We start from the raw sequence: 54,336 nt of genomic DNA, 5'->3' as shown, positions 1-54,336 counted from the left end.
GTTCGTGTGCGCGGCCTTGGTTTCCAAGATGGTCCTCTTTCAAAAATCCAGAATCGGCATGGCGTTGAGCAGGCCCAGCGCCCACAGCACAGCGGCGCGGTCGCGGGCATCGATGTTCGGGGCGTAGGCCAGCGCGCGCCACGCCAGGACTTGGCGCAGGTGCGCGACCATGAACGCGGCTTCCTTACGCGCGGCCGGTGCAGGCCCCTGGTCCAGCCAGGAATGGCACGCGGCACAGCCCCAGGCGCTGTAGTGGTCGTCGGCCTTCCTGCGCTCCCCCTTCCCGTGGATGGACAGATTGCTGTGGCAGCAGACCACGGTGGTGGTGTCGTTCGTGCAGACCCCGGGGACCAGCAGCAGGCACTGCTGACCCTTGGCCAGGGCACGCAGGCGCGGGTTGCGCTGGGCCACGGTCTTCGGCGCGGGCATGACCTGGTGCTGGTCGATGAGCGCCACAGTGGCATCCCGCGGCCGGGCCTCGGCCATGGCGCGGGCAGCACGGGCCTCCAGGCGCTGCTCGCGCGCCACCTCGTGGGCAGCATGGGACGCAGGAGCGGCCCGCCGGCGGAACCCTGCCCCGCCGGACTTGAAGGCAGTGCGGCGCATCAGGGGCACACCCCGCCAATCACCTCGCCCGTGTCCGGGTGGGTCTGCTCGCGCTCCCACTGCTCGAAGGTCGCCGGGAACTCCACGTTCAGGTCGCTGATGGCGTGGGCCATCACACGGTCGATCAGGTCGCCGTACTCGCGCACGCCCAGACTCTCCGTGCTGATGCGCTCCTGCGTGGTGGTCGTGGCTCCGCTGATCGGGTCATGGTGCGTCACAGCGCGGCTGCCCAGGAACTCGGAACGGAAGTGCTCCTTCCAGGTGGCTTTCGAGTGCCGGCGGCCGTCGATGACGACCTGGCGCGCGATCTCTGCCAGCACGAAGTCGTGATAGAAAGTCCGCTGCCTGTCGGTCTTGGCGTCCTCGTGCAAGCGCACGAACACCTCCAGGCGCCGGCCGGCCTCCCACTGCTGCATGCACCAGGGCGCCACGAGCTGCAGGAAGTTGGCCCGGGCCTGCTCGGGGCCATCCCAGCGGGCGTGCAGGGCAATCTCAGCCATGGCGGCCTCCTCGCAGATCCGCAGCGCGGCGATATGGCCAGGCCACCATGGCCGCGTCGCGGCTGTGCTCGTTGCTCGGGCCCGTCCAGCCCGTGACGGCCGCGAAGCGCCGCGCATCCAGCTTGCCACCCTTCCCTGCCGGGCTGATGCCGTGGGCCGGGATGCCCAGGTCTGCGCAGTGCGCCGTGATGTCCGCACAGCGCGCGTCCACCTGGCCGACGTTGCGCGCCATCTTGGCGCTGGCAGCGCCGGTCTTGCCGCGCGTCCAGGTGTGCGACTGCAGCCGGCTGTCTTCGAAGACCACGCGCGACGGCATGCGCGCGGCCAGCGTGCGCTCGATGTGGTGCGGCGGGATCGTCAGCAGCTCCACCAGCTGGCCGTCCACGAAAACGGCCACGCCCGTGTTGGCTCCGGGGTCCATTCCAAGGATCACAGTCATGCCCGCGCCCTCCCCGGGATCAGCGCGGTGAACATGCCGCCCTCCTCCCGCCACGTCTCGTTCCTGCGGATCTGGCCGATGGTGGGCTTCGATACGCCGTAGCGCTCTGCCAGCACAGTCTCCGATTCCGCGCTCGCACGGATGGCCCGCACCTTCTCGATGGTCAGCTTGCCGCGCGCTGCCTGTTGTGCGCGGGCAATGCGCAGCTTGGTCAGCGGCGTGAGGCTGCGGCCGCGCGCTTTTTCAGCGCGGGTGCCCAGCTTCATGTGCTCATAGGCCACGCATGCGGGGTCATCGCAGGCCGCACGGACTGTCTGCTGCAGGCCCAGCGGACCCCGCCTGATCGTCCAAACCACGCGGCGGGCTGCCGTGGGCGGGCCGTCCGGCCCGAACCGCACCATGGGGCCGCGGCGCGGGTCGATGTAGCCTGTCCAGATCAAGCAGCCATCCACGGTGCGACGGCACTTGCCCTCGATCAGCTGCAGGCGCAGTTCGTCGGGCATCACCCAGTCGGTGACCACGTAGTGCGGGAAGCGGTCCAGCTGGATCAGCCTGACGAGGCGTTGCTCCGTCAGTTCATCGATGATGGCGCGCAGTTGGGCGCGGGCTGGATCAGACATCGTGCCAGCCAGAGCGGCGTACTGAACGGGGCCGGCCTCGATGGTCGCCAGCACCTGGTCGCGGGCAAACTCAAACCTGCGGGTCATTGGGAATTCCTGAGCGAGAAGTGGTACACGCCGAACCCATCAGGGCCGGTGCTTTCAGGGCGGACGCGGCCGGCGCGCACGGCTGCCTCGGCCTCGACCTGGTTGACGGAGATCTCGCGGCCGCGCTGGACTGCGTAGAAGCGGAACCCGGGCCGGTAGCGCAGCACGGCGCCAGTCTTGAGCAACTGCAGCAGCGTCATCGCGGCCAGCCCTCCATGCCCAGGGCCTGCATCGCGGCGCGGATGGACGTGCGCGTCAGCGTCTGGTCGCCGGCCTGCACGCGCGCCACGATGCGGCGGGCCCAGTCCTTGCCATCGCCCTGCGGCTCGATCTGGACGTGCACAGGCGCCGCGTTGGGCTCCGGCAGTGCCAGCCAGCCCTGCTCCTCTGCGTGCGTCCTGCGCGGCGTGGCCGCCCTGCACATGGCCTCAAACTGCGGCAGGTGCGGCGGATAGTCCGGGTGCTCTGCCGTCAGGCGTGCGACAGCGGACTCGATCACGTCCGGCGAGTACTTGGCCAGCGTCGTGCGCCAGACCCGCATCGCGGCGCGCACACCCAGGTCGCGGCCTTGGTCGTCCAGCACGCCCGTGGCGAATTTGCTCAGGAACAACGACCCGTAGCAGCCCTGCATCACGAGGAACAGGTTCTTCACGGCCGGGTTCGCGGCGGCCTGGTCCGCCGGCTCTCGCGCACCATCGCGCAGCGCTGCCGGTGCCAGCGCGGAAATTTTCTGCATCGCTCAGTCCCCCACGATGGCCGCATACGCGGCGCTGTGCTTGTTGCTGCCCCGGGTGGCGCGCTCGCCCTTCTCCCGCATGCAGGTCGCCTTCAGGTACTCCACGGGGTCCGCCGGCCGCGCCACGACCGCAGCACGCACGGCATTGACCACGATCTGGTCGCCGTAGTCCTTGACCAGCTTTCCCACGAACGAGCCGCACTGAGCCGGCGGCAGGCCTGCCTGGGCCAGCAGGGACTTGCCCGCACGCCACAGCTCGTCCTTCGTCATCTCGCCCGGCGGCTTGGCGGCGGTGCCGCCCGTAGCGTTAGCTACGGAATAAAGAGTTCCCTCTCCCTCTCCCTCTCTGTTCCCTCTAAGAGCGTTTTCCGCTGGAACTTGGCCGGAAGTCGCACCGTTTTCCGAGCGATTTCCGGCGGAAATCGCTTGGGGCTCCGGTGGAATTCCGTGGGGGTAGGCGCCGGAATTCCACTGCTCCGGCGTTGGAATTCCGAACAGGGGCTTGCCGGATTTCTCCCGCGCCTTGTTCTCTTTCCGCAGGCGGTCCAGGAACTTTCCGTAGGCGTGCCGCCGCTTCGCCGCGCCCGCAGCCACGGCCTTCTCAGCGATCACGGGGTGGTACAGACGGCCATCGCTGCACTTCACGAAGCCAGACAGGGCCTCGGCCCGCACCTTCTTCCATTCGCGCACGCTGATAGGCATGCGGCCGTAGCCGGCCAGGTTGGCCAGCTCTACGTCGTCATCGGGCAGCGAGGCAGCGGGAATCTGGTGCCAGGCCGCGCACCACAGCAGCACGCCAGCGCGGAACGCATCACCGTTGGGCGTCGATGCAAAACGCGAGTCGCGCAGGCGCCGAACATCCAGCTCCATGTACGGGAAGTCGCTCAAGTCGCAGTCAGCGGGAACGAGGGGTTCAGGAAGCTGTTGCTCGGGCATTCCCCACCTCTTCCTCGGCCGCTGGCAGACCAAAGGTCTCCGGCGGGGCTCCAAGCGCTTCCACCAGCAGCGGATTGCCCCGCAGCTGACGCACGATCAGACTTGCCTCATGCAACGCTTCTTTCGCATGCTCTTCCAACAGCGCCTCGATGTAGGCCGGGCGCTCCATGCCCTTGGCCCGGGCCAGCGCGTCGAGAACGCGCAGGGTGTTGGCATCGCACTGCTGACGCAGCTCCATGGTGTTGGAGCAGCTGGTACGACCGGGGCCTCGGGCGAAAGCAACTATCAGTTGCGATGCACGGCGAAGCACTGATTGCCGTGAGCCGGGATGGACTTCAAGCATCTGTTCCCGCCCCTTCCACCGCGTTGCGTAAGGCAGGCCGATCTGCAAGCAGCCGCCCTGCGGTAGCCAACTGAATTTGGTACTGGCGACCATCAGGAATGTGGCCTTGCTCAACCCACCCCGAGATCGAGGATTGCGCACATCCCAGCGCACGGGCGGCAAGCGACTGGGTCTTGAAGTAGGTGATGAGTTCGGAGGGTGTCATCCTGCCGATTATTCGGTATTCCGATAAATCGGTCAATAAAAAAACATCGATTTTCCGAATTTTTAAGGATGGATGATTGAGCTTATGATGCCCCCTCCAGACTTCGCTGCCTTTGGCGACCGCCTACAGTGGTGGATGGCTGAGCGTGGTTACAAACAGAAGGAACTCGCGGAGCTGGCCGGGATGGGCCAACCCGCGCTCAACGAATTGCTGAAAGGAAAAACCAAGGAGCCCCGCGCATCGCACTTCCTTGGTTTGTGTCACGCCCTTGCACTTCGCCCTGAGTACCTGCTACACGGCGAGGGGCCTCCAGAAGTCACAAACTTTGCGCAGCTCACCGGCCTGGAGGCCCAGCTTGTGATGCTCTTTCGCGGCCTCCCCGACGATGCAAAGCGCGACGCAATGCTCATCGACTTGAACCACGAGTTCAACAACTATCAGGCCGCCAAATCCCCTTCCACACCATCAGTGCGTCGAACAGCTGCAGCTGGCCCGCGCTCGCCAGCGGTGAGGAAGTCGGCCAAAAAGCTGGTGGACCAGGGCCTTTGATCAGCCAACGCGGCCGTTGGCTTGCGTATAGGCTTAGCTTCGATCTTCCGCACCATCAGAGCACTGATGCCGCTTTTCGCAAAACTATCGCCGAACAGCAGCTCGTGAGCACAGACACAGAATAGCTCCGACAGCTCTGCAAGTTGAGTTGCGGAAGGCGAAGCTATCCCTCTCTCCCAAGCCGACACCGCTTGCCTCGTCCCACCGAGGGAATTGGCCACATAGTCTTGGCTCATGCCCAGCGCCATACGCGCGCTCTTGATCCGGGCACCTAACCCCTGCATCCGCTCCGACTTCATTCAACTTCCTGCACTGTGTTTTTTAACAGTATGGCAGACAGTTACACGTATGTCACCCGCAATCGTAGGTTGCGCAATCCTAGATTGCGGAGCGCAACGCACAGTTGCGCAATCCAGGATTGCCTCTTCGGAGCACCGAACAATCCACCATGACAGCCATCCATGATCGCGGAAAATTTCCGAAAATAATTCGGAATTCCGATTGACAAGAAAATTCGGTGTTCCGATAATTCGCCTCGTCAGCAGCAATCTTGCTGCCGGCGGGCTCCACGGCATTGGCCGGGCCAGCCCCGGTCTTTCAAAAATTGCAGCCGATGTTTGCCCCACCTGCGGGGCATCCCGGCAAACGCACCAGTGGGCATGGGCCACTGCTCTGCTCTGGCAGTCCTGCCAGGCCCAGTCGGCCAAGCGCCGTAGACGGGCAATGAGGTGAGGCAAACAGGGAGGCCAAGAACAGAAAAGCCCTGCGCGCAAGCGCTGACGGCCCGGAAAGAACGGGCGAAACCAAAGCGGCTTCCAACCGAGGCCGCTTTGGTTTCACGGTAGTCGCGCCCATACGCTTCCAGATAAGCCCGAACCGGGCCTCAGCATGCTGGCGCATGCATCGTAAATTTATGCACGCAAAATTTGAAATCTGCTTGCATTTATGTATCATGCAAGCACTTTCACAACTTTTTGGGTGGCGCAGAATGGCAACCAAAGACACCAAAGGGAAGGCCGCCGGAGGGCTCGCCCGGGCTGCAAAGCTGTCTAAGACAGAACTGAGTGCGCAAGCCAGCAAGGCAGCGAAAGCGAAAGCCGAGAATGCCAAGCTACCGATGGCAACACACGGATCTGAAGACCATCCTCTTGTGCTGGGCGAGGTCAAGATCCCGTGCTACGTGCTGGAAGACGGGACACGAGTTTTATCTGAGCGCGGCTTGACTGCTGCGCTCAAAATCACACGCGGCTCTACCGCCACTGGGGACTCGCGTGTGGTGAGCTTTGCCGCCCACTCTTCCATCGTCGAGTTCAGCAAAAACGACTTGGTCGCGTCTTTGAAGAACCCAATCAAATTCCGTCGTCAAGATGCGGGGCGCATCACATACGGCTATCAAGCTGATGTGCTGGCCGACATTTGCGAAGCTGTTCTGGCGGCTCGGGCAGCAAACAGGCTGCCACCCGCTTACGAGAACATTGCAATTCAATGCGAGATCTTGGTTCGCGGCTTTGCTCGAGTTGGCATCATCGCTTTGATCGATGAGGCTACGGGTTACGAAAAGGACCGTGCCAAGGACTCACTTGCCAAGATTCTGGAAGCCTTTGTCGCCAAGGAACTCCAACCCTACGTGCGCACCTTCCCCGCCGATTTCTATGAGAACTTGTTCAGGCTGCGGGGATTGAAGTACCCCCCAGAGAACCCAAAATTCCGCCCTCAGTACTTCGGCATGCTGACTAACGACATCGTTTATGAGCGCTTGGCTCCTGGCCTGCTTGAAGAGCTAAAGCGCCAAGCAGCCAAAGATGAAAAAAAGGCGCGACTACATCAACGACTCACCCAAGAAGTTGGCCATCCGAAGCTGCGGGAGCACCTAGCGTCAGTTGTCATGGCAATGAAATTGTCTACTGACTACCCCGACTTCATCAGCAAACTGAACCGCTTCCACCCACGCTTTGGTGACTCCTACACACTGAACCTTGAGCAGCCAGATCGATGATCTCGCAGTTCATGAACCATCCAACAACAAGGACTCTCCGTCAGTACAGAAATATGGAGTAAGTCCTTCAATCCTCAGATTTTCAGGCCCGCAGCCTCATGGCTAGCGGGCCTTTTTCATTTCCGGAGGCCCACATGAATGCACGACTCCCCTCTATCTGCTGGGCCTCCGTGGCCGATGCCGAGCGCGCGGCACAGGAAGACCGCGCCGAGGCAGAAGACGTCGAGCTGGACGCCTATGTCCGCGACTACTACGGCCCGCCATTCGCGGCCGAGTTCGTGCAGGAAGCCCTGCAGGCCGCGCAGTACGAGCTGGCCCAGCAGATCGCCGCCGCCAGCGAGCGCATGGGCCAGAGCCTGAATCCCGAGCACCCGCAGCTGACCGTCATGGGCAATTCCATGGACGAGTGGCTGCGGGCCTATGCCCGCCAACGTGCCCGCGAAGACATCGCAGACCTTCAACGAAACCGCCACTGATCGAGGAGCCACCATGCACCAACGTGACGAAATTCCGAACCCGCCGCCGCTTGCATGGCTGATTGCCATGCTGCTGGGCATCAGCCTGCTGTGCCTGCAGGCAACGCTGGACGATGAGCCCGGCAAGGCGCCGCCCGCCACCGTCAGCGCGCTGGCGTGCCCCGGCATGCATGCGGAATGGCTGGACGAGAGGCAGGTGGAATGCCACCGCGAAAAGCCATGAAGCTATCCGAACTCACCGACGCCGAGAAGGTGCCCATGCTGCTCGAATTGCTTGAAGAGGCCGGGGAAAAACTGGACCGCGCTTGGCCTGCCGGCGGGCGCCGCTACCTGTCCGCCGTCCGCGAAATGCGCGGCGATCCGGAAGACCCGGAATGACCGCCCCATCCACCAAGCGCCACGCCGGCGCCGACCATCGCCCGCTGCTGCGGGCGTTACTTTTTCCGCAACCTCCGAGGTTCCCATGAACGCTGTTTCAAACACCGAAGCGGCAGCCATTGACCTGATGCCAACGGCAAACGCCGCGCCCGCTGCCCTGGTCATGTCCCCTGCTGCGCACTTCCTGCTGACGCTGCAAGAGCGCGGCGTGCCGCCCGAGCAGATCGAAAAATTGATGGATCTGTGGGAGCGAGGTGAGCGCCGAGAGGCAGAGAAGGCCTACAACGAAGCATTGGCCGCTTTCCAGGCCAAGGGCATCAGAATCATGAAGCGCAAGGCCGTGGACTTCACCACAATGAAGGGCCGCACCAGCTACATGCACGCCGAACTGGATGACGTGGTGCAGGCCGTGGGCCCGGAGCTGTCCGCCCACGGCTTCTCGCGGTCCTGGGAAACCAGCCAGGCCGGCCGCGACATCACCGTGACCTGCAAGCTGCGGCATCGTCTAGGCCACAGCGAAAAGATCTCGCTCACGGCCCAACCCGACGAGACCGGAGGCAAGAACGCCATCCAGGCCATCATTTCCACCACGACCTACCTGCAGCGGCACACGCTCAAGCAGATCACGGGCGTGGCCGAGGCCGGCGAGGACGACGACGGCCAAGGCGGCGCCGCTGCCCCACTGAATGCGCATGCGCAGGGCTGGGTGGACTACATCATCAGCGTGCGCGGTACCGACAAGTTCGCCGAGGCCTGCCGCGAAGGCCGTGCCGCCCTCACCGAAGACCGCGCCGGCCTCATCGCCTTCAACGCTGCCGCCACAAGAGGCGCGCCATGAGGCCCATCCTGTTTCGCTGCTCGAGCATCGGCAGGTTGATGACCGCGCCCGCGAGCATCGACCCCGCGCTGATCACGCCCGAGGTCGAGGCCATCCAGGCCAAGAAGGAGCGCACAGACCAGGAAAAGGCCCTGCTCGAAGACCTCAAGCTGCGCACGCTCAGCGAAGGCGCCAAGACCTATATCCGCGAGCTGGTGCGGCAGGAAATATGGGGCGTGGACTTCAACTTTTCGAGCAAGTACACCGAGAAGGGCAAGGCTGTAGAAGCGGAAGGCCTGGCCCTGCTGAACCGTGTGCGCGGACTGGCCCTGGTCAAGAACATCGAGCGGCGCAGCGACGGCCAGATCACGGGTGAAGCCGACACCGTGGACCTGGTGCGCCGCTGCGGCCACGACCTGAAATGCTCGTGGAGTCTGCAAACCTTCCCCGCATTCGTGCGCGACTGCGAGGACTCGCTGTATGCATGGCAGATGCGCGGCTACATGCGCCTGTGGGGCGTGGACCGCTGGGAGGTCAACTACGCCATGGTCAACACGCCAGAGGGTCTGCTGGGCCAGCACGAGCCGCAACACCTCCACCTGGTCGAGCACATCCCGGAGCACATGCGCCTGACCACCTGGGCCATCGAGCGCGACCGCGCCCTGGAGGCGCAGATGGACGTGAAGCTGGAACTGGCCCGGGCGTACTACGCGCAGTGCATCGCGGAATTCACGGCCACGCACCCGGAGCCAGCGCCTGCCGCCAGCGACGAGGCACTGCCGCAGCCCGAACTGATCGGTTTCGACCTGGCCACGCAGCCAGATCTGCATGTCGAGGTGGAGATTGCGCCCATCCTTACGCCGCAGCCCGAACCACCGGCCGCACTCCAGCCGGCTGCGCTGGACCAGCAGCAGCTGCAGGAGCTGGTGGCCAGCGGCCAGACCTTGAAGCTGGGCCAGATCAATGCCCGCCTGGGCATCCTCGAGGTCAGCGCCATCACAGCCAACGCGGTGGGCGTGCAGACCGTCAAGGAGCGTGGCGCAGTGCACATGCCGGAAAGCAGCTTCACCGCTTTCTGCAACGGCCTGATCGCGCACATCACCGACGTGCGTGACAGCTACCAGGCCCAGCCATGAGCCTGCGCAGCGTGCTTCTGTGCGCCGCCGGCATGAGCCTGCCGGCCGACAACACCGGCTTTGCCGGAGCCTTCCTGCTCGCGGCTGCGTTTATCAATTGATAATTGATTCTTAAAGGCCCTGTTACACGGGCTTCAACTTTCCTAAACCCACTGGAGAAATCGAAGATGACTGACTACAAGACCCTGCTGCAGCAAAAGGCGGAACTGGAGGCGCGCATCGCTGAAGTGATGAAGACCGAAAAGGCCGGCGCGGTCGCAGAGGCCCGCGCCCTGATTCAGCAGTACCAACTAACCCAGCAAGACGTGTTCCCCACCTCCGGCTTCAAGGCGAAGGGCTCGGTGGGCGCGCCCAAGTTCCGTGATCCCGAGACTGGCGCGACCTGGACCGGCCGGGGCAAGCCTCCGAACTGGATCAGCGGCAAGGACCGCGCGTCATTCCTGATTGCCCAGACGCCAGCCTAATTGGCGAGTTCGCGCAGGCTCGCGAGTATGCGATTCTGCGTTGCTTTATCCGCAGGGTCGTCGACCTCAATCACAAGCAGGTGATAGGGCTGTTGCACGGACCTACTCATTGCAGCGAGCGCTGGCACCTCGTAAATCGGAACCCCAAGTTTTTCGCCGGGGCGTGAAAGCATAACCATGCTGGCATGCCATAAATTCACTGCATTGAGTTTCTCTTCAGGTATTCGAATATCCATAGCGATTTGCTCCTGCATCTCAATTGCAGAAACGCTCTTGTTTGAGACGAATTGCCAATGAGAAGCCCATTAGATAACGAGCGAAAAATTATTCAAAGCCGCATTACATATGCGCACATCTAAGGAGGCATCAGCACAGCGCATGGGCGCTGTCCTGATACCTCCCCTCCCCCTTCCAAAGCCAGCCACCGAGCTGGCTTTTTCTCGCCCCGAGGAACCCACCCCATGGCGACAAAGCACGTCATTTCCGTATCTGGCGGCAAGGACAGCACAGCCGTGCTGCTGCTCGCCCTGGAGCGCTGCCCGCCTGGCAGCGTGGTCCCCATCTTCTGCGACACGGGCAACGAGCACCAGGCCGTCTATGACTACCTGGACTATCTGGAGCAAGCACTGGGCGTGACCATCCACAGGCTGCGCGCGGACTTTACCGAGCGCTTTGCTGTGCGCCGCATGTTCATCGCCCGCGACTGCCGCAACCGGCGCGACAAGCGCGGGCGCAAGGTGCGCTGGACCAACAAGGCAAAGCGCCGCGCCCTGGCGGCCCTGCGCCCTTCCGGCAATCCATTCCTGGATTTGTGCATGCTCAAGGGCCGCTTTCCAAGCCGCAAAGCCCAGTTCTGCACGGAAGCCCTCAAGCGGGATGTAGCAGTCGAGTTCCAACTGGGCCTGCAGGAGCAGGGGCATCGCGTTATCAGCTGGCAGGGCGTGCGCCGCGACGAATCCGAGGCCCGGCGCCAGGCCAAGCTGGCCGAGCGCATCGGGCCCGGTCTGCGGGCCTTCCGGCCGCTCGTGGCCTGGACTGCTGCTGATGTCTTCGCCTTCTGCGCTGCCCGCAGCATCCAGCCGAACCCGCTTTATCTGCAGGGAGCCAGCCGCGTGGGCTGCATGCCCTGCATCAACTGTCGCAAAGACGAACTGCAGCAGATCTCCATGCGCTGGCCCGAGCACCCCCTGCGCATCAGCGACTGGGAACACCTGGTGAGCCAGTGCAGCAAGCGCGGCTTCTCAACCTTCTTCACCGACTCTCATTCAGCGCCCGACCGCCGCCAGGTCTTCGCCGACTTGCATATCTGGTCCCGCATCGAGTGGGCCAAGACCACGCGCGGCGGCCGGCAGTACGACCTGCTGGCCGGCCTGGACGAACCAACCACATGCGCATCGGCCTACGGCCTGTGCGAGTGACTTGCCAGTCTCAATATGAACCAAATCAAACGCCCCGCTCTTCGCTACCACGGCGGCAAGTACCGACTCGCCCCGTGGATCATTGAGCACTTTCCCAAACACCGCATCTACACGGAGCCGTTCGGCGGCGCGGCGAGCGTGCTGCTGCGCAAACCACGCGCCGCGCTGGTCGAGGTCTACAACGACCTGGACCGGGAAATCGTCAGCCTTTTCGAGGTGTTGCGCGATACCGATCTGTCCCAGCAGCTCGCGGTGGCCCTGCAGTTCACACCGTTCGCGCGCGAGGAATTCGCCCTGGCCTACGAGCACACCGAAGACGTGATCGAACAGGCGCGGCGCACCGTGTCCCGTTCGTTCATGGGCTTCGGCAGTTGCTCTGCCAGCGGCACAAAGAGCGGATTCCGAGCGAACGGAAATAGGCAATCAGGCCATCCGGCACGCGACTGGGCCAACTACCCGGCGGCAGTGGCCACCTTCTGCGAACGGCTGCAGGGCGTCGTGATCGAGAACCGCGACGCTATCGACTTGATGCTGCAGCACGACAGCCCGCAGACTTTGCACTACTGCGACCCGCCCTATGTCCACGAAACGCGCTCGGCGCATGTGGTGCGCCCAGGAAAAGGCTACCGCCACGAGATGACCGACGAGGACCACCGCCGGCTCGCGGGCACCCTCAACGAGCTGCAGGGTATGGTGATCGTTTCTGGATACCACTGCGACCTGTACACCGAGCTGTATGACGGGTGGGAAGTGCGCGAGCGGGCGGCCCTGGCCGACGGCGGACGCGAGCGCGTAGAAGTGCTTTGGCTCAACCACGCATGCACCACTGCGTTGCTGCGCGCGCCAGGCGACCTTTTCGACTGAATACATCCGGCTGCCCAGGCGGCCTCCCCCATCTCTGCTCCATGGCCCGCCCAGTGCGGGCCGCTTCATTTCGGCATCGACATGTCCAAGACCACACCCCAGAAGCCCTACACCCCTCCCAGCAACTGCTACCAGGGCACGGAGCTGAAACCGCATCCAGGCCTGCCGGCCTCGCGCATGTGCGCCTTCACGCTGCCCAGCCGCGTCGGCGGACAGCTGTACTACCCGACTCCCTCACGCCGCGTCGAACCCTTCCCTGCCTGATCTGGAGCCTCCGATGACGATGATCAACACACCTCTGGTGCTGCTGGCACAGCAGTGCGGCGGCACCTTTCACACACCCGGGCCGACGCGCGCCATTCGCGGCATGTGCTTCACCTTCGAGCAGTTGGAAACACTGGCGGAGCAGCTGCGCTCGAAAGCACCTGCGTCGCCCAACGCCCACCAGGCACAGGCACCGGAACTGGCCGCGATGCCGAATGAGTGAAACCGCGCTCACCCTAAAACAGGCAGCCGAACGACTGCAGGTTTCCTACGGAACCATCTTCGAAAGGCGGCATGAGATCGCCTTTCGCCTACCCGGATCGCGCATATGGCGCATCTGGCCATCCGCCCTTGCTGCTCTCAACAAACCTCGCAACAATGTCACCCGGCTATCGTTGCGGAACCAGGATAGTGAATGCCCATCCGCAAAGATCAAACTTCCGGAATCTGGTGGATCGATCTACGCACGCCAAGCGGCGAAAGAGTTAGACGATCTTCTAAAACGACCGAGCGCAAGGCAGCTCAGGAGTACCACGACCGCCTGAAAGCGGAGATGTGGAGGCAGGACAAGCTGGGGGAGCAGCCGCAGCGGCTTTTCGAGGAAGCTGCCGTTCAATTCCTCCGCGCCTCTGCTGGACAGAGCGACTACGACACCAAGGTTCGGCACGTCGCGTATTGGCGCACCGTCTTCGGCGGCAGGCCCATCAGCTCTTTAACAAGCGACGTCATCCTTGACAACCTGCCCACGCACTTCGTGCGCCACGGCTCAACGGTGCAGCGGCCCACGTCACAGAGCACCAAGAACCGGTACATCGCTACCCTGCGAACCCTGCTCAACATGTGCGAGAAGATGCAGTGGTTGGGCCGTGCGCCCATTCTCAGCAACTACCGGGAGCCTGCGGTTCGAATTCGGTTCCTGACCCGCCAGCAGGCACGCGCCTTCATCATGGCCTTGTCTCAGGACTGGATGCGGGACATCTGCCGCTTCGCCCTTGCCACTGGCATGCGAAGCGCAGAGATCCTCACGCTGACCTGGGATAAGGTGGACCTCAAGCGCTCGACGGCTTGGGTCAGCGCCGACGCCTCCAAGTCGGGTTCCGCGCGAGTGGTTCCGCTCAACAGCGAAGCGCTCGACGTGCTGAACGCGCGCCCCAAAGGCGTCAATGTCTTCACGCGGCCTACCGGGGCACCTGTGAAGCAGGTCGATGCGCGAATTCTTGCCCGGGCCTTCGCCGCTGCCGGTGTCGAAAATTTCCGCTTCCATGACTTGCGGCACACCTGGGCCAGCTGGCATGTCCAATCCGGCACGCCCCTCTTCGTGCTGAAGGAGCTGGGAGGCTGGAAGACGCTGGAGATGGTGAAGAAATATGCCCACCTGGCGCCGGAGCATCTGGCCCAGTACGCAAACGCGGTCATGTTTTGGTCAGAGCAGACCCCCGACGACAAGAAAAAAGCCCTTACGCTTGTGGCGTAAGGGCTTGATTTCATTGGTGTTTATTTGGTGGGTCCTGCGAGATTCGAACTCGCGACCAACGGATTAAAAGTCCGCTGCTCTACCGACTGAGCTAAAGACCCGAACCACGCTTTGCATGCATCAGATGCTGCTCAGCGAAGACATAGATTCTAGCACCAAATTTTACGCCTCAATTCTTGATGCGGCTCAGTTGATCGATGATCCAGCCTGCGGCGCATTGGCCGAAGGTGGCGGTGACGGTTACCACCGAGCCGTAGCCGTGGCAGTTGAGCGTGCCGTCGCCTTCGATGGCGCAAGAGGCATCGGGCGGGGCGACGGCCTCGCGGCTGAAGACGCAGGCGATGCCGATGCGCTTGCCTTCCTTGGGTGCGCCATGCTCGCGGCGCAGGCGGTAGCGCAGTTGGGCCAGCAAAGGGTCGTGCGTGGTGGCGCTGAGGTCTTCGATGTCCACCTTGTGCGCCAGGCGCTTGCCGCCGGCCGCTCCGACCGAAATGAAGCACTGGCGCGTGGCGCGCGCATGGGCGGCCATGGCAGTCTTGGCCTTGACCTGGTCACAGGCGTCGATGACGGCGTCCGCGTTCTGGGGCAGCAGGCGCAGCCAGTTGTCCGGATCCACGAAGTCGTCGATGCAGTGCACGCGGCAGGCCGGGTTGATCTGGGCAATGCGCTCGCGCATGGCTTCGATCTTGGCCTGGCCCACGGTGGTGGAGAGCGCGTGAATCTGGCGGTTGATGTTGGACTCGGCGACATGGTCCATGTCGATGAGTGTGAGCTCGCCCACACCGCTGCGCGCCAGCGCCTCGGCGGTCCACGAACCCACGCCGCCGATGCCCACCACGACGACGTGTGCGGCGCGGATGCGCGCGGCGCCCGGCACGCCATACAAGCGCTCCAGGCCGCCGAAGCGGCGCTGCAGGTCGGCATCAGAAAAAACAGCGCCTGCTTCAGGCGCTGTCTTGTCTTCTCCCGGAAGGGATGAAGAGACCGTGTCGTTCATCACTTGAGACTGGCGAGACGGTTCTTGGCCGCGGCTGCGGCTTCGGCGTTGGGATAGGCCTTGATCAGGTCTTCCAGCGTCTTGCGCGCGCCCTTGGTGTCCTTCATCTCGATCTGGCAGTTGGCGATGGACAGCGCCGCCTCCGGCGCCCGGCCATGCATGGGGGCTGCCGCCAGCAGCGCGCGGAAGTTGGAGATCGCGTCCTTGTAGTTGCGATTGGCGTACTGCGCGTTGCCCAGCCAAAAGCGTGCCGAGGGCACGTAGCCGCTCTTGGGCCACTGGTTCAGGAAGGACGAGAATGCCGTGCCGGCTTCGGCAAAGCTGCCTGCGCGGAACTGCGCCAGCGCGGCTTCGAAGTCGCGCTTCTCTGCCGGGTCGGCCGCGAATTCCTGGCCGTCCACCGTCACCGTGACCGGCTCGAACTGGCGCAGGCGCTCGTCCACGCCCTTGGCGATGTCGCGCTGGCCGCGCTGCAGCTCGGCCACATCGCGCAGCAGCTGCTCGTTCTGGCCGCGCAGCTTGGCTTGCTCGGACTTGAGCTGCTCGATCTGCGACTGCAGTTCGAGCAGGCCACGGCGCGTTTGCGCGCTTTCCTCGGTCATGCGCTGCTGCGACTGCTGCATGCTGTCGACACGCTGGCGCATTTCGAGGATGGCGCGGCGCGCCTCGTCATCGCCGAACAGCGCGGCATGGCCGCTGGCGGCGTAGCCGGCCATCAGGCCGGCAGCCAGCAGCGTGCGCAGCGCGGTGCGATGCAGGATCGGGGAGCGCTGCATGTTCATCAACGGTAGGACAGTTCAGCGCGGCGGTTTTGCGCGTAGGCGTCTTCGGAATGGCCTTCGGAGGCAGGCTTTTCCTTGCCGTAGCTCACGGCTTCCATCTGCGCGTCGCTCACGCCCAGCAGGCCCAGCGAGCGGCGCACGGCTTCGGCGCGCTTTTGGCCCAGGGCCAGGTTGTATTCGCGGCCGCCGCGCTCGTCGGTATGGCCTTCGATCTGGACCTTGCGTGCAGAAGACGCCTTCAGGAAGCGTGCATGGGCTTCGATCTGGGGCTGGGCGTCGGCCTTGACGACGTAGCTGTCGAAGTCGAAGTAGACGATGCGGCTGACGCCCTGGGGACCTGCCTTGTCGGCAGCCGAGCCGGTCAGGTCCACGCCCGAGATGCCGCTTTGCGAGGTGCTGCCGGTGCCGGCACCGCTGCCCTGGCCCGTGCTGGAGGCGCCCGCGTCGGTGACCGGGGTTTCGTCGAGCTTGACGCCCGAGCTGCAACCTGCCATGAGTGCGGTGACTGCAAGTGCCAGGGAAAGTCGTTTGATGGTGATCATGAAAAATCTCCGTATGTCCGGATGGACTTCGTGCTGAGTTGACTTGTTGACTGAAAAGAAATCGAGGAAGCCGGGCTATCACTGGCGCTGGAACGGACCCCAGTCGGGCTCGCGGATGTCTCCGCCCTGCCCTGCCAGCCGCGCCTTGATCTTGCCGTCCAGCGTGGTGGTCATCAGGGACTCGCGGCCCTGCTGCAGCGTGGCGTAGACGATCAGGCGGCTGTTGGGAGCGAAGCTGGGGCTTTCGTCCGCCGTGGTGTCGGTGATGGCATTCACGGTGCCGGTGCCCAGGTCCATGACGTGGAGCTTGAAGCCGCCGCCCACGCGCGAGATGTACGCAAGCCACTTTCCATCGGGGCTGACACTGGGCGAGATGTTGTAGTTGCCGGTGAAGGTGACGCGCTCCGCGCTGCCGCCGGAAGCCGGCACCTTGTAGATCTGCGGGGCGCCGCCACGGTCGCTGACGAAGTAGATGGAGCGGCCGTCGCTGGAGAAGTTCGGCTCGGTGTCGATGCCGCTGCTTTGCATCAGGCGGCGGGGCTCGCCGCCCTGGGCGCTGATCAGGTACAGCTGCGAACCACCATCACGGCTGAGCGTGACGGCCAGCGAGTTGCCATCGGGAGCCCAGGCCGGCGCGCTGTTGGAGCCCCGGAAGTTGGCGACCAGGCGACGGCGGCCGCTGGCCACATCGTGCACATAGACCACGGGCTTGCGCGACTCGAAGGACACATAGGCCAGCTGGGTGCCGGTGGGCGACCAGGCGGGCGAGATGATGGGTTCCGGGCTGGACAGGGCGGACTGCGCGTTCTCGCCATCGGCATCGGCCACCCACAGGCGGTAGTTGCTTCCTGCCTTGGTCACGTAGGCGATGCGTGTGGAGAACACGCCTTTCTCGCCCGTGAGTTTCTCGTAGATGTAGTCGGAGATGCGGTGGGCCACCAGGCGCAGGTCGCCGGTGGTGACGGCAAAGCCCTGGCCGCCCAGGTCCTGGCCCTTGACCACGTCCCAGAGGCGAAACCGCACGTCGTAGCGGCCATCGGCCAGGCGCGTGATGCTGCCCACGGCCAGGGAATCTGCGCTTTTCTGGCGCCACATGGCGACATCGGGGCGCGAGGTTTCATCGAGTTGCACGCCGGCCGTGTCCACGGCGCGGAACTGACCGCTGCGCTCCAGGTCGGCCTGGATGATGGCCGAGATCTTCTGGGGCGCCTGCCCTTCTCCCTTGAATGCTGCAATGGCGATGGGCAACTGGGTCAGGCCCACGCCCGTCACTTCGACGCGGAACTGGGCCAGCGCGGGAATTGCAGGAGTGGAGGCAAGAGCGGCCAGCAGGGTTCGGCGCGAAGGGCGCGGCACGGCCGCCAGGGAGGAAGGAGAAAGGAGTCGGTCAATAGTCATTGGCATTCATCAATATCTACGGGAAGACCCCGGTACTTGCACAGGTGCGAATGTTACACACACTGGATGCGTCACGATGTAAGAACGTGCACTGTAGGGTCTGTCGGCCCAGGCTTTGTCGATCCCCGCCAGCCGCATCGGTTCCCCATGGGGCAGCCCCAGGCAAGCCCGCCGTAAAATCCGCGCTTCATGCACGCACCATCCTCACCGCCGCCGGCCCCTGCGCCGTCCGCCGCACCGGCGGCCCATGATCTCGCCAGCACCCTGACCCTGTCGCAGCGCCTGAAGCGCCTGTCCCCCTATTTTGGTGGTCAGCGCCTGGCCTGGACGATGGCCGTGGCCGCCACGCTGGTGGGTGCGGTCACCGAGCCGTTGATACCGGCATTGCTGCAGCCGCTGCTGGACAGCGGCTTCACCGACGGCACGCTGCCCCTGTGGTCGGTGCCGCTGGCCATCATCGGCGTGTTCCTGGTGCGGGGCCTGTCGCAGTTCGTGGGCCAGTACGCGCTGGCGCGCATTGCCAACGAGGGCATGCTGGCGCTGCGCAGGCGCCTGTTCGAGCGGCTGCTGGCGGCCGACATGGCCTTGTTCTCGCGCCAGTCGGCCTCATCGCTGTCCAACACCGTGGTCTATGAGGTGCAGACCGGCTCCACCCTGCTGGTGCAGGCCATGCTGGGCATCTCGCGCGATGGCTTCACCCTGGTGGCGCTGCTGGGCTACCTGCTGTATCTGAACTGGCAGCTGACGCTGGTGGTGGCCGCCGTGGTGCCGGGCGTGGCCTGGATCATGAAGACGCTGTCGCGCCGCCTGTACCGCATCACCAAGATCAGCCAGGAGGCCACGGACTCCCTGGCCTATGTGGTGGAGGAGAACGTGCTGGCCCACCGCATGGTGCGCCTGCATGGCGCGCAGCAGGGCCAGCAAAAGCGCTTTGGCGGCCTGAGCGGGCAACTGCGCAAGCTGGCCATCAAGGCCACCATCGCCTCTGCCGCGATGACACCGCTGACCCAACTGCTGGCCGCTGCTGCCCTGTCGGCCGTGATCTGCATCGCACTGTGGCAAAGCCGGGGCACGGGCGCCGCCGCGGCCAATGTGCAGGATGTGACGGTGGGCAGCTTCGCGGCCTTCATCACGGCCATGCTGATGCTGATTGCCCCCATTCGCCGCCTGGCCGATGTGGCCAACCCCATCACGCGCGGCGTGGCGGCGCTGGAGCGCGGCCTGCATCTGCTGGAGGGCTCGGGCGACGAGACCGGCGGCACCCAGGTGCCCGGCAAGGCGCGTGGCGAGATCGAGCTGCGCGACGTGTCCGTGCAGTTTGGCGAGGACAAGGCGCCCGCCCTGAGCCATGTGGACCTGCGCGTGCGCCCCGGCGAGGTGGTGGCCCTGGTGGGGCCGTCCGGCGCCGGCAAGACCACGCTGGTGAACCTGCTGCCGCGCTTTCTGCAGCCCACGGATGGGCAGTTGCTGCTGGACGGCACCCCCCTGCCCGAATGGGATCTGGCCGCCCTGCGCCAGCAGTTCGCCATGGTCAGCCAGGATGTGGTGATGTTCAACGACACCATTGCCGCCAATGTGGCGCTGGGTGGCGTGGAAGACGAGGCACTGCTGTGGGCGGCGCTGGACGCCGCCAACCTGGGCTCGCACGTGCGCGGCCTGCCCCAGGGCCTGCAAACGGTGGTGGGCCACAACGCCAGCCAGCTGTCCGGCGGCCAGCGCCAGCGGCTGGCGATTGCGCGGGCGCTGTACAAGGATGCGCCGGTCCTGATTCTGGACGAGGCCACCTCAGCACTGGACAACGAATCCGAGCGCCTGGTGCAGGAGGCGCTGACACGGCTGATGCAGGGCCGCACGACCCTGGTCATCGCCCACCGGCTGTCCACCATCGAGCATGCCGACCGTGTGGTGGTGATGGAGCGCGGCCGCATCGCCGAGCAAGGCACGCATGCCGAACTGCTGGCGCGCGACGGGCTGTATGCCAGGTTGAGCAGGAACCACGCCACCTGAGCGGACAGGATTGGGGGCGGCCATGCCGCTTTCGCTTGCGGCTTGCAGCTGGCGGCTACCAGCTCCCGCGCGAGGGCTGGGTCTTGCGTTCGGCCTTGATGGCCTTGGTGAGTTTGTCGACCATGTATTGGCGGTCCACCTGCCTGGCGAAGTCGGCGGCGGTGAAGCCGCGCTGGTTGCGCAGGATGACGTCGGCGCCTTCGGCGATGAGCAGGTCCACCACGGCTTCGCTGCTGTACTGGGCAGCCAGCATCAGCGGCGTGGTGCCGTTGGGCGATTCGGCGTCGATGTAGGCGCTTTTGTCCAGCAGCAGCTTGATGATGTCCAGCGTTTGGGGCAGGTCGGCCGAGGTGGCGTAGTGCAGCGGTGTCCAGCCGGGGCGGTTGACATCGGCGCCCCGGCGTATGAGTTCCTTGGCCAGGTCCAGGTGGCCCTTGATGCAGGCCATCATCAGCGGCGTTTCGCCCTGCTGCGAGGCTTCGTTCACCTTGATGCCGGGGGACTTGAGCAGCACGTCGAAGACGCCCAGTGAGCCCTGGTGCAGGGCCGCAACCAGACCCGGGCGGCCGCGGGTGTCGCGCGTGTTGGGATCGAAGCCGCGAAAGATCAGGTTGACCATGGCGCGCTCGTTGTCGCTGACGATGGCACGCACGTAGTCGTCGTACTGGCTGGCATGCGCCAGCCCGGCACCGGCTGCAGCCACGGCCGTCAGGGCGCGGCCGGCCCGGGCCAGCCAGCGGCGACGGTCCACGCGGCCGACGGCCGCAGCATTCAGTCTCATGCGACAACCCCCTTGAAAAGCTGATCGAAGTTGGCACTGGTCAGGGCCGCCACCTCCTCGACCGGAATGCCGCGCACCTGTGCAATCTGCTGGGCCACGTACGGCACATACGACGGATTGTTGGTCTTGCCGCGATAGGGAACGGGCGCCAGATAGGGGCTGTCGGTCTCGATCAGCAGGCGGTCGGCCGGCACGAAGGCGGCCACGTCGCGCAGGTGCTGGGCGTTCTTGAAGGTGACGATGCCCGACATCGAGATGTAGTAGCCCAGGTCCAGCGCCGCGCGCGCGACCTCCATGGTCTCGGTGAAGCAGTGGAAGACACCGCCGGCCTGGCCTGCCGAGCCGTCCTCGCCTTCTTCGCGCAGGATGGCCAGCGTGTGGTCCGAGGCACTGCGGGTGTGGATGACCAGGGGCTTTTGCGTCTGGCGCGCCGCGCGGATGTGCACGCGAAAGCGCTCGCGCTGCCACTCCAGGTCGGCAATGGTGCGGCCGCCCTTGCGGTCTTCCATGCCGTAGTAGTCCAGGCCCGTCTCGCCGATGGCGACCACGCGCGCCAGCGCGGCGCGCTCCACCAGGTCGCCCACGCTGGGCTCGGTCATGTGTTCGGTGTCGGGGTGCACGCCCACGGTGGCCCAGAAATTGTCGTGGTCCAGCGCCAGCTGGTGCACATCGCCGAACTCCTCCATCGTGGTGCAGATGCACAGCGCGCGGGTGACACGCGCGGCCGCCATGGCCTCGCGGATCTCGGGCAGGCGGCTTTGCAGCTCGGGGAAGTTCAGATGGCAGTGGGAATCGGTAAACATGGAATCTCGTGGTTCAGAAACAGCCATGCCGACCCGGGAGCTGTCCTCCCTGTCGGCATGCATGGCAGGCAGGTGCACCTGAAACAGGTGCAGCCATCAGACCGTCTGCGTGGCCTTGTCCGAGCTCAGCGCCGCGCCCAGGATGTTCTCGATCTTGGCCTTGAGCTCGGCGGATTTCTCGTCCTTGGGAAACTGTATGCCTATGCCCTGCGTGCGGTTGCCCGAGGCGCGTGCGGGCGTGATCCACGCCACGCGACCGGCCACGGGATAGCGCTGGGGCTCGTCGGGCAGGGTCAGCAGCACGTAGACATCATCGCCAAGACGGTACTCACGCTGCGTGGGCACGAAAACGCCCCCTTCTGCGAACATGGGAATGTAGGCGGCGTACAGCGCGGCCTTTTCCTTGATCGCCAGTTGCATCACGCTGGGACGGGGTGTGGAGGGTGCGGTGCTCATGGATGGTTTGCAGACATTGGTTCGGTGAGCGGCCGGCGCAATCGGCACCGGGCCCAGGGCCGTAGGTTAACAGGCCGGGCTTTCATGTGGCGAAAAGCGCCTGGCCATGTTCTCCCGTGCCCCGCCCTTCATGCCCGGCGCTGGCGGGCAGGCTGGCCGGACATGAGCACGCGCCGCGCCTCTGCGGCCAGGGCTTCTGCCATGAGGCCTGCGTTGAAGGGATGGTCGGCCGTGCGCGCGGCCTGGGCCAGGGTTCGCGACCATTCGGCCAGCAGGCCCATGTCCAGCGGCCGCGAAGGCAGGTCGGCCGGCGTGAAGTAGCGCGGCGCGGCGCCTGCGGCCAGCGCCATCAGGTCGTGGCAGATCTTTTGCAAGGCCTCCACGGCATGGGGCGGCGCGTAGGCGGCCAGGGCCGCCACATCGCCCTTGGCCAGCGCACGCGGCAGCTGTGACCACGACGCCATGTCGCTGCCGCCACCGCTTTGCGCCAATGCCAGTGCATCGCCGGGCCGCCCGCCTGCTGCGCGCAGCGCCACGGCGGCCGCTTCAGGGGGCACGCCCTGCGTGTCCAGCCAGGAAAGGGCCTCTTGCTGATCCGGCCAGGCCATGGTGTGGATCAGGCAACGGCTGCGAATGGTGGGCAGCAGCTGGTGCGATGCCTCGCTGGCGAGCACGAAACGCGCATCGCCTGGCGGCTCCTCCAGCGTCTTGAGCAGCGCATTGGCCGTGATGGCATTCATCTGCTCGGCCGGATAGACCAGCACGGCCTTGCCGCGCCCGCGCGCACTGGTGCGCTGGCAGAACTCCACGGCGTCGCGCATGGCCTCGACACGGATTTCCTTGCTGGGCTTGCGCTTCTTGTCGTCGATGTCGGCCTGGGCCTTCTCGGGCAGGGGCCAGCCCAGCGCCATCATCTGCACCTCAGGCATGAGCACGCACAGGTCGGCATGGGCGCGCACGTCGATGGCATGGCAGCTGCCGCAGTGGCCGCAGGCGCCCTGCGGCGACGGCGACTCGCACAGCCAGGCACGCACCAGTGACAGCGACAGCGCGTACTGCCCCAGGCCCGAAGGCCCCTGCAGCAGCCAGGCATGGCCGCGCTGTGCGAGCAGGCGTGTGCGCTGTTCGGCAATCCAGGAGGTGTCGGTCTCGGCCGGCTGTGGCAGGGCTTCGTTCATGCCGCACCTCCCTGGCCGCCGACCATGATGGCCAGCCAGCCCCGGCGCACCATGACCTGCGTGATCTGCTGCCAGACCGCATGCCGGCTGGCGTTGGAGTCGATGCGGGCAAAGCGCTGGGGCGCTGCTGCAGCGCGCGACGCATAGCCCTGGGCCACGCGGGCGAAGAAGCTGCCGGGTTCGGACTCGAAGCGGTCCGGCACGCGGGCCGAGGCCAGGCGCTCGGCGGCCACCTCGGCGGGCAGGTCGAACCAGAGCGTCAGGTGGGGCTCGCGCAGCAGATCGGGCTGGGGGGCGGTGCCCGTCTGCACCATGCGCTCCAGCGTGGCCAGCGGCTGCAGGTCGAAGCCACGGCCTGCGCCCTGGTAGGCAAAGGTGGCATCAGTGAAGCGGTCGCAGAGCACGACCTCGCCGCGCGCCAACGCGGGCTCGATCACCTGCACCAGGTGGTCGCGTCGCGCGGCAAAGGCGATCAGCGCCTCGGTCAGCGGGTCCATGGCGTCGTGCAGCATCAGCGCGCGCAGCTTTTCGGCCAGCGGCGTGCCGCCGGGCTCGCGCGTGAGCGTCACCGTGCGGCCCTGGTCACGGAAAGCCTGGGCCAGCGACGCGATGTGCGAGGACTTGCCGGCGCCATCGATGCCTTCGAAGCTGATGAACAGGCCGGCGGGGGTTGCAGTGGTCATATGGAAAGAGAGGATACGCAAGCGCTGCGCAGAGCGCAGCAGCCCTGGGGAATATGTCAGGGCTTTTGCTCAGGGCTTTTGCTGGCCGCGCTGGTAGCGGTTGACGGCGCGGTTGTGCTCGTCCAGCGAGGCACTGAAATGGCTGGTGCCGTCTCCGCGCGCCACGAAATACAGCGCCTTGGTCTGGCTGGGCTGCACGGCGGCCATGAGGGCGGCCTTGCCGGGCATGGCGATGGGCGTGGGCGGCAGGCCCGCGCGGGTGTAGGTGTTCCAGGGCGTGTCGGTCTGCAGGTCGCGGCGGCGCAGGTTGCCGTCGAATTTCTCGCCCAGGCCGTAGATCACGGTGGGATCGGTCTGCAGCAGCATGCCGATGCGCAGGCGGTTGGTGAACACGCCTGCGATCTGGGCACGGTCGGCCGCGCGGCCGGTTTCCTTCTCGACGATGCTGGCCAGGGTCAGGGCCTCGTCGGGGCTCTTGAGTGGCGTGTCGGCCGAGCGCAGCGCCCAGACATCGGCCAGGCGCCGGTCCATGGCATGCAGGGCCCGGCGCAGCACGGCCAGGTCGGAGCTGCCCTTGGCATAGGTATAGGTATCGGGGAAGAACCGGCCCTCCGGCGCCACCCCGGGACGGCCCAGGGCCTGCATCAGGGCCGCATCGTCCATGCCCGCGCTTTCCTGGCGCAGGAATTCCTCGCGGGCCAGGGCTGCGCGCACCTGGCGCCAGTTCCAGCCCTCGACCAGGGTCAGCGCCTTGAGCGATTCCTCGCCACGCGCGAGCTTTTGCAGCAGCACATAGGGGGTCAGGCCCGTGGTCAGTTCATAGTTGCCGGCCTTGATCTGCCGGTCCTGCCCCGAGACGCGGAACCAGGCATACAGCAGCCGCGCATCGGTCTGCACCCCGGCCTTGACCACTTCGCGGGCGACGCCGCGCGGCGTGGTGCCGGGTTCGACCTCCAGCTCCAGCGTGGGCTGGGACAGCGGCAGGGGCTGGTTCAGCCACCACCAGCCGGCACCGGCCAGCACGGCTGCCAGCACCAGCAGCATCATCAAAGCGCGAAAGATAAAGCGCACAACCTCGGTCCAAGCAAGCAATAGAGCGGCTGATCATAATTCAGCCATGACCCAGCCTTTACTGAACGGCATCGCCCCCGTTTCCCATCTCGGCGTGATACGCGCCCTCGGCGAAGACGCCGCCCCATTCCTGCATGGCCAGCTGACCAACGACTTTGCGCTGCTCGATCTGCAGCATGCGCGTCTGGCGGCGTTCTGCACGGCCAAGGGCCGCATGCTGGCCAGCTTCATCGGCTTCAAGCGCAGCAAGGACGAGATTTTGCTGGTCTGCGACCGCAGCCTGCTGGCACCCACGCTCAAGCGCCTGTCCATGTTCGTGCTGCGCGCCAAGTGCAAGCTCAGCGATGCCACGGCCGAATTCACGCTCCACGGGCTGGCTGGCGATGCCGCCGTACAGGCCCTGGGCCCGGCAGCCGTGCCCTGGACCAAGACCGATGACGGCGACGCCAGCCTGATCGCCCTGTACCCGGCCGCCGGCCAGCCGCGCGCCCTGCGCGTGGCCCCTGTCGGTGCGCCCCTGCCCGTAGGCCCCGCACTCAGTGAGGCCGATTGGCTCTGGAGCGAAGTCGCCAGCGGCATCGCCACGCTGTCGGCACCCGTGGTCGATGCCTTCGTGCCGCAGATGCTCAACTACGAATCGGTGGAAGGCGTGAATTTCAAGAAGGGCTGCTACCCGGGTCAGGAGGTGATGGCCCGCAGCCAGTTCCGGGGCACGCTCAAGCGCCGCGCCTACATCGCCCATGCCCAGCAGCCGCTGTCAGCCGGCATGGAAGTCTTCACGCCCGAGGATCTGGAGCAGGCCACCGGCACCGTGGTCCAGGCCGCCCCGGCGCCCGGCGGGGGCTGGGACGCCATTGTCTCCATGCAGATCAGCTCGGCTGAGCAGCGCCTGCTGGCCCACGCCGCCCTGGGCGAGGGCCAGCGCGCCGATGCCGCGCAGGCCGTGGCGCTGCAGCTCAAGCCCCTGCCCTACGCGCTGCGCGAGGACATTTGAGATTTGGGCCTTGCACCGCCTGAGCTGCCTGCAGCTCAGGCGGTGAGTACTTTCCTCATGGTGATGTGGGGAATGCCGGCCTCTTCATAGGGCTCGCCCTCGGGCGTGAAGCCCGCGCGCAGGTAGAACGACTCGGCATGGCGCTGCGCGTGCAGCACGACTTCGCGGTCGCCGCGCTGGCGGGAGGCCTCCACCAGGCTGTCCAGCACGATGCGGCCCCAGCGGCCGCCGCGCACGCTGCGGTCCACGGCCATGCGGCCGATCCTGCCCGCGCCGGGGCTGTCGCTGACCAGGCGGCCGGTGGCAATGGGCTGGCCCAGGCCGTTGTAGACCACGGCGTGGCGGGCCACGGGGTCGAACTCGTCGATCTCGATCTCGCGCGGCACGCCCTGCTCGTGCACGAACACGGCCAGGCGCAGGCGCTCGGCGTCGCGGCCCAGGTCGTTCCAGCTGCCCGATGCCACGCGCACCACGCTCTGGCCGGCCTCATAGGCCGTGAGCACGTCGCGCAGCTGCTGCGGCACGGGCAGCGGCTGGCGCGTGGTGGCATCGGCGAACACATAGACCAGTTCCACGGTGTTGAGCAGTTCCATGCCCCGGAAGATGCCGGCCTCGAACAACAGCGAGGTATTGCCCTGCCTGGCACAGCGTATGCCCACATGCAGCACGTCGCCCAGCGTGGCCGATGCGTGGTAGGTGGTGGTGGCCTTCTTGACGAACAGCTCGCCGCCCAGGGCCGCGAAGGATGACTCATAGGGCATGCCCAACTGGCGCCAGTAGTCGGTGACGGCCACGTCGGCGTACATCAGGTAGTGGGCGTTGAAGACGATCTTCTGGGCGTCCACTTCGGACCAGCGCACTTCGATGCGTTGCAGCGTGCGGAAATCTTGGCGTTGCATGGGTTTTTCTCTCCTGTTGTCTTGGGTGTCTTGGATGCCCTGGCTCTCAGGCCGCGAAGGCGTCGGCCAAGGCGCGCGCCATGTCGGCATGTGCACGGCGCGCTTCGGCAATGGCGCGGCCCATCTTGACGAATTCATGGGTCACGCCCCGGTAGATCTCCAGATCCACGGGCACGCCCGACATGCGCAGCTTGTCGGCGTATTCCACGCCCTCGTCCACCAGCGGGTCGCATTCGGCCAGGCCTATCCAGGCCGGGGCCACGCCGTCCACGTCAGGCGCCAGCAGCGGGGCGAAGCGCCAGTCCTCGCGGTCGGCAGGGCTGTTGAGGTACTGGGCAAAGAACCAGGTGATGGCCGGCTCGTCAATGACCAGCCCGTGGGCGAAACGGCGGTGCGAGTCAGTGTCCTGGTGGGCCGTCGTGCCCGGGTAGATCAGCAGTTGCAGGGCCAGCTTCAGGCCTGCATCGCGCGCATGGATGGCGCAGGCTGCGGCCAGCGTGCCGCCCGCGCTGTCGCCGCCCACGGCCAGGCGTGCAGGGTCGGCGCCCAGCAAGGCGCCCTGCGAAGCCAGCCATTGCAGCGCATCCCAGGCGTCGTTGTGGGCCGTGGGGAATTTGTGCTCGGGCGCGCGCCGGTATTCCAGCGAGATCACCATGGCGCCCGAGAGGTGGGCCAACTGGCGGCACAGCACGTCGTGCGTGGCCACGCTGCCCACGGTGAAGCCGCCGCCATGCAGGTACAGCAGCACGGGCAGGCCAGAGGCCGGTGCCTGGGCACGCTCCTCAGGCGCATAGAGCCGAGCGGGCAGCAAGGCGCCATCGCGCGCGGGAATCTGCAGGTCCTCGACACGCGGCAGGACGGGCTTGGGAATTTCGAGCACGCCGGCGCCCGCCTCATAGGCGGCGCGCGCACCCTCGGCGCCCAGCTGGTGCATGGGCGTGCGTGCGGCGCGCTCCATGCGGCGCAGCACATCGCGCATCTGGTGGGTCAGGGACGCCGGCAGCGGCGTGGCGTGGGGGCGGGATTCGGGCTGGGGCACGTTCAGGAGCAAGTTCAGGGACAGGTTCGATCGGAGCCATCTGGCAAGGCAATGCGGCGCGGCCGGCAAGGCACGGCAGGCGCCGCGCAGCAGGCATTGTGCCGCGAGCACAAGGCCCTGGCAGCCATGCGATGGCAGTGCACGCCCGTGCTGTCGCCCCCGTGACCGCGCAGGCGCCCTCTCAGGGTTTGCTTTGTTTGCAGTGCAGCACGCGCGGTCTAGATTCGGCGCACTCCCCCTGATCCCCACCACGGGCCGCAGCGGCCCGCAACGAGTCACCGACCATGGCTTTCATCAACTACGTCACCCAGATCCAGTTTGACTTCGGCGCCGTGCGCCTGTTGCGCCAGGAGTGCGAGCGCGTGGGCATCACGCGGCCGCTGATCGTCACCGACCAGGGCGTCAAGGCGGCCGGCGTGCTGCAAAAGGCGCTGGATGGGCTGGGCGACATGCCGCACGCAGTGTTCGACCAGACGCCCTCCAACCCCACCGAGGCCGCCGTGCGTGCGGCCGCTGCGATCTACCAGGAGCAGCGCTGCGACGGCCTGATCGCCGTGGGCGGCGGCAGCGCCATCGACTGCGCCAAGGGCGTGGCGATTGCGGCCACGCACGAAGGGCCGCTGTCGCACTACGCCACCATCGAGGGCGGCTCGCCGCGCATCACCGAGCGCGTGGCACCGCTGATTGCCGTGCCCACCACCAGCGGCACGGGCAGCGAGGTGGCGCGCGGCGCCATCATCATCGTGGACGACCACCGCAAGCTGGGCTTTCACAGCTGGCACCTGGTGCCGCGCGCCGCCATCTGCGATCCGGAACTGACCTACGGCCTGCCCGCCATGCTGACGGCCGCCACGGGCATGGACGCCATCGCCCACTGCATGGAAACCTTCATGGCAGCCGCCTTCAATCCGCCTGCCGACGGCATTGCGCTGGACGGCCTCACGCGCGGCTGGGCGCACATAGAACGCGCCACCCGCAATGGCCAGGACGCCGAGGCACGCCGCCAGCTGATGAGCGCCAGCATGCAGGGCGCCATGGCCTTCCAGAAGGGCCTGGGCTGCGTGCACAGCCTCAGCCACAGCCTGGGCGGCGTGAACCCGCGCCTGCACCACGGCACGCTCAACGCCATGTTCCTGCCCGCCGTGGTGCGCTTCAATGCCGAGGCCGAGAGCGTGCGCGCCGAACAGCGCCTGCAGCGAATGGCCCACGCCATGGGTCTGGCCTCGGGCAGCGACATTCCCGAAGCCATACGCGACATGAACGCCCGCCTGGGCCTGCCCACGGGCCTGGCCGCCATGGGCGTGGAGCGCGCCCAGTTCGCGGCCGTGATCGGCGGGGCGCTCAAGGACCATTGCCACGGCACCAACCCGCGCCTGGCCAGCGCCGACGACTACGAGCAGATGCTGGCCACCTCGCTGTGAGCCGCCGTAGCCGCTGTGAGCGGGCTCAGTGGCCGGGCGGTGACTGCTCCGGTGACTGGGCCGGTGGCGGCGCCGGTACAGACGCGGGAGCGGGAGCCGGCGCCGGCGCTGCGCCGCTTTCCATCATGCGGCGCACTTCCACGGTCTGCATCAGCTGCTCGGCCATGACGGCCAGCAGCTCCAGATCTGCCGGCGAGACCTCGCGCGGTGCGTCGTCCATGATGCAGAAGCTGCCCAGCACCGCGCCGTGGCGGTTCCTGAGCGGCACGCCTGCGTAAAAGCGCAGCCGCATGGCCTGCAGTGCGGGGTTGCCGGCAAACCGGGGGTCGCGCGCTGCGTCGTGCACCACCAGGGGCTCGCCGCCGTGCACCACATACGAGCAGATGGACTGCCCGCGCGGCATCCCGGCCGATGCGGGGTCGCCCTGGTCCGCCACCAGCAGGCTGCCGGGCGTGTGCACGCGGTCGGCATCGACCCATGAGACCTGGGCCCATTTCACGTCGAAGGCATTGGCGGCCTGCTGGGCTGCCTCGTGGTACAGCGGCGGCAGGCCGGGCCCGAGCACGCCGCTGTCGCGCAGCTGGCGCACGCGCTGCTCATCGTCATCGGGAATGGGCGCGGCCAGGCCCTGGCCTGCCGCGTCGGGCAGGCGCAAGGCGTCCACCCACAACTGCAGCTCGCGCAGGCTGGACACGCAGGCGGCGGCGCCGCAGCGGCGCGCGAACTCGGGGTCGGACACCACGGCCGGCGCATTCCACAGCGCCAGCACCACGCGCAGATGCGGCCAGTGGCGGCGCACCCGCCGCATGATCTGGCGCGCCACGGTCTGGGGCTGGGCGCTGAAGACCGAGAGCACCAGCAATTGCGCCTCGGCAAGGGCCTGTGCGCCTGCATGGCCCTGCGGCAGGCCGCCGCCCTCGCCCTGCCCCAGCTGGCGCCATTGCGGATCGGCCGCCAGCGCCCAGTCCGAGCAGCTGACCACGTGGCCGCGCAGCGCCTCGCTGTGCGCCACCATGGCCGCTGCCAGGGCATCGACCTCCCAGCGCGCACCCACGCAATGGATGCGCAGGGCCCGCGAGGACAGGTCTGCGGGCGCGGGATGGCTTTCCCGCAGCTCCTCGACCAAGGCATCCATGCCGCTGGACAGGCGCAGCCGGTGCTCGGCCGTGGCCGACTCCAGGTGCTGCTGGGTGGCCAGGCGCAGCGCGGGGATCGCCACCTCGTCATAGAAGCCGGCCACTGCGGCCGAGCGTTCGTCCGCCGAGGCCCGCGCTGGCAGCCTTGCGTCCACCAGTTCATGCGCCAGCGTGACCGCATCTTCCACATCGTCGGCCAGCAGGCGCTGGTACAGCCGCTGGGCCGGACCCAGCACGGGGGAGCTGCCCAGCAGCACCTCCATGAACTGCAGCGCCGGTATGTAGCGGCCCAGCACCAGCAGGCAGACCGTGAGCGGCGTGGACAGGATCAGCCCTATCGGCCCCCACAGCGCCGTCCAGAAGGTCGCGGCCGCAATGATGGACAGCGTGGACAGGCCCGTGCTGCTGCCATACAGCCAGGGCTCGATGAGGTTGTTGCTGATCAGCTCCAGCGCCATGATCAGCCCCAGCGTCATCAGCAGCATCTGCCAGCCCGGATCCACCGCAAAGGCCAGCGCCAGCGGGAAGGCGGCAGAGATCATGGCGCCCACATAGGGAACGAACCGCATGATGGCCGCCAGCACCCCCCAGAGAATGGCGCCCGGCACGCCGATGAACCACAGCCCCGCCGCCATGGGCAGTCCATAGGTGATGTTGACCACGAACTGCATGCGCAGGTACTTGCCTATGCGCTGCGAGGCCTCGTCCAGCGCGTCGGTGGCCACATGCAGGTTGCCGCCCATCAGGCGCAGCAGCCGGTCGCGCAGGTCATCGCGGTCCAGCAGGATGAGGATCACGAACAGCAGCACGATGCCGGCCGTGGTCACGGGCTCGGCCACTCGGCCCAGCCACTGCAGCATGCGCGCCGTGGGCTTTTGCTCGGGCGACTGGATCTCCACCTTCTGCACGCGGGGCGTGGTGGCGCCGCGGGAGATCTCACGCTCCACCGTGTCATAGGTGCGCAGGGCGCCGTCCCAGGCGCTGGGCATGTTGGCATTCCTGCGCAGGCTGCGCAGCTTGTCGCGGATGGTGCTCTGGTAAGTGGGCAGGTCGGCGCTGAGCTGCTGCACCTGGCTGCCCAGATAGGTACCCATTCCGGCCAGCGTTGCCAGCGCCATGACCACCACCAGCAGCGTCGCCGCCATGCGCGGCAAGCCCCAGCGCCTGAGCCGGGAGACCGCAGGATCGAGCAAAAAGCCGAACAGCAGCGCCAGGGCCAGCGGAATCAGCAGTCCCTGCCCGAAATACAGGCCCGCGATGATGATGCTGGCCACCAGCAGGCCGGTGAGCAGGCGCAGCGCAGGCACCATGTCGGCCAGCTGTGCCAGGCCCGGCAGGGCCGAACGCACGCTGCGTGCGAAAGCCGCGTCGGCAGCGGCCGCGTTGCCGGCCGCATCGGCTGCGGCGTTCTCAGCGCCTGGTTTTCTGGAAGGCGCTGGTGTGAGGTCGGGATGTGGATTCATGGGGGGACAGGCATCAGGGCTTGGATACATGCGTGGATGCTGCCGCACTTGCGCCCATCGTGGGATTGCACAGCGCGCTGCGGGCCGGCCCTGTCAGCGGGCACCGCAATCGCTGGAACTCCGCCGCCGCCGCTGCCACAGCGCGCCAGCTCACCAGCGCACACGCACCACCGTGCCGCCGCCAGCACGCGGCGCCAGGTCCAGCGTAGCCCCTATGGCATGGGCACGGCGGTGCATGCCTGCCAGGCCCATGCCCTGCGCCTCATCGGGTGTACGGGGCGGCAGGCCGCGGCCGTCGTCTTCCACGCGCAACTCCCAGCGCAGCTCGCGGCGCGCGCCGGGATGGGCGCCGTTCGCCCGCGCAATACCCGGCTCCAGGGGCTGCAGCACCAGCCACAGCGTGCTGGCCTGTGCGTGCTGCAGCACATTGCTCACGGCCTCCTGGGTGATGGCAAGCAGGTGCTGGGACGACTGGCCTCGAGGAAGATCGGGCAGATCGGGCAGGCCCGGCTCGGACTGCGGATCGGCCACGCTCCAGCGGATCTGCATGCCACGGCGGTCCAGCACGGGCTGCAGCCGGTGGCGCAGGCGCGCCAGGCGCACGGGCAAGGCGTCCTCCACGGCGTCCATGGCGTCCACCAGCAGGCGCAGGTCCAGCAAGGCCTGCTCCAGCAACTCCTGCGCCTGGCGCTGCCGGGTTTCGCTCGGCTCCAGCAAGGCCATGGCATTCACCAGAAGGCCGCCCACGCCGTCGTGCAGATCGGCGGCAATGCGCCGGCGCTCGGCCTGCACCTCGCGCGAAGGCCGGGGGCTGCGCCTGCGCCGCCACAGCAGCAGCCTGCGCAGGCGCGAGGCACCCATCGCACACAGCAAGGCCGTCAAGACCAGCAGGGCCAGGCTGCACAGGCGAAGCCACAGCGGAGCCTGGTCGCCCTGCTGCCAAAGCCAGGCGCAAAGCGCCAGCATCTGCAGCAGGCCCAGTGCCAGGCAGACTGCCAATGCGCGAAGGGAGTCCTTCATGGCCATGCGGTGGGAAGCGGCGGTGGGGCGGGCCGCACGGGCCCCTGCGGCGCCAGCCAATCAGAACAGGCCGCGCAGCGATGCAAAGCGCACCGCCTGGGCGCGTGTGCGCACCTGCAGCTTGCGGTAGATGTTCTTGATGTGCGTGTTGACCGTCATGGCGCTGATCATCAGGCGCGAGCCGATCTCGGCGCTGGTGTAGCCGCTGGCGACCATGCGCAGCACCTCGCGCTCGCGGGTGGACAGGCGGTCCGCCTCGTCGGGCGAGCGGCGCTTGGGCTCGGCGCCCTGGGTCTTGTCGAAGCGCTGCAGCAACCTGCGCGCCAGGCTGGGAGTGACGGATGCGCCGCCATTGGCCACCTGCAGCACGGCCTGCGGGTAGTTGCCGAACCAGGAGTTCTTGACGAGGTAGCCCGTGGCACCCAGCTCGAAGGCGCGCAGCACCTGCTCGTCGTTTTCCATCACGGAGATGATGACGGCCTCGGCCGTGGGCCGCACGGTCTTCATCATGTCCAGCAGTTCGAAGCCCTCGCCATCGCCCAGGTTCAGGTCGACCAGCATCACGTCGAACTCGTGCTGGCGAATGGCCTTTCGACCCTCTCGGACACTTCCGGCCTGGGCCACGACCAGGGTGCGCGGGTCGTTCATGATTTCCTGGGCAATGACCATGCGGATGTGGGCATCGTCATCGACCAGCAGCACGCGCACGGGCTTGTCGGGCTGGCCGGCCAGATAGTCTGGCCACATGGCGGAACTCAGGCCCGTGCCCAGCATGGCCTGGGCGCGCGAGGAATCGGCGATCAGGGGACGGGCATCGGCGGGAACGTCGGATGGATTCATGCTGTTCTCCTCAAATGTCACGTCATGTATATGACGCAACCGATCACATACGCGCCTTTCACATTAAGAGAAATCGCCACCGATATCCACAATCTTTGACGAAGTTTGTGAAAGATTGCGTAGCTTGCAAATTAACACATTTGTGTGAGAAGCCGGGTCCGTACTTTCTTGATCACCTGACCGGCAGGCCTGTCGGGCCTGGCAGGCCATGCCCTTCCCGATGCCCGCCATCCTCCCCTTGATCCAGCCTCATGACAGCCCCCGGTTCAACGCCTTCCTCCTGCGCCTGCACCGAGCGTATGCAATTCGATACACCAGGTTGTCTGGATGGCCCCATGCCCGCCGGATCAACGGCCTGAAGCGAAGCTGCAACTGCAAATTTTCTGTCGTTACACCTTGAAACTACCCAACTCCATTCACCTCCCAATGCCGCTGCTTTAACGCGATGCAGCCCGCCAGCCAAAGGTTTGGACGGGTAAGTACCCGCCACGTGGCTCAGCGCTCACGGCTACCCCGTACAAGAGATGGAACGGCAGGGGCACCCCAAGCACATTGGAGTCCAGACAACGAGCTGGGGTCCAGGGAGACAAGGCCGGAAACCTCCGCAAAGTGTCTGAAAAACGGGTGCTTACACACCTTTTCCTGGTAGTCCGATTCCTTATCAAGGAGCCATCATGAAATCGCTTGCAATTCTTTCCCTGAGCCTGATCGCAACAGCAGCCATGGCTGGCCCCATGGGCGGTGGCGGTGGCGGTGGTGGTGGTGGTGGCGGCGGCGGCGGCGGCAGCAGCAGTTCCCAGATCGAAATCAACGGCCCCAGCGTTCAGGTCACCCTGCTGAACAGGAGCGGCGTGCTCAACGTAGCAACGGGCGGTGGCAAGGCCTCCCAGAACCTGGCCAGCAATGCAGGCAACGTCACCATCGACCGCAGTGGCAGCTCTCTGCAGGTCGTCGCTGCCACCGGCAGCGGCATCTTGAACAAGGCCGATGGCTACGCAGCAGTGGCCGTCAACAACCTGGCCTCCAACTATGGCGAAGTGGAAGTCAAGAACACTTCGATCCAGGTGGTGGCTGCCAAGAACTCGGGCATCGTCAACTATGCCGGTAACGGTTCCATGGCAGTACAGAACATCTCCAGCAACAACGGCTGCGTGACCTGCTACAACAACCACTGAGCCTGACTGCCGGACGAAGGACACTGCCGGACGGCCCCAGGCCTTCCGGCAGCACCTTCCCGGCGAATAGCCAGCTCACCGCACCAGGAGAGCCCACCATGCACACCGCCGCCCATCTCTGTTCGGCTGCCCTACTGGCCTGGCTCGCACTCGGAGCGCCCCCCCTTCATGCAGCAGCCCCCGGCGAAGATCCAGTGGTGCTCAGCAAGCCTGTCGACTATCTGAGACTGCCCACGGCCAAGCAGCAGACATCGTCGGGGCTGGACACCGTCACTGACATCCCCATCAACGTCAAGGCCAAGATCGCGCGCTACGAAGCCATGTCCATGACCAATGCTCCCGGCATCTCCACCGAGGCGAACGTGGTGACCACGACCACAACGAGCAGCACGGGCATGCAGCGCACCTGCACCCAGGACCTGGCCAGCAACACCAACGCCAGCGCGTTCAACCGCTACGGGCCACAGACCAAGGACCAGATCGTGGTCCTCAAGGGCGACCTGATCAACGTCTGCCGCTAGTGCGGCCAGGCGGCCCGCGACCCGGCCGCCTTTCATTTCCAAAACCCATTTCCGGTGCCGGTGCCCCTGGGCGCCAGTGCCCTGGCTCGCCGTTTTCCAGCAGAGGTCCATCATGCGCAACCGCCTTCCAACGCCAGGACTTCCCCGCCCCGATGCCGCGCTGCAGCCGGCATTCGGCGGACATGCGGACAACCGAGGGACTTTCCGCCAGCGATGGGCTGGCAGACAGGGCTGTATGCGGGTGGTGGCCTGCGCGGTATCGGCATCCATCGTGCTGCTGTCGGGTTGCGCGCCGCTGGATGCGCGCAAGGATTCCAAATACCTGGAAAAAGTCTATGCGGCCGACCGCCCGGTGGTGCGGCCGGTGCGCTCCATATCGAGCTTCTCCGATTCGCTGATGTGCATGGACAGGATGTTCCGCAACAGCCACATGCCCACGGTGCTGATCACCAGCAAGCAGTTGCCCGACTATTCGGGCCGCGTGGCCGTGGCCGCCAAGGAGATGGTGGTCACCGCCCTGTCCCAGATGTCGCGCGTCAGCAGCGCCTTCCGCTACGTGGACTATGAGGTGGACATCGCCCGCCAGGACACGGTGCAGAACCTCACCACCATCTTGCTCAACAACAACCAGATCCAGCTGCAGCGCCCGGCCCTGTATGTGTCGGGCGCCGTGTCCTTCATGGACCAGAACGTGCTGCGCAACAACGTGGACATAGGCACCAGCGCCTCGCGCCTGGAAACCGGCTACAGCGCCAACCGCAGCGGCGCCGTGCTGGGCATGGAGCTGCACCTGGGCGACTTCCGCACGCGCACCATCATTCCGGGCCTGGATTCGGCCAACGAAGTCGTCATCGGCAACGGCAGCCAGGGCCTTGACCTGTCGGGCCGTATCGGCAACTACGGCGTGCAGTTCAGCGTGGGCCGCGACTATGCCCAGGGCTCGGGCCCGGCCGTGCGCACCCTGGTCGAGCTGGGCATGATCGAGCTGCTGGGCAAATGGTCACGCCTGCCCTACTGGCAGTGCCTGACGCTGGACCAGACCCATCCCGACTTCCAGCGTCAGCTGCGCGACTGGTATGAGGAAGGCGAAGCCGGCATCCACCAGGAGCTGGTGCGCCAGTCGCTGATCAGCAAGGGCTATCTGCCGCCCGACGCACCGGCCTTCACCGCAGGCAACCCGCAGTGGCGCGAGGCCATAGGGCGCTTCCAGGCCGACAGCGGCATGGTGGTCAATGGCGTGGTGGACTTCAGCACCTACGAGCGCGCACTGCGAGACTTCGTGGCCGTCAGCGCCGATGGACACATGACGCGCATCGGCTGGAACACCAAGAGTGCGGCACCGGTCACCACCGCCTCCGAGAACGTGGCCGTGGCCACGGGTGACTACCGCTACGGCGCCCCCGCGCCCGACCGCAAGCTGGACCTGTGGGTGGAGAACATCACGCCCACGCGCACCTCTTTCGAGACGGGTGAGCAGCTGTTCCTGTCCACCACCGTGTCGCGCGCCTCCTACCTGTCGTGCTTCATGGCCGGTGCCGATGGAGAGGTCACCCGGCTGGTGCCCAACGATGTGAACCGCTCGGGCTGGATCACCGCCGCCCAATCCGTTCGCCTGCCAGACTGGATGAGTCCCAACCCCGGCTACGTCATCAACGCCGGGCCTCCCGGCAAGGAAGGCGTGGCCTGCTTCGCCACCGAGCAGAACATGACCGACAAGCTACCCACGCTGCTCCAGGGCAAGGCCTTCATCGCCATCCCGGGCATGCGCTCCCTGGAGGATGTCAACCAGTACATGGCCAACTCTCTGGGCGCCGACCAGTACACCGGCTCGGCCCGCTTCTGGCAGGTGGTTCCGGCCCAGGCCAAGCGCTGATGAGCGGTGCACGTCACAAGCCAAACAGAGGCAATTGCCATGCCCTCCAGCGCTCATGAATCCCCGCCACGGCGGCGCATCGGGCTGCGCCTGACCGCAAGGCTTGTGCTGCCCGGACTGCTGGTGGTGCTGCCAGGTCTGGCTCCCGCCGTACTGCCGCATGTGCAGGCGGCGGCCCGCTTCACGCCGGTCATGCCCATTCGGGTGGCGACGGCCAGCGTGTACGGTTCCCAGCCGGGCACCAGCAACATCACCTCGACCTCGGACACCGCCCAGCAACGGGCCCTGTCCCAGCTACGCAGCCGCGCCGAAGGCAAGGGCGTGAGCCTGGCCACGCAGCGCGAGGCGCAATGGGTGATGGGCCTGCTGGCACTGCATGGCATTGCCATGGCGCAGGACGGGCCGCAGGCCAGGCAATGGTTCGAGCGCGCGCAGCGCGCCGGCCATCCGCTGGCCAGCGCGGGACTGGCCTGGTGCGCCATGGACGGCTGCGGCCAGCCCCCCGATCCACCGGCTGCAAGGCCCTGGATCGCCCAGCTGGCCAAGACCGACCCGGCCCGCGCCCAGTACCTGGAATGGCTGCTGGCCCGGCGCCTGGCGCCGCTGTCCACGGCCGAGCCCGTGGGCGAGGCCTTGGCCGTGGCAGGCACGCCCGACCAGGAACTGCTGCAGCGCGCGGCACGTTCGGGCAGCCCTGGCGCCCAATTGGAATGGGGCCTGGCCCTGCTCGCGCAGGACGAGCCCGAGGCAGCGCTGCGCCAGTTCCGCGCGGCAGCGGCGCGCTCATTCAGCGCCGCGACCAATGCACAGATGCTGGGCGAGCGCCTGCGGCCCGCAGGCCAGCTGGTGTCGGCGCAGGGCAGCTCCACGCCTGCAGCGCAGGGGCCGCAGGCCATGCAGCGCACGCCGCAGCTGAGTGGAGCGCCCAGCGAGCAGGACATCCAGGTGCGCCAGCCCGTCACGGCCCAGCAGCAATGGGAGCAGGCGCAGCGCTACCACCGCGGCGACGGCGTGCCGGCCAACTACACCGAGGCGCTGCGCCTGTACCAGCAGGCCGCTTCCCACGGCCATGTGGCATCGCGTCGCATGCTGGAGCTGATCTACTCGCGCCCCGCACCGGGCGGCGGCGTGGACATCGGATGGATGCAGCAGCTGGCGCGCATAGACCCCATGACCATGCAGCCCATGGCGCCCGTCAGCCCCGCGCCCTACCGGCGCGATCCCACGCCGCTGTTCGACATGGTGCCGGCGCCCTGGCACAGGCACTGAGGCAGGAGCGAGGCGCTACAGCACCACGTCCAGGCCGGTGTCGGCCATCCAGTCCACCGGGTCCTGGCGCAGGACCATGTCGATGTCCAGGCCCAGGGCCACGCCCACTTCGCCGGGAAAGCTCACGGCCAGGGCACGCTCGTCCCACTGCGCCTCGCGCGAGCGGGCGCGCCAGGCAGCGATGTGCAGCACGCAGGCCAGCGGATCGAAGCCCGGCTGGGCCAGCGGCGCGTACAGGTGCTGCAGCGCATCGGCCAGCAGCGGCGGAAGGTTCCAGCGGCGGGCCAGGCCCGCACTGACATGGCTGTATGTGTAGCCGCAAAGCCGCATTTCCAGCTCGGCGCGACGCGGGTCCAGCGGGCCGACCAGTTCGGTGATGGTGGCGGCGCGGCCGGGGTCGATCATGTGCATGGCCAGCTCCCCCAGGCCATGCATCAGCCCTGCGGCATAGGCCGCCGTGGGGCTGGCCTGCACGGTGCCGGCCAGCGCTCGCGCCACGCGGGCGGCTTCCACGCTGTAGCGCCAGAAGGCCGGCATGGCCATGCCCGGCACGGCATGGGCGCCCACGCCCAGCGGTATGCCCCGCACGATCTGGCGCAGCTGCGCGGGCGCCAGCAGGGCCAGCGCCTCGGGAATGCCGGTGACACGTCCCGCCATGCCGAACACCGGGCCGTTGGCCTGGGCCAGCAGCCCGGCGGCCAGCGCAGGGTCGGCTGCGAAGAGCTGGCTCAGCCGGCGCAGGCTGGGCTGCTCGGGCACCAGCTCGCGCAGCAGCAAGGCCACGATGCGCGGCTGCGCCGGCAGGGCCAGGGCCTGTGCCAACAGCGTCTGCAGGTCCAGTGCATGCGCAGCCATCGCGTTTCCTGCCTTGCCGTGCGCGGGACTACTTGCGGGTCTGCAGCTTGGCGAAGGCCGAGGCCATGGCCGATTGCTGCACCGGCTCGGGCGCACGGCGCTGCCCGCCCTGGCTGCCGCGGCCTGCGCTCTCGAAGCGGTTGTCACGGGGGCCGTCGCGCCGCGCCGGTGCCGCATCCAGCTTCATGGTCAGGCTGATGCGCTTGCGCGCCACATCGACCTCCAGCACCTTGACCTTGACGATCTGGCCGGTCTTGACCACCTCGCGCGCGTCCTCGACGAACTTGTGGCTCATCTGGCTGACGTGGACCAGGCCGTCCTGGTGCACGCCCAGGTCCACGAAGGCGCCGAACTGGGCCACGTTGCTGACCGTGCCCTCCAGCGTCATGCCTTCCTTGAGGTCCTTGATGTCCTCCACCCCGTCATTGAAACGGGCCACGACGAAGTCCGGACGCGGATCGCGGCCGGGCTTTTCCAGCTCGCCCAGGATGTCCTTGACGGTGATGGCACCGAACTGCTCGCTCACGAACTGCTCGGCCTTCAGGCCCTTGAGCACTTCGGAGCGGCCCATGAGCTGGTCCACGCTCTTGCCCGTGGTGGCAATGATGCGTTCGACCACCGGGTAGGTTTCCGGGTGCACGCCCGTCATGTCCAGCGGATTGTCGCCGCCGCGGATGCGCAGAAAGCCCGCCGCCTGCTCGAAGGTCTTGGCGCCCAGGCCGGCCACGTCCATCAGCTGCTTGCGGCTCCTGAAGGAGCCGTTGGCATCGCGCCAGCGCACCACCGACTTGGCCACGCTGCCCGACAGGCCCGAGACGCGCGACAGCAGCGGCGCCGAGGCCGTGTTCAGGTCCACGCCCACGGAGTTCACGCAGTCCTCGACCACGGCGTCGAGCTGGCGCGCCAGCTCGCTCTGGTTCACGTCGTGCTGGTACTGGCCCACGCCAATGCTCTTGGGGTCGATCTTGACCAGCTCGGCCAGCGGGTCCTGCAGGCGGCGCGCAATGCTGGCGGCCCCGCGCAGGCTCACGTCCACGTCGGGCATTTCCTGCGAGGCGAACTCGCTGGCGGAATACACGGAAGCGCCAGCCTCGCTGACCACGACCTTCTCGATCTGGCGGTCGGCCTTGCTGGCGATCTTGATCAGGTCGGCGGCCAGCTTGTCGGTCTCGCGGCTGGCCGTGCCGTTGCCGATGGCGATCAGGTTGATCTGGTGCTTTTCGACCAGGCGGGCCAGCACGGCCAGCGAGCCGTCCCAGTCGCGGCGCGGCTCGTGCGGGTAGATGGTGGTGGTGTCCACCAGCTTGCCCGTGCTGTCCACCACGGCCACCTTGACGCCCGTGCGGATGCCCGGGTCCAGGCCGATGACGGCGCGCTGCCCCGCAGGGGCGGCCAGCAGCAGGTCGCGCAGGTTGTCGCCAAAGACCTTGATGGCCACCTTCTCGGCGTCTTCGCGCAGGCGCGAGAACAGGTCGCGCTCGGTGGACAGGCTGAGCTTGACGCGCCAGGTCCAGGCCACGCACTTGCGGATCAGGTCGTCGCTGGCGCGCTTGGCGTGGCTCCAGCCCAGGTGCAGGGCAATCTTGCCTTCGGCCAGGCTGGGCTGGCCGGGCTCGGGCTCCACGGGCTGGACCAGCTTGGCCTCGAGGATTTCCAGCGCGCGGCCGCGGAACACCGCCAGCGCGCGGTGCGAAGGCACGCGGCCAATGGGCTCGTCGTATTCGAAATAGTCGCGGAACTTGGCGACCTCGGGGTCGTTCTCGTTCTTGGATTCGACCTTCTTGGAGCGCAGCAGGCCGTCTTCCCACAGCCATTCGCGCAGCTTCTGCACCAGGGCCGGGTCTTCGGCCCAGCGCTCCGACAGGATGTCGCGCACACCATCGAGCACGGCCAACGTGGTCGAGAAATCAGGGCCCGGCTTGCCGTCGTCCAGGGTGGTGGCCGGCTTGCAGAAGGCCTCGGCCTCCTTGTGCGGGTCCAGCGTGGGGTCGGCAAACAGCTTGTCGGCCAGCGGCTCGATGCCGAATTCCTTGGCGATCTGTCCCTTGGTGCGGCGCTTTTGCTTGAAGGGCAGGTAGATGTCCTCCAGCTCCTGCTTGGTGGGCGCATTGGCAATGGCCAGGCGCAGCGCGTCGGTCAGCTTGCCCTGCTCGTCGATGGCCTTGAGCACCGCGCCCCGGCGGTCCTCCAGCTCGCGCAGGTAGCCCAGGCGTTCGTCGAGCTGGCGCAGTTGCGCGTCGTCCAGTCCGCCCGTGACTTCCTTGCGGTAGCGCGCGACGAACGGAACCGTGGCTCCGCCATCAAGCAATTCGACCGCGGCACCCACCTGCTGCGGCTTGACATTCAGTTCTGCGGCGATTTGGGCAATGATTTTTTGCATTCGAGAGGCGCCCCGTGGCGTGGAATCCGGAAAAGCGGCCAAGTGTGCCACACGCGATTCGGGCCGGGCCGCTCGCGGCCGACCCGCAAATGCAAGCATTTCTTGCAGGCCAATGAATTCAAGGGCTTGCAAAATCAATCCACTGCCTGCTTTTGCCGGGGCCCTGCGGCAGGCAGGCGCCCTCTGCCACAATCACCAGCTTCGAATGCAAGACGATCTGTTCGGTTCTCCCCCACCATCGGCCCCTGCCCCGCCGCCCGCGCCTGCCGGCCGCACACCGGCACCGCGCAAGGCCGCCGGCGCCGTGCAGCTGGCGCCCCAGGCCATGCAATTGCAGGCGCTGGCGGACCAGCTTGCGCAGGGCCTGCGCATGGGGGTCTCCACCTGGTCCTACCCGGGCTGGGAAGGCTTGATTTGGGATGGCGCCTATGACAAAAGCGTGCTGGCCAAGAAGGGACTGGAGGCCTATGGCCGGCATCCGTTGATGCGAACGGTCTGCGTGGACCGCAGCTTCTGGAGGCCGTTGACGGCCAGCCAGTACATGGCCTTCGCAGGCCAGGTGCCGGCCGATTTCCGCTTCGTGGTCAAGTGCCCATCCGTGGTTACCGACGCGCAGGTGCGTGACGAGGACGGCAAGGGCATGTCGCTGAACCCGGTGTTCCTTCAACCCGATCTGGCCGTCACCAGCTTCGTCGAGCCCACGCTGGAAGGGCTGGGCGAGCGGCTGGGCGTGCTGGTGTTCCAGCTCAGCCCGATGACCTGGGGCCTGCTCAGCCGCCCCACCGAACTGCTGGCGCGGCTGCAGGCCATGCTGGAGGCGGTGCGCGCGGCGCTGGCCGCCCATCCGCTGGGCGCGCAGATCATCGTGGCGGTGGAGGTGCGCGACCCGGAGCTGCTGACGCCGCAGTTGGCCGACACCCTGCGCGCCAGTGGCGCCACCTTCTGCCTGGGACTGCACGGCAAGATGCCCCCCATCGAGGAGCAACTGGTTTTTCTGCGCGGGCTGTGGCCCACCCCGCTGGTCTGCCGCTGGAACCTGAACCGCGAGTTCGGTGCCTACGGCTATCCCGATGCGCAAAAGAAGCACGACCCCTTCGACGAGATCCGCACGCCCGATGCGCACACGCGCGCCATCCTCGCCAAGACCATCGATGGCATCACCAGCCGCGGGCTGCCCGCCTTTGTGACGGTGAGCAACGATGCCGAAGGCTGCGCGCCGCGCTCCATCGCGCTGCTGGCCGATGCCGTGGTCCAGGCGGAGGCGGCCCGGGTTCAGCGCTTGCCGTAGGCGCGCTCCACGCGGGCCACGCGCAATTCATAGTGCTCGTACCAGGCGTCCTTGCCCAGTTGCTGGGCGACCAGGTGCTCGGCATCCTGCTTCCAGCGCGCGATGGACTCGGCCGTGGACCAGTAGGACACGGTGATGCCGAAACCGTCCTCGCCGCGCGTGCTTTCCGCACCCAGGAAACCCTGCTGCTGCGCGGCCAGGTCCACCATGCGCTGGGCCATGAGGCCGTAGCCATCATCGTCGTCCGGCGTTCTGCGCGACGAGAAGATGACGGCGTAGTAAGGCGGCTCGGGGGTGTTGGCAAAGGGGCTCATCGTGGTCGGGCGGCAAGTTCTGCGGGCCCGCAGAATACACCGCCCGCGCTCAGGAATTCGCCGGCTCAGAGGCGGACGGCGCCTGCACCTGCTCGCCGCCCAGCACCTTCCACAGCGTGACGCGGTTGAGCTGCTCGGACAGGCGCAGGCCGATCAGGGTCTGCTGGGCCGTGTAGAGGCTGCGCTGCGCATCCAGCACGGTGAGGTAGTTGTCCACGCCGGCCTTGAAGCGTGCCTCCGACAGGTCGAAGGCCTTCTGCGTGGCCGCGACCATGCTGGTCTGGGCGGCCAGGCGCTCGTCCCACTGCGCGCGGTCGGCCAGCACGTCGGCGGTCTCGCGGAAGGCCGTCTGCACGGCCTTCTCGTACTGGGCGATGGCGATGCGCTGGTTGGCCTCGGCCACCTGCACGCCCGCACGGTTGCGGCCACCGTCGAAGATGGGCAGGCGCACCAGGGGGATGAAGCTCCAGGTGCTGCTGCTGCCGCCAAAGAGGCCATCGAGCTCGCGGCTGCCCGATCCCACGCTGGCCGTGAGGCTGATGGTGGGGAACATTGCTGCGCGGGCGGCGCCGATGTTGGCCTCCATGGCGCGCAGGTTGTTCTCGGCGGCCTGGATATCGGGGCGCACCAGCAGCACGCTGGAGGGCAGCGGTGCAGGCACGGGCTGCAGCGCCGCCGCAGGCTGGGCGCCGGCGCGCAGCGTGGCGGCGCCGGGCAGCAGGCTGTCGGGCAGCGGACCGCCCACCAGCAACTGCAGGGCGTTGCGGTCACGCTCCACCTGGGAGGTGAAGCTGGCCACGTCGCCGCGCGCCGTGTCCACCGTGGTCTGGTTCTGGGCCAGCACCAGGCCCGAGGTCGAACCTATCTCATGCATGCGCCGCGTCAGTTCGTAGGCCTTCTCGCGGCTGGCCAGGGTGTCGCGTGCCAGCTGCAGGCGGGCCTGGTCGGCGGCCAGCGTGAGCCAGGCGTTGGCCACGTCGGCCACCAGGCCGATCTGCACATTGCGCCGGTTCTGCTCGCTTTGCAGGAACTGCTGCAGCGCGGCCTCGCTGAGGTTGCGCACGCGGCCCCAGAGGTCGATCTCGTAGCTGGCAAAGCCCAGCTGGGCCGTGTACTGGGTGCTGACAGATGCCGATTGCGTGGTGCTGGTCATGCCGGCGGCCGTGCGCGCACGGCTGGCCTGGGCCTGGGCGTTGACGCTGGGCAGCAGGTCGGCGCGCGTGATGCCGTGCTGGGCACGCGCGCGCTCGATGTTCTCCACGGCCACGCGCAGGTCGCGGTTGTTGGCCAGGGCCAGGGCAATGACCTCGCGCAGCTGCCGGGACTGCACCCAGTCCAGCGCGGCGGCCGCCTGCAGGCTGGCCTCGTCGGCCTGTGCCGGATTGGCTGCGGTGCTGCCCACCGTGTCGGGCACGGGCATGTCCGGCGTGCGGTGCTGCGGCGCAAGATTGCAGCCGGACAGCAGGGCCGCCAGCGCGGCAGCAGCGGCGAGGGTGGAACGGTGCATTCGGCGCCTCATGCTGCGCTCTCCTTGGTGGTATGGGGTGAGTCGGTTGCCTGCTGCGGGCTTTCTTCATCCGTGCGCGAGTGGCTCTTGAACCAGCTGCGGATCAGCAGGAAGAACACCGGCACCAGGAAGATGCCCAGCACCGTGGAGGCCAGCATGCCGCCGAGCACGGCCGTGCCGATGGCATTGCGCCCGCCCGCGCCGGCACCCGTGCCGATGGCCAGCGGAATGACGCCGAAGCCGAAGGCCAGCGAGGTCATCAAAATGGGCCGCAGGCGCAGGCGCACGGCCGAGACCACGGCGTCGAAGATGCTCTTGCCCTGCTCCTGCAGCTGCACGGCAAATTCCACGATCAGGATGGCGTTCTTGGATGCCAGGCCCACCGTGGTCAGCAGGCCCACCTGGAAGTACACGTCATTGGTCAGCCCGCGCGTATAGGTGGCGGCCAGCGCGCCCACCACGCCCAGCGGCACGGCCAGCATCACGGACAGCGGCACGGTCCAGCTCTCGTACAGCGCCGCCAGGCACAGGAACACGAAGAGGATGGAGATGGCGTACAGCAGCGGCGCCTGCGCGCCCGACTGGCGCTCCTGCAGCGAGGCCCCCGTCCACTCGTAGCCTATGCCGGCCGGCAGCGTGCGCAGGATGTCCTCGACGATCTGCATGGCCGTGCCCGAGCTGACGCCCGGCGCGGCGCGGCCTTCCATTTCGTAGGCCGGGTTGCCGTTGTAGCGCATGAGCTGGGGCGAACCGTAGGCCCAGTAGCTGCTGGAGAAGGCGCTGAACGGCACCATCTCGCCCTTGCCGTTGCGCACCGTCCATTTGGCGATGTCCTGGGGCAGCATGCGGTGCGGCGCATCGCCCTGGATGTAGACGCGCTTGACGCGCTCGTTGTTCAGGAAGTCGTTGACATAGGTGCCGCCCATGGCGCTGGACAGCACGCTGTTGATGTCGGTGTACGACAGGCCGAGCGCGGCGGCCTTGCGGTCGTCGATGTCCAGGCGCAGCTCGCTGGCGTCCTCCAGGTTGGTCATGCGCAGATTGGTGAGCTCGGGGCGCTTGCGGGCCTCGGTCAGGAATTTTTCCTTGGCCTGCAGCAGCGCCTGGTGGCCCAGGCCGTTCATGTCCTTGATCATGAAGTTGAAGCCCGAGCTGGAGCCCAGGCCGCGCACGGCCGGCGGCAGCATGACCAGCACGCGCGCATCGCGGATGGAGGCCAGCTCCCGGGTCGCCCGGTGCGCGATCTCGGAGGCCGACTGGCCCGGCAGCGGGCGCTCCTCCCAGGTCTTCAGCCGCACGAAGGCGCGTGCCGAGGCCTGGTCGCCGTTCAGGCCAGAGACCTGGTAGAAGCTCAGCACGTCGGGCTGCCTGGCAAAGTAGTCGCGCACCTCGTCGAGCACGCCCTGCAGCCGCGTGTCGGCCGCGCCCGAGGGCAGGTTGATGTTGACGAAGACAAAGCCCTGGTCCTCGTCGGGCAGGAAGGACGTGGGCAGGCGCGCCATCAGCAGCCAGACCACGCCGCAGACGGCCAGGAAGATCAGCATCATGCGCTTGGCCCGGCGCAGCGAGTACGCCACCGTGCCCTGGTAGCGCGCGGCCGTGGCGTCGAAATGGTGGTTGAACCAGCGGAAGAACCGGTCGTTCACCCCCAGGATGCCGCTGCGGATCGGGCGGTCATGCCCTGCCCCGCCCGCTGCGGGCGGCTTGAGCAGCGTGGCGCACAGCGCCGGCGTGAGCGTCAGCGCCACGAACACCGACAGCGCCATGGCCGCGACGATGGTGATGGAGAACTGCCGGTAGATCACGCCCGTGGAGCCGCCGAAGAAGGCCATGGGCACGAACACGGCCGACAGCGTCACGCCGATGCCCACCAGGGCTGGCGTGATCTCGCGCATGGACTGGCGCGTGGCCTGCTTGGGCGACATGCCCGTCTCGTGCATCACGCGCTCGACGTTCTCCACCACGACGATGGCATCGTCCACCAGCAGGCCGATGGCCAGCACCATGGCGAACATGGTCAGCGTATTGATCGAGTACCCGGCCAGCGACAGCACGCCGAAGGTGCCCAGCAGCACCACGGGCACGGCGATGGCGGGGATCATCGTGGCGCGGAAGTTCTGCAGGAAGATGAACATCACGATGACCACGAGGATCATGGCCTCGCCCAGCGCGCTGACCACTTCCTTGATGGAGGCGCGCACGAAGGGCGTGGAGTCCGAGCTGACGAAGTAGTCGATCTCGTTGGGAAAGAAGGGCTTGAGCTCGGCCAGCTTGGCAGCGATGGTGTCGGCCACGTTCATGGCGTTGGCGCCATCGGCCAGCACGATGCCCATGCCCGCGCCCGGCAGGCCGTTGAGCTTGGCCTTGATGGTCAGGTTGTCGGCGCCCAGCTCCACGCGGGCCACGTCCTTCATGAGCACCACCGAGCCGTCCACGGACGACTTCAGGACGATGTCCTCGAACTGCTCCACCGTCTTGAGCTTGGTGCGCGCCGTGATGGTGGCGTTCAGCTGCTGGTCCGCGACGGCGGGCAGCGCGCCCAGCTGGCCGGCCGAGACCTGGGCGTTCTGCGAGTTCAGCGCATTGACCAGGTCCGACGGCATCAGCGCGTACTTCTCCATCTTGGCCGGGTCCATCCAGATGCGCATCGCATAGTTGGTGCCGAAGACGTTGACATCGCCCACGCCGTCCAGCCGGCCGATCACGTCGACCAGGTTGCTGGTCAGGTAGTCGCCGATGTCGACCGCGGTCATGGCCGGGTCCTTGGAGAAGAAGCTGTAGGTGACCAGGAAGTCCTGGCCGCCCTTGTTCACGAACACGCCCCGGCTCTTGACGGCGTCGGGCAGGCGGTTCACGGCGGACTGCAGCTTGTTTTGCACCTGCACCTGGGCCACGTCGATGTTGGTGCCCGGCGCAAAGGTCAGCGTGGTGCGCGCGCGGCCCGAGGCGTCGGACGTGGAGCTCATGTAGAGCATGTTGTCGATGCCCTTGAGCTGCTGCTCGATGATCTGGGTCACCGAGTTCTCGACCGTCTCGGCCGAGGCGCCCGTGTACTGCGCGCCGATGGTCACGCGCGGCGGCGCGATGTCGGGGTATTGCTCCAGCGGCAGCGTGAAGATGGACAGCGCGCCGCCCAGCATGATGACGATGGCGATGACCCACGCGAAGATGGGCCGGTTGATGAAGAACTGAGCCATGTGACGGGTTCCTGCGGCTTACCGGGCCGCAGGGGCCGGAGCCGCTGCGGGTGCAGGAGCAGGTTCAGCGGCCGCGGAAGCCTGGTCGGCAGCGCCAGGCGCGGCCGCCGCTGCCGGGCCATCAGCGGGCTTGCCCTTGCGGGCCTGGGCCTTGGCGCGCAGGTCCACCTCCACGGCGCGCACCTTGTCGCCGGGCTTGATGCGCTGGAAGCCATCGACCACCACGCGCTCGCCGGCCGACAGGCCGTCCTGCAGCAGCCACATATTGCCCACGGCCCGGTCGATGTTCACGGGCCTGCGCTCGATCACGTCGTCGGCCTTGGCCACCAGCACGCTGGCCTTGCCGGTCAGGTCGCGCGTCACCGACTGCTGGGGCACCAGCAGCGCCTCGGGCGCCAGGCCCGTGGGCAGCAGCGCCTGCACATACATGCCGGGCATGAGCAGGCCCTGCGGGTTGGGCACCACGGCGCGCAGCGTGACGCTGCCCGTGGTGGCATTGACGATCACGCCGGCAAACTGCAGCTTGCCCTGGTGGCCGTATTCCGTGCCATCGTCCAGGCGGATACGCACGGCGACCTTGTCGCCCTCCACCTTCTGGAAGCGCCCGGCATCCCAGTCGCGCTTGAGCTGCAGCAGCTCGCTGGTGGACTGGGTGAAGTCCACATACATGGGGTCCAGCTGCACGATGGAGGTCAGCGCCTCCGTCTGGTTGGCCGTCACCAGCGCGCCCGGCGTCACCGTGGACAGGCTGATGCGCCCGCTGATGGGCGCCTCGATGCGGCTGTACTTGAGGTTGATGCGCGCGGTCTCCAGATTGGCCTTGGCCACGGCCACGTCCGAGCGCGACTGGGCTGCGGCGGCCTGGCTTTCTTCAAACGCCTGCTGGCTGATGGCATCGATCTTGACCAGCTCGGCATTGCGCCGCGACGTGGCCTCCAGCGTGCGGGCGCTGGCCTCGGCCTTGGCCAGGGCCGCCTGGGCGCTGGCCTCGGTGGCGCGCAGCGAGGCCGCGTCGATCTGGTAGAGCTGCTGGCCCTGGCGCACCAGGGCGCCTTCGGTGAACAGGCGCTTTTGCACGATGCCCGAGACCTGGGGCCGCACCTCGGCGGTCAGCGAGGCGCGTGTGCGGCCCGGCAGCGTGGCCTCCAGCTGCTGGCTCTGCTTTTGCAGCGTGACCACGCCCACCTCGGGCGCAGCCTTGGCTGCGGCGGCGGGCGCTGCATCCTGCCTGGAGCAGGCGGCCAGGCTGGCGGCCAGTGCCAGCGCGCACAGCACGGCAGCACCGGGGCGCTTGCTGCGTGCAAGCGAGGCAGAAGGTTGTGCGTGCCCTGCGCCGGGCTGGGAATCGGAAGGCGCCGCAAGGCGCGTACTCGGCGAAAGAGGCACGTCAAAATTCATAGGAACAGCGAAGTCGTTGGGGGCATCGCACGATTGTGCAGTGCCCATATTTCTTGTTTGTAAAGTGGATGGCATGCCACCGCAGTCTCGTGGCAAGACCATCCAGGATGATGCAGGTGTCGGAGCGCGCCGACACATGCAAGTTCAATGCCATTTGCCGGTCTGTTCAGTGCCTGGCAGCGGGCGCCGTGCGCACGCGCAGCATGCTGAACACGCCCGCCATGGCCGCAAAGCAGCCCGCCACGGCCAGGGCCACGATTTCGGCATGGCCGCCATGCCCGCCCGAGACGGTGAAGATGGTGGCCAGCACCACGGCCCCCAGCGTCTGCCCCGTGAGCCGCGCCGAGCTCAGCATGCCGCCGGCCGCGCCGCTGCGCGCCAGCGGCGCCGAGGTCACGATGGTGTGGTTGTTGGGCGACTGGTACAGCGCAAAGCCGCTGCCCGCCAGCAGCATGCGCCAGACCATGTCCAGGGTCGAGGGCGCATCGGGCATGGCCGCCAGCGCCCACAGGCCGCAGGCGAACATGGCCATGCCGATGCCGCCCAGCAGCCCGTCCGCATAGCGGCCGATGAGCCGGCCCGCAATGGGCGCCGTCATCACCGTGGCCAGCGGCCAGGCCGTGATCAGCAGCCCGGCCTCGATGGGCGACATGCCGTGCGACTCCAGCAGCAGGAAAGGCAGGGCCAGGTAGGCCAGCATCTGCGCGCAAAAGGCGCTCACCGATCCGCACATGGACAGCGCGAACACCGGAATGCGCAGCAGGTCCACCGGCAGCAGCGGCGCAGGCAGGCGCCACTGGCGGCGCACATACCACAGCCCCACCAGCAGGCCCGCGCCCAGCAGCCACCAACCCGAAGGCAGGGACGACTGGGCACCGCCGGCGCGCATGCCCAGCTGCTCGCCGCCCAGGAAGATCAGGCTGAACATGAGGATGTTGAGCAGCACATCCAGTGGCGACAGCCGCGCGCCCGCGTGTGCCGGCACCGCATTGGCCGGCAGCGCCCGGCGTCCCAGCCACAGCGTGAACAGGCCCAGCGGCAGGTTGGCCGCAAACAGCCAGGGCCAGCTGGCCACCGACAAAATGGCCGCCGCCACCGAAGGCCCGGCCATGGATGCCGTGGCCACCACCAGCGAATTGACGGCCATGCCCCGGCCCAGCAAGGCACGCGGATAGATCAGCCGCACCAGGGCGGCGTTGACGCTCATCACGCCCGCAGCGCCCAGGCCCTGCAGCGCCCGCGCAGCCACCAGCGTGGGCAGCGATGTGGCCAGCATGGCTGCCAGCGAGGCCAGGGAGAACACCAGCATGCCCACCAGATACACGCGGCGGTAGCCCAGGCGTTCGCCCAGGGCCGCCAGCGGCAGCAGCAGCACCAGGCTGGCAAGCTGGTAGGAATTGACCACCCACAGCGTATGGGCCGAGCTGGCCTGCAGCTCGCGCGCCATGGCTGGCAGTGCCAGATTGACCAGGGTACTGTCCAGCACCGACAGCGTCAGCCCCAGGATGATGACCAGCATGGCCTGGCCGCGGGGGCCGGACGCAAGTCCGTCGGGTACAGGCCCACCAGCCTCTGCTGCGGGAGCCACGCTCATGAAAGGCCCTTTGCACCCACGCGGTGGGCACGTGCGCCGCCCAGCGTGATCCAGGCCAGCGCCACGCCGATCAGCGCGCCCGTGGCCATGCCCACCACCATGGGCAGGGGCTTGCCCGTGGAGAACAGGCCCACGATCTGCATGGCCGCCGCGCCCGACAGCATCTGCAGCGTGCCCAGCAGCGCCGAGGCCGTGCCGGCGATGGCACCATGCTCCTCCAGCGCCAGCACCGAGGTCGTCGGAATCACCAGCCCCATCAGCGCGCTGGCCACGAAGTACAGGCCGATCAGCACGGCCAGCCGCTCACCGCCCAGCAGGTAGTACGACAGCAGCGACAGCATCACCAGGCCCGAGCCGGTGGCCGCCACCTTGACCACGCGCACCAGGCCGAAACGCTGGCCCAGCCAGCCCGTGAACTGCGCCGCGCCTATGAAGGCGATGGCGTTGAGCCCGAAGGCCAGGCTGTACTGGGTGGAGCTGAGCCCGTAGTAGTTGATCAGCACAAAGGGGGAGCCAGCCAGGTAGACGAAAAAGCCCGCCATGGCGCAGCCGCCGATGAAGACCAGGCCCAGGTAATGCCAGTCGCGCAGCAGCACGCCATAGGCGCGCAGTGCGCCGGCCACGCTGCTGTCCAGCCGCGCGGCGGCCCCGCGCGTTTCCTTCAGGCCCATGAACACGGCCGCCAGGCCGATCACGGCCGCCACGGCCACGGCCCAGAACACGCCGCGCCAGCTGCTGACGGCGATCACGCCGCTGCCGGCCAGCGGCGCCAGGATGGGAGAGACGCTGAACACCAGCATCAGCAGCGACATCATGCGGGCCGCCGCATGGCCGGTGTGCAGGTCGCGCACCACGGCGCGCGGCACGGCCATGCCGGCGGCCGCGCCCAGGCCCTGGATGAAGCGCAGCACCACCAGCGTCTCGATGCTGGTGGCCATGGCGCAGCCCACGCTGGCCAGCGCGAACACGGTCAGGCCGAAGTACAGCGGCGGCTTGCGCCCCACCATGTCCGAGACCGGCCCGTACAGCAGCTGGCCCACGCCCAGCGAGAGGAAGAAGGCCGTCAGGCTGGCCTGCACCGCGCCCACCTGGGCGCCCAGGCTGCTGCCGATCTGGGGCAGCGCGGGCAGGTACATGTCGATGGCAAACGGGCCGATGGCCGAGAGCAGGCCCAGGATCAGCACCAGGCGCAGCGTGTGGGAATCAGGGGAAGCGGGAGAAGAAGAGGGAGAAGGCATAGACGCAGACATAGACGCGCCATTGTGGCGGCAAGCGCTGCGGGCTGCAGGGCGGTGCTCACATTTCCTGGGCAGGCAGGCCGGCGCGTGCGGCGCTGGCGGCTTGCCGTGGCACAAGTTTGCGGGGCCGCAACCCTGTTACGCTCGGATACGAGATTGCCACCACAGCAGCATAGGCACCCCATGCACTCATCCACGCCCCTCTTCCTGCCGACCCTCAACGCATTGCCAAGGCCCCTGCTCGCCGCCCTGCTGCTGGGCGCGTGCATGCAGGGCCCGGCCCATGCGGCGCCGCCGCAGGCCCGCGGTGACGCCAAGGCCGGCGCCACTGCCATGCTGGAAGTGTCCGAAGACGGCCGCGACGTGATCGACCGCCGCGCCCGCCTGCTGTGGCCGCGCTGCGTGGAAGGCATGCACTGGAATGGCAAGACCTGCGCGGGCCTGCCGGAGCTGTTCACGCACAAGCAGGCGCAGGCCCTGGCCGCCGAGCGGGCCAAGCAGGACGGCGTGCGCTGGCGCCTGCCGCGCGTCAACGAGATGCGCCGGCTGATCTCGCGCGATATACGGCCGCAAGGCCTGTCGCCCGAGCTGTTCCCGGGCGCGCCGCGCGGCTGGCACTGGACGGGCACGGCAGCGGTGAACGCACGGCCCGTCAATCCCTACAACTACAGCAACATCTCGGGCAGCGCCGGTACGCAGCTGTCGGCCCAGCAGGCCTGGGCGATTGACCTCGACAGCCTGGAGACGCGGCCCGACATGGGGCGCGGCAACCAGCTCATGGTGCGGCTGGTGCGGCCCCTGCCCTCCGCGCCGCCAGAGGAAAAGGCCGAGGCTCCCGCCAGGCCAGCCCCCCACAGGCCGGACCCGGACGAAGAGGACTGACGCTCAGGCCGCGCGCAGCGAGGCCTTGAGGCTGGCGCCCAGTTCGGGCTTGTGCGCGAACGGGTCGGTGGGGTTGCGGCCCTGCACCACATCCTCCATGCGGGTCTGGACCGAGCCCAGCGCCTGCGGATGGCTGTAGATGTAGAACTGGTTGGCCGCAATGGCGTCGAAAACCTTCTGCGCCACATCGGGGGCCGTGACCTTGCCCGAGCCCACGGCCTTCTCGCTCATGGCCTGGCCTATCTTCTGGCTGGCCGTCAGCGGCTGCGCGGCCAGATGGCTGGGCCGGTTGCGCTCGCTGTGGCTGATGCCCGTGGGCACGAAGAAGGGGCACAGCACGCTGGCGCTGATCTGGTCGGAGACCAGGGCCAGGTCCTGGTACAGCGTCTCGGTCAGGCTCACCACGGCGTGCTTGCTGACGTTGTAGATGCCCATGTTGGGCGGCGCCAGCAGCCCGGCCATGCTGGCCGTGTTGACGATGTGGCCCTCGAAGGACGGATCGGCCTTGGCCGCCTCCAGCATCATGGGCGTGAACAGCCGCACGCCGTGGATCACGCCCCAGAGGTTGACGCCCAGCACCCACTGCCAATCTTCCAGCGTGTTCTCCCAGACCAGCCCGCCCGCGCCCACGCCTGCGTTGTTGAACACGAAGTGCGGCGCGCCGAACTGCTGGCGCACCTCGTCGGCCAGGGCCTGCATCTGGGCTGCGTCGGACACATCCACGCGGCGTGCCAGCACACGCACGCCCTGCCCTTCGAACTCGGCGGCAGCCTTGTCCAGCGCCTCCTGCTGCACATCGACCAGCACCAGGTTCATGCCCAGCTTCGCGCCAATGCGCGCGCACTCCAGGCCGAAGCCCGAGCCCGCGCCCGTCAGCACGGCCGTCTTGCCCTTGAAGTTCTTGATCATTCCCTTGTCTCCTTGTCTTGTCCTGATGTTCTTGTGGAAGGATTTGGCAATTAACCCTGGCCCGTACACAGCCCTCCCTCCTGGCACTGGCGGAGCCCGCCTCAGGGACACCGAGGAA

Annotated in this window: 57 protein-coding genes and 1 tRNA gene; 22 read left to right on the top strand and 36 right to left on the bottom strand. The window is 67.1% G+C overall.

Annotated elements, in window-relative coordinates; genetic code table 11:
- Nucleotides 1-39 precede the first annotated feature (39 nt).
- The 9 genes from DTS01S_RS15195 to DTS01S_RS31495 are packed head-to-tail and all read right to left on the bottom strand — an operon-like array spanning nt 40 to nt 4,472.
- Entirely contained in the window at nt 40-606 is a 567-nt protein-coding gene (locus DTS01S_RS15195) for a nuclease domain-containing protein (RefSeq protein ID WP_074931928.1), read from the bottom strand.
- Complete coding sequence (locus tag DTS01S_RS15190; RefSeq protein ID WP_061288026.1) at nt 606-1,106, bottom strand: recombination protein NinB; 501 nt, start codon at nt 1,104-1,106, stop codon at nt 606-608. The genes DTS01S_RS15195 and DTS01S_RS15190 overlap by 1 nt, the downstream gene beginning before the upstream one ends.
- Nucleotides 1,099-1,545, bottom strand: coding sequence for a hypothetical protein (locus tag DTS01S_RS15185; protein WP_061288024.1), 447 nt, complete (start codon nt 1,543-1,545; stop codon nt 1,099-1,101). Before DTS01S_RS15185 ends, DTS01S_RS15190 begins: the two co-directional genes overlap by 8 nt.
- Complete coding sequence (locus DTS01S_RS15180) at nt 1,542-2,252, bottom strand: HNH endonuclease family protein (RefSeq protein ID WP_061288021.1); 711 nt, start codon at nt 2,250-2,252, stop codon at nt 1,542-1,544. The genes DTS01S_RS15185 and DTS01S_RS15180 overlap by 4 nt, the downstream gene beginning before the upstream one ends.
- Nucleotides 2,249-2,452 carry a hypothetical protein gene (locus tag DTS01S_RS15175; protein ID WP_061288020.1) on the bottom strand — a complete coding sequence of 68 codons (204 nt, stop codon included), beginning with the start codon at nt 2,450-2,452 and terminating at the stop codon, nt 2,249-2,251. The genes DTS01S_RS15180 and DTS01S_RS15175 overlap by 4 nt, the downstream gene beginning before the upstream one ends.
- On the bottom strand, nt 2,449-2,988 hold the full coding sequence (locus DTS01S_RS15170) for a hypothetical protein (protein WP_061288019.1): 540 nt from the start codon (nt 2,986-2,988) through the stop codon (nt 2,449-2,451). The genes DTS01S_RS15175 and DTS01S_RS15170 overlap by 4 nt, the downstream gene beginning before the upstream one ends.
- A gap of 3 nt (nt 2,989-2,991) precedes the next feature.
- Nucleotides 2,992-3,924, bottom strand: coding sequence for a DUF1376 domain-containing protein (locus DTS01S_RS15165; RefSeq protein ID WP_061288017.1), 933 nt, complete (start codon nt 3,922-3,924; stop codon nt 2,992-2,994).
- Nucleotides 3,902-4,360, bottom strand: coding sequence for a hypothetical protein (locus DTS01S_RS31215; RefSeq protein WP_254788000.1), 459 nt, complete (start codon nt 4,358-4,360; stop codon nt 3,902-3,904). Before DTS01S_RS31215 ends, DTS01S_RS15165 begins: the two co-directional genes overlap by 23 nt.
- Nucleotides 4,260-4,472, bottom strand: a complete 213-nt coding sequence (locus DTS01S_RS31495) for a Cro/CI family transcriptional regulator (RefSeq protein WP_074931921.1) — start codon at nt 4,470-4,472, stop codon at nt 4,260-4,262. The genes DTS01S_RS31215 and DTS01S_RS31495 overlap by 101 nt, the downstream gene beginning before the upstream one ends.
- An 84-nt stretch (nt 4,473-4,556) precedes the next feature.
- Between DTS01S_RS31495 and DTS01S_RS15155 the strand changes: the two genes are divergently transcribed.
- Nucleotides 4,557-5,021, top strand: coding sequence for a helix-turn-helix domain-containing protein (locus DTS01S_RS15155; RefSeq protein ID WP_169804694.1), 465 nt, complete (start codon nt 4,557-4,559; stop codon nt 5,019-5,021).
- Here the strand turns inward: DTS01S_RS15155 and DTS01S_RS31490 are convergent.
- On the bottom strand, nt 4,910-5,305 hold the full coding sequence (locus tag DTS01S_RS31490) for a helix-turn-helix transcriptional regulator (RefSeq protein WP_367889567.1): 396 nt from the start codon (nt 5,303-5,305) through the stop codon (nt 4,910-4,912). The genes DTS01S_RS15155 and DTS01S_RS31490 overlap by 112 nt on opposite strands.
- Nucleotides 5,306-5,919: 614 nt before the next feature.
- Between DTS01S_RS31490 and DTS01S_RS15150 the strand changes: the two genes are divergently transcribed.
- The 7 genes from DTS01S_RS15150 (at nt 5,920) to DTS01S_RS15125 (ending at nt 10,288) form a co-directional block, all read left to right on the top strand.
- Nucleotides 5,920-7,017 (top strand): P63C domain-containing protein, encoded by a 1,098-nt coding sequence (locus DTS01S_RS15150; protein WP_254787999.1) that lies wholly within the window; start codon nt 5,920-5,922, stop codon nt 7,015-7,017.
- Between the two features lie 134 nt (nt 7,018-7,151).
- Complete coding sequence (locus DTS01S_RS15145; RefSeq protein ID WP_061288008.1) at nt 7,152-7,493, top strand: hypothetical protein; 342 nt, start codon at nt 7,152-7,154, stop codon at nt 7,491-7,493.
- A gap of 13 nt (nt 7,494-7,506) precedes the next feature.
- Nucleotides 7,507-7,716: a hypothetical protein gene (locus DTS01S_RS15140; RefSeq protein ID WP_061288006.1), complete on the top strand. Its 210-nt coding sequence runs from the start codon at nt 7,507-7,509 to the stop codon at nt 7,714-7,716.
- Entirely contained in the window at nt 7,713-7,871 is a 159-nt protein-coding gene (locus DTS01S_RS30890) for a hypothetical protein (protein WP_016452848.1), read from the top strand. Before DTS01S_RS15140 ends, DTS01S_RS30890 begins: the two co-directional genes overlap by 4 nt.
- 85 nt (nt 7,872-7,956) lie before the next feature.
- On the top strand, nt 7,957-8,709 hold the full coding sequence (locus tag DTS01S_RS15135; RefSeq protein ID WP_061288005.1) for an ERF family protein: 753 nt from the start codon (nt 7,957-7,959) through the stop codon (nt 8,707-8,709).
- Nucleotides 8,710-8,747: 38 nt separating this feature from the next.
- Nucleotides 8,748-9,824, top strand: coding sequence for a hypothetical protein (locus tag DTS01S_RS15130; RefSeq protein ID WP_255247320.1), 1,077 nt, complete (start codon nt 8,748-8,750; stop codon nt 9,822-9,824).
- 167 nt (nt 9,825-9,991) lie between these two features.
- On the top strand, nt 9,992-10,288 hold the full coding sequence (locus DTS01S_RS15125) for an H-NS histone family protein (protein WP_061288003.1): 297 nt from the start codon (nt 9,992-9,994) through the stop codon (nt 10,286-10,288).
- Here DTS01S_RS15125 and DTS01S_RS15120 read toward each other — a convergent pair.
- The gene (locus DTS01S_RS15120) at nt 10,285-10,542 is read right to left on the bottom strand and encodes a hypothetical protein (protein WP_061288002.1); all 258 of its coding nucleotides are present in this window, start codon (nt 10,540-10,542) and stop codon (nt 10,285-10,287) included. The genes DTS01S_RS15125 and DTS01S_RS15120 overlap by 4 nt on opposite strands.
- 207 nt (nt 10,543-10,749) lie before the next feature.
- Here DTS01S_RS15120 and DTS01S_RS15115 point away from each other — a divergent pair, with 207 nt between their 5' ends.
- From DTS01S_RS15115 to DTS01S_RS15095, 5 genes are all read left to right on the top strand, one after another.
- Nucleotides 10,750-11,706 (top strand): phosphoadenosine phosphosulfate reductase domain-containing protein, encoded by a 957-nt coding sequence (locus tag DTS01S_RS15115; protein WP_061288001.1) that lies wholly within the window; start codon nt 10,750-10,752, stop codon nt 11,704-11,706.
- A 15-nt stretch (nt 11,707-11,721) separates the two neighbouring features.
- Entirely contained in the window at nt 11,722-12,570 is an 849-nt protein-coding gene (locus tag DTS01S_RS15110) for a DNA adenine methylase (protein ID WP_061288000.1), read from the top strand.
- A gap of 81 nt (nt 12,571-12,651) precedes the next feature.
- Nucleotides 12,652-12,834: a hypothetical protein gene (locus tag DTS01S_RS15105; protein WP_061287999.1), complete on the top strand. Its 183-nt coding sequence runs from the start codon at nt 12,652-12,654 to the stop codon at nt 12,832-12,834.
- Between the two features lie 13 nt (nt 12,835-12,847).
- Nucleotides 12,848-13,057: a hypothetical protein gene (locus DTS01S_RS15100; RefSeq protein WP_061287998.1), complete on the top strand. Its 210-nt coding sequence runs from the start codon at nt 12,848-12,850 to the stop codon at nt 13,055-13,057.
- 192 nt (nt 13,058-13,249) lie between these two features.
- Nucleotides 13,250-14,308 (top strand): tyrosine-type recombinase/integrase, encoded by a 1,059-nt coding sequence (locus tag DTS01S_RS15095; RefSeq protein ID WP_061287997.1) that lies wholly within the window; start codon nt 13,250-13,252, stop codon nt 14,306-14,308.
- A gap of 25 nt (nt 14,309-14,333) precedes the next feature.
- On the opposite strand, the gene DTS01S_RS15090 is transcribed toward DTS01S_RS15095, so the two are convergent.
- From DTS01S_RS15090 to tolB, 5 genes are all read right to left on the bottom strand, one after another.
- A tRNA-Lys gene (locus DTS01S_RS15090) sits at nt 14,334-14,409 on the bottom strand.
- A 68-nt stretch (nt 14,410-14,477) separates the two neighbouring features.
- Nucleotides 14,478-15,305: a tRNA threonylcarbamoyladenosine dehydratase gene (locus DTS01S_RS15085; RefSeq protein ID WP_016446826.1), complete on the bottom strand. Its 828-nt coding sequence runs from the start codon at nt 15,303-15,305 to the stop codon at nt 14,478-14,480.
- Nucleotides 15,305-16,087 carry a tol-pal system protein YbgF gene (gene ybgF / locus DTS01S_RS15080; RefSeq protein WP_017405548.1) on the bottom strand — a complete coding sequence of 261 codons (783 nt, stop codon included), beginning with the start codon at nt 16,085-16,087 and terminating at the stop codon, nt 15,305-15,307. Before ybgF ends, DTS01S_RS15085 begins: the two co-directional genes overlap by 1 nt.
- Complete coding sequence (gene pal / locus DTS01S_RS15075) at nt 16,087-16,629, bottom strand: peptidoglycan-associated lipoprotein Pal (protein WP_016446824.1); 543 nt, start codon at nt 16,627-16,629, stop codon at nt 16,087-16,089. Before pal ends, ybgF begins: the two co-directional genes overlap by 1 nt.
- Before the next feature lie 78 nt (nt 16,630-16,707).
- Nucleotides 16,708-18,027 carry a Tol-Pal system beta propeller repeat protein TolB gene (gene tolB, locus DTS01S_RS15070; RefSeq protein ID WP_016446823.1) on the bottom strand — a complete coding sequence of 440 codons (1,320 nt, stop codon included), beginning with the start codon at nt 18,025-18,027 and terminating at the stop codon, nt 16,708-16,710.
- A 189-nt stretch (nt 18,028-18,216) separates the two neighbouring features.
- Here tolB and msbA point away from each other — a divergent pair, with 189 nt between their 5' ends.
- Nucleotides 18,217-20,034, top strand: coding sequence for a lipid A export permease/ATP-binding protein MsbA (gene msbA / locus DTS01S_RS15065; RefSeq protein WP_016452860.1), 1,818 nt, complete (start codon nt 18,217-18,219; stop codon nt 20,032-20,034).
- A gap of 55 nt (nt 20,035-20,089) precedes the next feature.
- On the opposite strand, the gene DTS01S_RS15060 is transcribed toward msbA, so the two are convergent.
- The 6 genes from DTS01S_RS15060 to mltG all read right to left on the bottom strand — a co-directional run bounded on the left by DTS01S_RS15060 (nt 20,090) and on the right by mltG (nt 25,006).
- Nucleotides 20,090-20,815: an ankyrin repeat domain-containing protein gene (locus DTS01S_RS15060; RefSeq protein ID WP_016446821.1), complete on the bottom strand. Its 726-nt coding sequence runs from the start codon at nt 20,813-20,815 to the stop codon at nt 20,090-20,092.
- Entirely contained in the window at nt 20,812-21,618 is an 807-nt protein-coding gene (locus tag DTS01S_RS15055; RefSeq protein WP_017405546.1) for a TatD family hydrolase, read from the bottom strand. Before DTS01S_RS15055 ends, DTS01S_RS15060 begins: the two co-directional genes overlap by 4 nt.
- Nucleotides 21,619-21,714: 96 nt before the next feature.
- Nucleotides 21,715-22,074: a PilZ domain-containing protein gene (locus tag DTS01S_RS15050; RefSeq protein ID WP_016446819.1), complete on the bottom strand. Its 360-nt coding sequence runs from the start codon at nt 22,072-22,074 to the stop codon at nt 21,715-21,717.
- 128 nt (nt 22,075-22,202) lie between these two features.
- The gene (locus tag DTS01S_RS15045; RefSeq protein WP_016446818.1) at nt 22,203-23,252 is read right to left on the bottom strand and encodes a DNA polymerase III subunit delta'; all 1,050 of its coding nucleotides are present in this window, start codon (nt 23,250-23,252) and stop codon (nt 22,203-22,205) included.
- Entirely contained in the window at nt 23,249-23,935 is a 687-nt protein-coding gene (gene tmk / locus DTS01S_RS15040; RefSeq protein WP_016452861.1) for a dTMP kinase, read from the bottom strand. Before tmk ends, DTS01S_RS15045 begins: the two co-directional genes overlap by 4 nt.
- 69 nt (nt 23,936-24,004) lie before the next feature.
- Nucleotides 24,005-25,006 (bottom strand): endolytic transglycosylase MltG, encoded by a 1,002-nt coding sequence (gene mltG, locus DTS01S_RS15035; protein ID WP_016446816.1) that lies wholly within the window; start codon nt 25,004-25,006, stop codon nt 24,005-24,007.
- Nucleotides 25,007-25,052: 46 nt separating this feature from the next.
- On the opposite strand from mltG, the gene ygfZ reads away from it, so the two are divergent.
- A complete protein-coding gene (gene ygfZ, locus DTS01S_RS15030; RefSeq protein ID WP_061287996.1) occupies nt 25,053-26,000 on the top strand; it encodes a CAF17-like 4Fe-4S cluster assembly/insertion protein YgfZ in 948 nt (315 codons plus the stop codon).
- Between the two features lie 35 nt (nt 26,001-26,035).
- Here the strand turns inward: ygfZ and DTS01S_RS15025 are convergent, their stop codons facing one another.
- The gene (locus tag DTS01S_RS15025; RefSeq protein ID WP_013802704.1) at nt 26,036-26,899 is read right to left on the bottom strand and encodes a YbgC/FadM family acyl-CoA thioesterase; all 864 of its coding nucleotides are present in this window, start codon (nt 26,897-26,899) and stop codon (nt 26,036-26,038) included.
- Between the two features lie 46 nt (nt 26,900-26,945).
- On the bottom strand, nt 26,946-27,950 hold the full coding sequence (locus DTS01S_RS15020; protein ID WP_017405542.1) for an alpha/beta hydrolase: 1,005 nt from the start codon (nt 27,948-27,950) through the stop codon (nt 26,946-26,948).
- A 272-nt stretch (nt 27,951-28,222) separates the two neighbouring features.
- Between DTS01S_RS15020 and DTS01S_RS15015 the strand changes: the two genes are divergently transcribed.
- A complete protein-coding gene (locus tag DTS01S_RS15015; protein ID WP_016446813.1) occupies nt 28,223-29,359 on the top strand; it encodes an iron-containing alcohol dehydrogenase in 1,137 nt (378 codons plus the stop codon).
- 25 nt (nt 29,360-29,384) lie between these two features.
- Here the strand turns inward: DTS01S_RS15015 and DTS01S_RS15010 are convergent, their stop codons facing one another.
- The 3 genes from DTS01S_RS15010 to DTS01S_RS15000 all read right to left on the bottom strand — a co-directional run bounded on the left by DTS01S_RS15010 (nt 29,385) and on the right by DTS01S_RS15000 (nt 33,818).
- Entirely contained in the window at nt 29,385-31,958 is a 2,574-nt protein-coding gene (locus tag DTS01S_RS15010; protein ID WP_017405540.1) for an AI-2E family transporter, read from the bottom strand.
- Nucleotides 31,959-32,108: 150 nt separating this feature from the next.
- The gene (locus DTS01S_RS15005) at nt 32,109-32,978 is read right to left on the bottom strand and encodes a sensor histidine kinase (RefSeq protein ID WP_223275273.1); all 870 of its coding nucleotides are present in this window, start codon (nt 32,976-32,978) and stop codon (nt 32,109-32,111) included.
- A 60-nt stretch (nt 32,979-33,038) separates the two neighbouring features.
- Nucleotides 33,039-33,818, bottom strand: a complete 780-nt coding sequence (locus tag DTS01S_RS15000; RefSeq protein ID WP_016446810.1) for a LuxR C-terminal-related transcriptional regulator — start codon at nt 33,816-33,818, stop codon at nt 33,039-33,041.
- Nucleotides 33,819-34,492: 674 nt separating this feature from the next.
- Between DTS01S_RS15000 and DTS01S_RS14995 the strand changes: the two genes are divergently transcribed.
- From DTS01S_RS14995 to DTS01S_RS14980, 4 genes are all read left to right on the top strand, one after another.
- Nucleotides 34,493-34,993 carry a hypothetical protein gene (locus DTS01S_RS14995; RefSeq protein WP_074931915.1) on the top strand — a complete coding sequence of 167 codons (501 nt, stop codon included), beginning with the start codon at nt 34,493-34,495 and terminating at the stop codon, nt 34,991-34,993.
- A gap of 197 nt (nt 34,994-35,190) precedes the next feature.
- Nucleotides 35,191-35,514 carry a hypothetical protein gene (locus tag DTS01S_RS14990; RefSeq protein WP_227472563.1) on the top strand — a complete coding sequence of 108 codons (324 nt, stop codon included), beginning with the start codon at nt 35,191-35,193 and terminating at the stop codon, nt 35,512-35,514.
- A 235-nt stretch (nt 35,515-35,749) separates the two neighbouring features.
- Nucleotides 35,750-37,387 (top strand): DUF4384 domain-containing protein, encoded by a 1,638-nt coding sequence (locus tag DTS01S_RS14985; protein ID WP_043790348.1) that lies wholly within the window; start codon nt 35,750-35,752, stop codon nt 37,385-37,387.
- A gap of 39 nt (nt 37,388-37,426) precedes the next feature.
- Nucleotides 37,427-38,656 (top strand): SEL1-like repeat protein, encoded by a 1,230-nt coding sequence (locus tag DTS01S_RS14980; RefSeq protein WP_061287995.1) that lies wholly within the window; start codon nt 37,427-37,429, stop codon nt 38,654-38,656.
- Between the two features lie 15 nt (nt 38,657-38,671).
- Here DTS01S_RS14980 and DTS01S_RS14975 read toward each other — a convergent pair whose 3' ends face one another.
- Nucleotides 38,672-39,511: an HDOD domain-containing protein gene (locus DTS01S_RS14975; protein ID WP_016446805.1), complete on the bottom strand. Its 840-nt coding sequence runs from the start codon at nt 39,509-39,511 to the stop codon at nt 38,672-38,674.
- Between the two features lie 28 nt (nt 39,512-39,539).
- Complete coding sequence (locus DTS01S_RS14970; RefSeq protein WP_016446804.1) at nt 39,540-41,891, bottom strand: Tex family protein; 2,352 nt, start codon at nt 41,889-41,891, stop codon at nt 39,540-39,542.
- Nucleotides 41,892-42,096: 205 nt separating this feature from the next.
- Between DTS01S_RS14970 and DTS01S_RS14965 the strand changes: the two genes are divergently transcribed.
- Nucleotides 42,097-43,179 carry a DUF72 domain-containing protein gene (locus DTS01S_RS14965; RefSeq protein ID WP_061287994.1) on the top strand — a complete coding sequence of 361 codons (1,083 nt, stop codon included), beginning with the start codon at nt 42,097-42,099 and terminating at the stop codon, nt 43,177-43,179.
- On the opposite strand, the gene DTS01S_RS14960 is transcribed toward DTS01S_RS14965, so the two are convergent.
- The 6 genes from DTS01S_RS14960 to DTS01S_RS14935 form a co-directional block, all read right to left on the bottom strand.
- The gene (locus DTS01S_RS14960) at nt 43,164-43,493 is read right to left on the bottom strand and encodes an antibiotic biosynthesis monooxygenase family protein (RefSeq protein WP_016446802.1); all 330 of its coding nucleotides are present in this window, start codon (nt 43,491-43,493) and stop codon (nt 43,164-43,166) included. The genes DTS01S_RS14965 and DTS01S_RS14960 overlap by 16 nt on opposite strands.
- 49 nt (nt 43,494-43,542) lie before the next feature.
- Complete coding sequence (locus DTS01S_RS14955; protein ID WP_370671616.1) at nt 43,543-45,000, bottom strand: efflux transporter outer membrane subunit; 1,458 nt, start codon at nt 44,998-45,000, stop codon at nt 43,543-43,545.
- An 8-nt stretch (nt 45,001-45,008) separates the two neighbouring features.
- A complete protein-coding gene (locus DTS01S_RS14950) occupies nt 45,009-48,197 on the bottom strand; it encodes an efflux RND transporter permease subunit (protein WP_017407320.1) in 3,189 nt (1,062 codons plus the stop codon).
- Between the two features lie 18 nt (nt 48,198-48,215).
- The gene (locus DTS01S_RS14945) at nt 48,216-49,595 is read right to left on the bottom strand and encodes an efflux RND transporter periplasmic adaptor subunit (RefSeq protein WP_061287992.1); all 1,380 of its coding nucleotides are present in this window, start codon (nt 49,593-49,595) and stop codon (nt 48,216-48,218) included.
- 166 nt (nt 49,596-49,761) lie between these two features.
- Nucleotides 49,762-51,189: an MFS transporter gene (locus tag DTS01S_RS14940; protein WP_026062877.1), complete on the bottom strand. Its 1,428-nt coding sequence runs from the start codon at nt 51,187-51,189 to the stop codon at nt 49,762-49,764.
- Nucleotides 51,186-52,427, bottom strand: a complete 1,242-nt coding sequence (locus tag DTS01S_RS14935; RefSeq protein WP_061287991.1) for a multidrug effflux MFS transporter — start codon at nt 52,425-52,427, stop codon at nt 51,186-51,188. Before DTS01S_RS14935 ends, DTS01S_RS14940 begins: the two co-directional genes overlap by 4 nt.
- A 183-nt stretch (nt 52,428-52,610) precedes the next feature.
- Between DTS01S_RS14935 and DTS01S_RS14930 the strand changes: the two genes are divergently transcribed.
- Entirely contained in the window at nt 52,611-53,309 is a 699-nt protein-coding gene (locus tag DTS01S_RS14930) for an Lcl C-terminal domain-containing protein (RefSeq protein WP_017407324.1), read from the top strand.
- A 3-nt stretch (nt 53,310-53,312) separates the two neighbouring features.
- On the opposite strand, the gene DTS01S_RS14925 is transcribed toward DTS01S_RS14930, so the two are convergent.
- On the bottom strand, nt 53,313-54,218 hold the full coding sequence (locus DTS01S_RS14925) for an SDR family oxidoreductase (protein ID WP_017407325.1): 906 nt from the start codon (nt 54,216-54,218) through the stop codon (nt 53,313-53,315).
- Nucleotides 54,219-54,336 lie beyond the last annotated feature (118 nt).

Origin of the sequence: Delftia tsuruhatensis NBRC 16741 (assembly GCF_001571325.1) — a bacterium.
In the GTDB taxonomy this organism is placed as follows: domain Bacteria; phylum Pseudomonadota; class Gammaproteobacteria; order Burkholderiales; family Burkholderiaceae_C; genus Comamonas; species Comamonas tsuruhatensis.
The sequence above is the reverse complement of the archived record's forward strand: the minus strand, read 5'-3'. Positions and strand labels throughout refer to the sequence as shown.

Bases quoted from the DNA above. Each gene is read 5' to 3' on its own strand.
- DTS01S_RS15195 (WP_074931928.1), bottom strand. From the start codon at position 606: ATGCGCCGCACTGCCTTCAAGTCCGGCGGGGCAGGGTTCCGCCGGCGG.
- DTS01S_RS15190 (WP_061288026.1), bottom strand. From the start codon at position 1,106: ATGGCTGAGATTGCCCTGCACGCCCGCTGGGATGGCCCCGAGCAGGCC.
- DTS01S_RS15185 (WP_061288024.1), bottom strand. From the start codon at position 1,545: ATGACTGTGATCCTTGGAATGGACCCCGGAGCCAACACGGGCGTGGCC.
- DTS01S_RS15180 (WP_061288021.1), bottom strand. From the start codon at position 2,252: ATGACCCGCAGGTTTGAGTTTGCCCGCGACCAGGTGCTGGCGACCATC.
- DTS01S_RS15175 (WP_061288020.1), bottom strand. From the start codon at position 2,452: ATGACGCTGCTGCAGTTGCTCAAGACTGGCGCCGTGCTGCGCTACCGG.
- DTS01S_RS15170 (WP_061288019.1), bottom strand. From the start codon at position 2,988: ATGCAGAAAATTTCCGCGCTGGCACCGGCAGCGCTGCGCGATGGTGCG.
- DTS01S_RS15165 (WP_061288017.1), bottom strand. From the start codon at position 3,924: ATGCCCGAGCAACAGCTTCCTGAACCCCTCGTTCCCGCTGACTGCGAC.
- DTS01S_RS31215 (WP_254788000.1), bottom strand. From the start codon at position 4,360: ATGGTCGCCAGTACCAAATTCAGTTGGCTACCGCAGGGCGGCTGCTTG.
- DTS01S_RS31495 (WP_074931921.1), bottom strand. From the start codon at position 4,472: ATGACACCCTCCGAACTCATCACCTACTTCAAGACCCAGTCGCTTGCC.
- DTS01S_RS15155 (WP_169804694.1), top strand. From the start codon at position 4,557: ATGATGCCCCCTCCAGACTTCGCTGCCTTTGGCGACCGCCTACAGTGG.
- DTS01S_RS31490 (WP_367889567.1), bottom strand. From the start codon at position 5,305: ATGCAGGGGTTAGGTGCCCGGATCAAGAGCGCGCGTATGGCGCTGGGC.
- DTS01S_RS15150 (WP_254787999.1), top strand. From the start codon at position 5,920: ATGCATCGTAAATTTATGCACGCAAAATTTGAAATCTGCTTGCATTTA.
- DTS01S_RS15145 (WP_061288008.1), top strand. From the start codon at position 7,152: ATGAATGCACGACTCCCCTCTATCTGCTGGGCCTCCGTGGCCGATGCC.
- DTS01S_RS15140 (WP_061288006.1), top strand. From the start codon at position 7,507: ATGCACCAACGTGACGAAATTCCGAACCCGCCGCCGCTTGCATGGCTG.
- DTS01S_RS30890 (WP_016452848.1), top strand. From the start codon at position 7,713: ATGAAGCTATCCGAACTCACCGACGCCGAGAAGGTGCCCATGCTGCTC.
- DTS01S_RS15135 (WP_061288005.1), top strand. From the start codon at position 7,957: ATGAACGCTGTTTCAAACACCGAAGCGGCAGCCATTGACCTGATGCCA.
- DTS01S_RS15130 (WP_255247320.1), top strand. From the start codon at position 8,748: ATGACCGCGCCCGCGAGCATCGACCCCGCGCTGATCACGCCCGAGGTC.
- DTS01S_RS15125 (WP_061288003.1), top strand. From the start codon at position 9,992: ATGACTGACTACAAGACCCTGCTGCAGCAAAAGGCGGAACTGGAGGCG.
- DTS01S_RS15120 (WP_061288002.1), bottom strand. From the start codon at position 10,542: ATGCAGGAGCAAATCGCTATGGATATTCGAATACCTGAAGAGAAACTC.
- DTS01S_RS15115 (WP_061288001.1), top strand. From the start codon at position 10,750: ATGGCGACAAAGCACGTCATTTCCGTATCTGGCGGCAAGGACAGCACA.
- DTS01S_RS15110 (WP_061288000.1), top strand. From the start codon at position 11,722: ATGAACCAAATCAAACGCCCCGCTCTTCGCTACCACGGCGGCAAGTAC.
- DTS01S_RS15105 (WP_061287999.1), top strand. From the start codon at position 12,652: ATGTCCAAGACCACACCCCAGAAGCCCTACACCCCTCCCAGCAACTGC.
- DTS01S_RS15100 (WP_061287998.1), top strand. From the start codon at position 12,848: ATGACGATGATCAACACACCTCTGGTGCTGCTGGCACAGCAGTGCGGC.
- DTS01S_RS15095 (WP_061287997.1), top strand. From the start codon at position 13,250: ATGCCCATCCGCAAAGATCAAACTTCCGGAATCTGGTGGATCGATCTA.
- DTS01S_RS15085 (WP_016446826.1), bottom strand. From the start codon at position 15,305: ATGAACGACACGGTCTCTTCATCCCTTCCGGGAGAAGACAAGACAGCG.
- ybgF (WP_017405548.1), bottom strand. From the start codon at position 16,087: ATGAACATGCAGCGCTCCCCGATCCTGCATCGCACCGCGCTGCGCACG.
- pal (WP_016446824.1), bottom strand. From the start codon at position 16,629: ATGATCACCATCAAACGACTTTCCCTGGCACTTGCAGTCACCGCACTC.
- tolB (WP_016446823.1), bottom strand. From the start codon at position 18,027: ATGACTATTGACCGACTCCTTTCTCCTTCCTCCCTGGCGGCCGTGCCG.
- msbA (WP_016452860.1), top strand. From the start codon at position 18,217: ATGCACGCACCATCCTCACCGCCGCCGGCCCCTGCGCCGTCCGCCGCA.
- DTS01S_RS15060 (WP_016446821.1), bottom strand. From the start codon at position 20,815: ATGAGACTGAATGCTGCGGCCGTCGGCCGCGTGGACCGTCGCCGCTGG.
- DTS01S_RS15055 (WP_017405546.1), bottom strand. From the start codon at position 21,618: ATGTTTACCGATTCCCACTGCCATCTGAACTTCCCCGAGCTGCAAAGC.
- DTS01S_RS15050 (WP_016446819.1), bottom strand. From the start codon at position 22,074: ATGAGCACCGCACCCTCCACACCCCGTCCCAGCGTGATGCAACTGGCG.
- DTS01S_RS15045 (WP_016446818.1), bottom strand. From the start codon at position 23,252: ATGAACGAAGCCCTGCCACAGCCGGCCGAGACCGACACCTCCTGGATT.
- tmk (WP_016452861.1), bottom strand. From the start codon at position 23,935: ATGACCACTGCAACCCCCGCCGGCCTGTTCATCAGCTTCGAAGGCATC.
- ygfZ (WP_061287996.1), top strand. From the start codon at position 25,053: ATGACCCAGCCTTTACTGAACGGCATCGCCCCCGTTTCCCATCTCGGC.
- DTS01S_RS15025 (WP_013802704.1), bottom strand. From the start codon at position 26,899: ATGCAACGCCAAGATTTCCGCACGCTGCAACGCATCGAAGTGCGCTGG.
- DTS01S_RS15015 (WP_016446813.1), top strand. From the start codon at position 28,223: ATGGCTTTCATCAACTACGTCACCCAGATCCAGTTTGACTTCGGCGCC.
- DTS01S_RS15010 (WP_017405540.1), bottom strand. From the start codon at position 31,958: ATGAATCCACATCCCGACCTCACACCAGCGCCTTCCAGAAAACCAGGC.
- DTS01S_RS15005 (WP_223275273.1), bottom strand. From the start codon at position 32,978: ATGAAGGACTCCCTTCGCGCATTGGCAGTCTGCCTGGCACTGGGCCTG.
- DTS01S_RS15000 (WP_016446810.1), bottom strand. From the start codon at position 33,818: ATGAATCCATCCGACGTTCCCGCCGATGCCCGTCCCCTGATCGCCGAT.
- DTS01S_RS14995 (WP_074931915.1), top strand. From the start codon at position 34,493: ATGAAATCGCTTGCAATTCTTTCCCTGAGCCTGATCGCAACAGCAGCC.
- DTS01S_RS14985 (WP_043790348.1), top strand. From the start codon at position 35,750: ATGCGGGTGGTGGCCTGCGCGGTATCGGCATCCATCGTGCTGCTGTCG.
- DTS01S_RS14980 (WP_061287995.1), top strand. From the start codon at position 37,427: ATGCCCTCCAGCGCTCATGAATCCCCGCCACGGCGGCGCATCGGGCTG.
- DTS01S_RS14975 (WP_016446805.1), bottom strand. From the start codon at position 39,511: ATGGCTGCGCATGCACTGGACCTGCAGACGCTGTTGGCACAGGCCCTG.
- DTS01S_RS14970 (WP_016446804.1), bottom strand. From the start codon at position 41,891: ATGCAAAAAATCATTGCCCAAATCGCCGCAGAACTGAATGTCAAGCCG.
- DTS01S_RS14965 (WP_061287994.1), top strand. From the start codon at position 42,097: ATGCAAGACGATCTGTTCGGTTCTCCCCCACCATCGGCCCCTGCCCCG.
- DTS01S_RS14960 (WP_016446802.1), bottom strand. From the start codon at position 43,493: ATGAGCCCCTTTGCCAACACCCCCGAGCCGCCTTACTACGCCGTCATC.
- DTS01S_RS14955 (WP_370671616.1), bottom strand. From the start codon at position 45,000: ATGCACCGTTCCACCCTCGCCGCTGCTGCCGCGCTGGCGGCCCTGCTG.
- DTS01S_RS14950 (WP_017407320.1), bottom strand. From the start codon at position 48,197: ATGGCTCAGTTCTTCATCAACCGGCCCATCTTCGCGTGGGTCATCGCC.
- DTS01S_RS14945 (WP_061287992.1), bottom strand. From the start codon at position 49,595: ATGAATTTTGACGTGCCTCTTTCGCCGAGTACGCGCCTTGCGGCGCCT.
- DTS01S_RS14940 (WP_026062877.1), bottom strand. From the start codon at position 51,189: ATGAGCGTGGCTCCCGCAGCAGAGGCTGGTGGGCCTGTACCCGACGGA.
- DTS01S_RS14935 (WP_061287991.1), bottom strand. From the start codon at position 52,427: ATGCCTTCTCCCTCTTCTTCTCCCGCTTCCCCTGATTCCCACACGCTG.
- DTS01S_RS14930 (WP_017407324.1), top strand. From the start codon at position 52,611: ATGCACTCATCCACGCCCCTCTTCCTGCCGACCCTCAACGCATTGCCA.
- DTS01S_RS14925 (WP_017407325.1), bottom strand. From the start codon at position 54,218: ATGATCAAGAACTTCAAGGGCAAGACGGCCGTGCTGACGGGCGCGGGC.